This window comes from uncultured Clostridium sp., assembly GCF_963515715.1.
Classification (GTDB): Bacteria; Bacillota; Clostridia; order Clostridiales; family Clostridiaceae; genus Clostridium_AW.
The window spans coordinates 1-52610 of record NZ_CAUPZS010000031.1 but is presented as its reverse complement, the minus strand read 5'-3'; the positions used below and the strand labels follow the sequence as shown (position 1 = coordinate 52610).

The following is a 52610-nucleotide window of genomic DNA, read 5'->3' as shown; positions in this document are numbered from 1 at the left end:
GATTCTCTTTAGAATCGACTGGTTTCATTCCTCTGTTTAATTTTCAAAGACCATTTTCAACTTGTTTTGCCAACGTTTAGATATTATCACATTGAAAACATCTTGTCAACATTTTTTTAAAATTTGTTTGTCGTCTCTTCGGCTTTGTTTTGCTCTCTCGCCTGACGACATTTGTTATTCTATCACATAATAACTTCACTATAATACTATTGAGCCTTATTATAAAATATTATTTTGCTAATACTAACTTTTTCTTAATTTTTCTTCATTTATCGCATATTGATACACTAGGACAAGTATACAATATACTGCCCTTCATTCCTTATAAACCAACACTGAATATCACTTGAATTTACTATTATCTATTATCTATTCTCATGCCCCCCACATTTCATACATTGTAGTTTCATAGTAGTCTCGTATATTAATTTCTATACCAATCTCATATATTAATTTTATATATGTTAATTAAGAGATAGGATCAACCCCATATTAAAAACACATTATATATATTAATTATATGTGTTATATATATATTACTTATATTATTGCATATAATAGTAGAAAAAAATTTACTGTTATATTATTTTGATATAATGGATGTAGATTATTTTTGTTTATATATAGGAGAAAGATAATATGTTGCTTGAGAATAAACCAGATTTGAAAAATGTTTTACATGGAAAGACTGTCCTGCTAACAGGTGCTGGTGGTGGTATAGGTTTTGAAGCAGCAAAGGCTTTTGCATACATGGGAGCTAAGATTATCATTGCAGAAATAAATTGTGAAAAAGGGGTAAATGCAGAAAACCACATTAACAATCATTTTGAAAACAAGCTGGCAGAATATTATGAAATAGATTTGTCAGACGAACAGCAAATTTGCACAATGGCGGAGTTCATTATGCGAAAATATGGCTGTATTGATGTGATTTTCAATAATGCTACCGTAACAAAAATGGGAGCTATCGATGAAGTTGATGTTGCTTTTTGGGACAAGAGTTATGCTGTCAATTTGAAAGCTCCTTTATTGCTTACACAAAAATTTCTGCCTATTATGAAAGAGCAAAACAGCGGTACAATTGTTTTTGTTTCTTCGTCTGGCGCTTCTCCGTATATGGGAGCATATGAAGTGTTTAAAACAGCCCAAGTCGAACTCTGTAATACACTTGCTATGGAACTTGAAGGGAAAAACGTGTACTCTTTCACAATAGGACCAGGGCTAGCAAAAACCGAAACTGCTATGAATGCCATTGAAATTGTAGCAAAAGATATGGGGATGAGTACTGATGAATTTTATGCAATGAACAGAGATCATATAATAGACGTTGAAAGTGCTGGTGTGGGATTTGCTATGTCTGTACTAAATGCAGAGAAATATAACGGCCAAGAGATAGGTTCTATTCAAGTTTTAATGGATTATGATTTGATTTCTGATAAAGATGATACAGGAAGTGGAGCTATTTCAGGATTAACCGACGATGACCTTCAAAATGCGAAAGAACTTTTGGAAAGAATACAAGATACATTTGAACAGCAATATGCTGGCTGGCGTGCAATGAACATATTTGAGAGGCAATGGGTTTTAAGAGATTTAAAAAAGACAATGGGATTATCTGCTGAACAGGTAAGCGATAAGTTGAGGATGATAACGCAAGAGGGTAAATCCAATATTTCAATTGTGAATGAACAATACTTTTTTGAAAAACTGTGTGAATATTGGAAACATCAACTACAATTGTTGCAAGGATATGAGAAAGATAAAAAGAAACTTACTGAAAATACACAGATAATCAATGGATGGATTGAAGATATAAGCAATTTGCTAAGATATACAAAATGACCATAATCTTTGGTAAACAAGAGATTGTAAGAATAAAAGCGTCTTACAACCTCTTTTGCTATTATAAATTATTAAAAATACATTTTTTCACATATTAATTATATGTGTCATATATATGTTACTTATATTATTGCATATAATAGTAGAAAAAAAATTTTATAAAAATATCCAAAAAAATTGTTGACTTATGTAAATATGCATATTATAATAAATCTTGTCTTAAAGAGATGGACAACATTTATGCCGAAGTGGCGGAACTGGCAGACGCACAGGACTTAAAATCCTGCGGTGCTAAAACACCGTACCGGTTCGATTCCGGTCTTCGGCACCAAAAAAGAAACTAAAATTAATTTTAGTTTCTTTTTTTATTTTATATGGATATTTCTTATATCATAGCTAACCAGTTCTAATGCTCTCATCTATTACAATGAAGATAAGTTACCCTTAGCTTCAGCTTGAGTAAGTATTTCTATAGACAAACCCCAGCCAAAGCTAAGAATCACTTGATTTAACTTTTTAAATTCATATTAGTCACATGGAGAAGTATAGTTAGCCATTATCCTTGCACTTACAGTTAATGGTGAGCAAACATCGCTGTTAGGAAGTATAATGTTAAATACTCTGTTTACATCTCCACAGCTTCCAGAACATCCGCAGTTAGAATCGCCGCTATAAACTAAATCATCACTTTCAACAGATCTTAAAGCTCCTTCTCTAACAGCTATAAATGTCTCTGATTTATAAGCCAATACTCTTCCACATGTATCTGTTATGATACATCCTACAGTTAATTCTTTTCCATAACAAACATTCACTAATCTTACGTTTACTCTCAATAATCTAGACATATTATTGAGACTAGGACTTAATCCAACATTCCCACAAAGTTGACAAGAATTAAAGCGCACATTTCCACTAGCTACTGATCTTTCATCTTCATAAAAACTTGCTAATCCTACGTTTGTATCTATATTATTACTTTCTTTGCCATAGGTTACTTTACTCAATTACAGTCACCACCACTTCCTTAATAAATTGTTTATATTGTATTATATTAAGGAGTATGGAAATTTGTTCACGTTATTTCCAATTTGATTCAAAATATTGTTGCTGCGTATTCATATCATATTCAACCTCTATATCTACGTCGTTATTTTTAACAGGTCTGCTTATATTTTTAGGTTCTTCAATTTTATTTAGCTTTTCCTTCTTAGGTAAAATCTCTACATCTTTATGCTCATTAACATCTCTAGTATAAATAGGGCACACAAGTAATAGAAGCGAAATATAAAAGCCTCTACTACTCTCTTGAGTTACAATGGCATCTTCAATAAAAACTCTAGTAGTTATGGACTCATTATTACGACTATCCATTGGTAGTAAGCATGAAAAATGCTTATAAAATTCTATAGTTTCAATAGGTTTAGATGGTTCATCTGCAACATAGACTAATTTTGTTGTTATAATACCATGAAGAAAAATTTTATTTTCTCCTTGGGTATATACTACTTTGCTTTCCACTACTTTTGTATCGAAGAAAATTTGCAATGGATTTTCAACGCTAGGCTTATCTTCCAAAAACGTAATACCATAAGTTTCACATATCTCTTTACGTGGGTAATGTAAGTTATAATAATTTAAATCATCCTGGGATATAACCCCTGATATTTCTATGTCATTACCTTTCATTTTTTACTCCTTTCTAAATCCAAGTTATTAAAGTTTTAATAATATTTTATGCATATTAATCCCTTTTGTTATAAACTGTATATCCTAAAAAATCATAGTCACTTCTAAGATTGTCCAACCAAAGGAGCTATATATACGCTAGAAGTTACTATTAATTGTTTTGGATCTAATAGTTTTACAGAAATCTTATCTATTGGTACATAAATGTTTTTTACACTAATATCATCGGAGAGGTATTTTATTTCCGTTGAAAATGGTATTTTATAATTTAATTCGTGAACTTTTTTATTAGAATTCTCCGCTATATAGTTAATGTTTATATTTCTAAAACCTATAATATTTACCTTACACCCACTATCCAATTTTGTTTTTTTAAATGTCTTTAAACTAATAGTCATGTCCACACTTAATACCCTAGAAATTTCATATGGCCTATATGATAGTTTAAGGATATTAGTTTGAACTATTTTTGAATATGGAATGTTTCTTAAGTTTCTAGAAATCTCTCTTGAGGATGTCACTCCATTAACTAATATCTTGTAATCATTCACTTACTTTCCTCCTTAAGAGTTTTTATATTATATACTATGTTTTATTACAATAAATTCCACAATATTATAAAAAAAAGAAGACGTAATAATCGCCTTCTTTTTATCTTACTTTATTATATTCTATATATACATTATCTAAACATCTAATCATCTAAATATGTAATAAAGTTATATAACTATAACTTTAAACATAGCTAATATTAAAAGTACGGTTCCTATTAAAATTCTATAAACAGCAAAAACTCTCATAGGTTTCTTCTGAAGGAACTTTATAAATCTCTCAATAACAACTAATGAAACTATAAAAGCTACTACAAAACCTATTGCAAGGGTAATTATTTCTATGTTTGACATAACTAGCCCGCTTTTAATTAGCTTCAATCCCGAAGCCCCTACCATCATAGGTATTGCTAAAAAGAAAGAAAATTCAGCTGCCACTACTGGAGATAACCCAGCAATCCATCCACCCATTATTGTAGATGCAGATCTGGACATACCAGGCCATAGAGCTAAACATTGAAATAGCCCTACAAGCAAAGATTGTCTTAGTCTTATTTTATCTACAGATTTAGTTGTGCTCTTTCTTCTATACTTATTTTCAATAATTATCATTAAAACTCCGCCCACTAATAAGGCTGCAGCTACCATTACTGGATTAAATAGCTTTGCATCTATAAAATCGTCTAATAAAAATCCTAATATAGCTCCAGGAATAGCAGCTACTACTATGTTTATCCAAAATCTTAAATCTACGGTGTCAAGTTTAAACACGCCCTTTACACTGCTCCAAAGCTTGTCCCAATATACGACTACCACAGCAAGTATTGCTCCTAATTGAATTACAACCTCAAATAAATTGGCAAAAGAACCTGTAAATCCTATTAAATGTCCCACAAGAATCATATGTCCAGTAGAAGAAACAGGTACAAATTCTGTCAATCCTTCTACTATTGCAATAATAATAGCTTGAAATATTAACAACACTAGACTTCACTCACTCTCTCATTTAATTACTATTTAATTACTACTTAATTATACTATATTATACTACGATTCTTTAATTAAAAAAATGTTAATTTATTTCTTATATTCTATAATTACTTCTCTTATTGGTTTTTTGCCGTCCCAAGAAAACCTTATGTTGTTTTCCCCCTCTTTTAAACTGAAAGTAAAGTAACTCTTAACTTCCATCCAATCCATGTTATCAATACTTATGTAATATCCTTCAACGTTTGCACTATCCATAAAAGCTGCACCATTGAAAGTTATTTCAGCATTATCATCCTTTTTGTCGTCACTATTGTTCTTTGCAAATATTAAAGTAGCCATTTTATCCTTTTGTGCATTTTGCTCCTCTTGAACAATCCTAGGTGATTTATTAAAAAGTGTATCATTTTTTACAAATATAGTAGGCCTTATAATGTCTCCTTCTATTCTTATTTCAGGCAATTCCTCTCCCTTACTATATGTAATAAATGAATTGCTCTTCGGTACGCCATATATATTATTATCAATTTCTATTGAATATGAATACATATAAGGTTTTAATTTTTTAATATACTTTTTGATATTCTTTACCCCTTTAGTATTAACCCCTACTAATTCAGAATTTAAAACCTCAATAGCACTTAATGGTACCCCATCACTCTCCATAAAGCTATTGTTTACAACATCTAACATAATCCACTTATTATACTTGTCACTCCATACCTCACATACTTTAAAATATGATTTTTCTCCATCTACTTGGCTATTTTTTACTCTAAATTCTCCCCTTCTAGCAAATATTCCCAATGAAGCAGCGCTTTGACTGTAAACTATATTAAAGTCCTTATCTGATAAAGTATTCTTATTTTCAGCCTCTTTAAGCAGAGTCAATGCATCCTTCTTAGTGCTTAAACTACTTTTACTATATCTCATCTTGCTATTAACCCAGTTCATCAGCTTTACAGACTTTTCAAAATCATCTTTACTATCCTTTACCACTTCATCTAAATCATATTTAGTTCTTAACTTTTGTAAATTGGGATTGTCAGCGCCTTCATAATAAAATTTTATGTTACTTCCTTCATAATAATTATCCCATTTAGTTACAAAAACACCCTTGTTAACCTTTTGATTACCACATGCTACAAAAGTAAAAGAACAGGTAATTAATATAGCTGTTGCTATGTATTTAAAGGTTTTTTTTATCAAACTAACCACCTCTTAACTATTTTATATATATATTATATCGACATAAATACAAAAAAGCTAAGCCTCTTTCTTTCCTTTATAACTATAGATACCTGAATCTTACTTAAAAAATTTTGGGCTGCCTCGCTCTAGAAATCACTTTCTATTTTGAGATAGCCCCTTTATTACATCAATGAAAATTATACTTTATATATTTATTTCTTTATAAGCTTTAATTCTACAGGAATTTCTTTTTCTACATTTTCGCCCTTTAATATTTTAACTGCATTTTCTATTGACATGCTTCCCATTAAGTCTGGTTGCTGAGCTATTGTAGCAGCTATTTCTCCACTTTCTACTGCTTTTACAGCATCATCATTTCCATCAAATCCAACAACTATTACTTCTTTTCCTGTTAATGCCTTAGCTGCTCCTAATGCCATTTCATCATTATGACAGAATACGGCTTGGAAATCAGGATGAGCTTGTATTATGTTTTCCATTACACTTAAACCTTTTTGTCTATCAAAATCTGCTGGCTGACTTGCAACAACTTTAATTCCATCTTTTCCTGTTAAACCATCATGGAATCCCTTTCCCCTATCTCTTGCCGCTGATGTTCCTGGTAGCCCTTGAAGTTCAACTATATTTCCTTTTTCACCTAGTTTTTCAATGATGAATTCTGCAGCCAGTTTTCCACCTGCCACATTATCGGAAGCAATGTGCGATGTTACTTCTCCGCTATTAGCATTTCTATCTACTGTAACTACAGGAATTTTGCTGTCGTTGGCTACCTTTATTGCATTTCCAACAGCATCACTATCTGTAGGGTTAACAATTATAACCTTTGCACCCTTTTGTATTAAATCTTCTACATTTGATCTTTCTGTAGCGCCATCATTTCTGGAATCTAACACTATAAGTTCATAGCCTAATTCCTTTGCTTTCTTTTCAGCTCCTTCTTTCATAGTTACAAAGAATGGGTTGTTTAAAGTTGATATAACCATACCTATTTTTTTACTTTCTTCCCCCTTTGGTGCACTATCTTTATCTTCTGATTTACCGCATCCTGTAAAACCTGCTGTCATTAAAATTCCTGTCAAAGCCAATGCTAGCATTTTAAAATTTCTTTTCTTCATTTTAATTCTCCCCTTTTATAAAATAATAATTTATTAAGTAATAAATTATTTGCTTTTTTTATCTATCAAAACTGCTAAAAGTATAACCAATCCCTTCACTATGGATTGATAATATGCGGATACTCCAGCTAAATTTAGTCCATTATTTAAAACACCTATTATCATTGCACCTATAATGGTCCCAATGACTGTCCCCTCTCCTCCTGCCAAGCTTGTACCACCAACTACCACCGCTGCTATAGCATCTAATTCAAAACCTGACCCTGCATTAGGAGATGCTGAACCTACTCTACTTGTAGTAATTACTCCGCTAATTGCTGCTGTAATTCCACATAATACATAAACAAAAGTTTTAACTTTATCTGTATTTATACCTGAAAGCCTTGCTGAATCCTCATTACCACCTATGGCGTATACATATCTTCCATATCTAGTTTGATTTAATATATACCATGCTATAAAAAGTATGATGCCTGTTATTATGGCTGGTACTGGAATGTATCCACCTATTTTTTTGTTACCTATTATCATAAATGCCTCCGATAGACTTGATATAGGGGTTCCATTAGTATATACAACAGTAACTCCTCTAAATATGGTCATGGTGCCAAGGGTTACTATGAAGGCTTGTATTTTACCCTTTGAAACCACTAATCCATTCATTAAGCCTATGGTGGCTCCAATTGCTATAGCTACTATGGATGCCAAAAATATACTATTTGTTGATTTTATTAAACTAGCAGAAACCGCTCCTGATATAGCTAATGTAGATCCTACAGATAAATCAATTCCCCCTGTTAAAATAACAAAAGACATTCCTATTGCTAATATTGCGTTAACAGAAACCTGAGTAAAAACATTCATTATGTTAGATATGCTTAAAAACCTTGGTGTTAATATGGAAATAACAACACAAAGTATTATTAATCCTAAAAGGGATTTGAATTTTAAAAGAAAACCCTTTATATTACTTCCCATTTATATTTCTCCTCACTCCTTAATTTGTTTTTTAGTTTATAGCGTTTACTGCATATTTCATAACCTTTTCCTGTGTAGCTTCTTCTCTATGTAACTCTCCTGATAATTTTCCTTCACTCATAACTAATATCCTATCGCTTATACCTAACACTTCCGACATATCTGAGGAAATCATCACTATAGCTTTTCCCATACTTTTAAGCTCATTTAAAATTTCATATATTTCTCTCTTTGCCCCCACATCTATTCCTCTTGTGGGTTCATCAATTATAAGTATTTTAGGAGAAATCATAATCCATTTTGCTATTATGGCCTTTTGTTGATTTCCTCCACTTAATTTTTTAATTACTTGGTCTACTGAAGGAGTTTTTACTGACAGTTTTTTTATATAATCTTCTACATCTTTAATTTCTTCTTCTTTATTTATTCTTTTCATAGCATTTTCATATTTTTTTAAATTGCAAAGACTAATATTGTGCCCCACCGACATATTTAATATGAGGCCTTCTTTTTTCCTGTCTTCTGATAAATAGGCTATTCCATTTTCTACTGCATCTTTAGTGGAGCTTATTTCTACTTTTTTTCCTTCCACATATATTTCTCCACTGTTCTTTTTATATTCTCCAAATATAGCCTTAGCAACTTCCGTTCTCCCAGAGCCCATTAAGCCTGCTATTCCAAGTATCTCTCCTCTTTTTACTTCAAAGGATACATTCTTTACTTTGTTTTTGTAGCTTAGTCCTTCCACCTTTAAAAGAGGTTCCCCCTCTTCTCCTACTTCAACTTTTTTATAAGGAAATTGCTCCTCTAATTTTCTTCCAACCATCATAGCTATTAAACTATCTTTCGTAACATCTTTTACTTGGACTTCTCCTATATATTTGCCGTCTCTTAATACATTTACCCTATCGCATATTTCAAAAACTTCCTCTAACCTATGAGAAATATATATTATAGAAATTCCTTGAGACTTTAATCTTCTTATAACCTGAAACAATCTTTCCCTTTCCACATCTGTTAAGGCAGTTGTAGGCTCATCCATAATGATCAACTTAGATTTTTTTGAAATCGCTTTAATTATTTCTATCATTTGCATTTCGCCGATATTTATATCTTTAACTGAGGTATCAACATCCAGGGTAAATCCTATAGTTGATAAAAGTTTTCTGCTCTCTTTTCTCATATAATCTTTATCAAGCTTATTAAAAAGACCTTTGTATTTCTCATTTCCCAAAAAAATATTTTCATATATTTTCAAGTTGGAAAGCAAACTCAATTCCTGATGAATTATAGATATACCCAGCTTCTCCCCATCTTTTATTCCTTGTATATCAACTTCTTCTTCATTAATAAATATGCTTCCTGAATCTTTTTTATATACACCACTTAATATTTTCATTAAAGTAGATTTTCCCGCTCCATTTTCACCTAAAAGTGCTAGAACCTCTTCTTCATAAACTTTTAGTTCTACATCTTCAAGAGCTTTTACCCCAGAAAAGGATTTAGAAATATTCCTCATCTCTAAAAAAGGGGGCTTTTTTAACTTTTCTTCACCCATTAAAAAACCACTCCTGATTTTAATATTATATTTGCATAGGGTGTTTGTTCTCCAGTTCTTATAACCGCTTTGCAGTTCCTAAGCCTTCCTTTCAATTCTTCATGTGTGATGAAATTTATTTTTACATGTCCTAATTCTTTTTTCATCTCTTCATAAAGCTGTGGACTTACCTTTTTAGTTTCATTAGCAATTTCTACTTCTTCTATTTGTAATTCTAGTAGTACAGCCTTTAAAGTTTGCATAAAAGTAGGTATATCTTTTATAAGAGCTAAATCTATTCTTTCAGTTTCCTTAGGTATAGGGAGACCACAATCCCCTATAGCTATAGAATCTGTATGTCCCATTGTAGAAATTACAGATGATATTTTATAATTCAAAATTCCTATTTTTTTCATTAAATCTCCTCCTTAAAAGCTTACTGCTTCCTTATATATTCTTATGGGACAAGTTATAAAAAAATGACAATAGGATAAAACCTATTGTCATTCTTATATTAATAAAACATTATTAAATCAGGTATTTTTAATTTTGTATTGGCCTGTGATTTTTCATAATCATCATAAAGCTTTTTAGCCTTTTCATAATTATCTTTTACTGTCTTCTTTGTATATTCATCCGTATCATTTGTAAGTGCTTTAACCGCTGCCTGTAAATTATAAACTCCCCTTTGAATATCTGCGGGGACAGTTATATAATAACATCCTGCATTATTTAAGGTTAATGGGTCATTTTTGTCCGCTTCATAGGCAAATCTTATCTCTTTTATAGCCTCTTCATTTTTGCCGTTAAGATAATATATGGTACCTAATGTTCTATGATATTTAGGAACATCATTTTTAAGTTCTATAGTTTTCTTCAACATATCTACAGCCTTATCATCTTCTTTTTTAGATAAATGAATAATAGCCATATTATATTTAATTTCTGCATCCTCTGGTTTTATTATTTCAGCGAATTTAAAATATTCTAATGCCCCATCATCATTATCAGCATTCCAGTAATGATTAGCTATGGCAAGCATTATATTATAATTGTAAGGTTCTATAAACATAGCTTTTCTAAAATAAGGTTCTATCTCTGAAGTCTTGCCCCTCTTCTTTAATATCTGTGGCATTAAAAAAGCATAGTTATCTGGATAATCTTCATTCTTATATAGAGATTGTTTTGCATACTCTTCAGCCTTGTCCAAATCATCTTTATTTAAATAAAACCATCCTGCATTGTGTAAAACTCTATAGTCTCCCTTATGTTTATTCAATAGATCATTTATGATCTTCTCTGCTTCCTCATCCTTATTTGTATCTTGTTTTATGGTAGCCTCTATTACAGCCTTTTCAATTTTCCCAATATCTTTATCCTTAATTGAATCCATTATATTAGTAGCTTGTGCTACAGTGTTTTTACTCATAGAGTATATTTTAGCCATCCACATTTTATAAGCTACATCTTCTGAATTTTTAGTAGAAAGATTATGTATATCTTCTAGTAGAGTATCTTTATCATTAAGTGCAATTTGAACTAACACATCATATATTTTAAACTCATCTTTATCAATATCCCAAGCTTTTCTTAAGAATGACAAACCTTTTTCTTTATCCCCAGTGAGCATTAACATTCTGCTATACTCCGCCATATCATAGGATGACTTTTCATCCACAGGGTAGGAGGATAAAATTTCTTTAGCCTTATTATAATTGTCATTTGCCATATAAACTGCAAACATTGTTTTTATAAGCTGCTTATCCTTTGGGTTACTTTTTAAAGCTTCTTCACCATCTTCTAATGCCTTTTTGAAATCCTTATTCATATATTCAGTAAAGACAAAGAGATTAGTTACATCCTCAGATTTTCCCTTAACTTCTCTTATTTCCTCTAAGTATTTTCTAGATTTCTCTAAATCCCCTGTAACGGAATAAACTTGTGCTATCTTGGCTTTCCATAGAGGAGACTTGTCCTTTTCATAAAGTTTATTAAACTCCTGTATAGCTTTATCGAATTCTGCGTTATAATAATATTGCTCAGCTTTATTATTGACTATACTAAATTTAGCCTTTTCAGTCTTTTGATAATATATAAATGTAGAAATTATTAAAATAGCCGACAAAATTCCAGCTAAAATTTTTTTATTATTTTTTGCTAAATCAACCCAGTCCTTAGAGGTAGCAGTATTGTTCATATTAGTCCCTCCACTTATAAATTAACATTTATTCTTATGTTTATATAGATTTTATCAAATTTACTCAAAAAATGCCACAGGATTATAATGTATTTTATAGTGACAAGGGTAAAAAAATATCTTATTATTTTATTTAATAGAATGTTTAAAATTATAGGGGGTCTTTATGAGTAAAAAGAAAACTTCAAATTTACTTGTTTCATTTTTAATATTTGGATTGCTTATTTTAACAGGAACTATTTCCTATATAATATACTATTCCAAAAATATTGATTATATTCAAGACACTAAAGAAAAAGATAAGGAAGTTTCCGCATCGAAAAATCAAATAGAAGAGAAAGTAGATGAGAAAAAAGATACGCCCAAGAAAGATGCTTTCTCTGAAGTTTTATTAAGCTTTGCGGGAGATGCAACCATTGGCCACGATAGTAACTTTGCTTTTGCAAACAGTCTTCCTTATGTACTCGATAAGAATAATAATGACTTTTCTTACTTCTTTAAAAATGTAGCTTCAATCTTTAAAGAAGATGACATCTCAGTTGTAAACTTAGAAACTAATTTTACTACCTCCGATACTAGAGAGTCAAAGCAGTTTAATTTTAAAGCAGATCCATCTTATGCAAAATCTCTAACTTTAGGTCATATTGAAGGGGTAAATATTTCTAATAACCATATTTATGATTATAAAGAGCAAGGATTTAACGATACTATAGAAGCTTTAAAAGCTAATAATATAAACTATTTTGGTGAAGGCAACGTTTGGACTACTGAGGTAAAAGGAGCTAAATTAGGATTTTTAGGATACATGGGCTTTAGCGATTACCCTGAGCTTAGAGCTAAATTAGAAAAAGATATAAAAAAATTAAAAGATGAAGGCCGTATTGTTATAATTAACTTTCATTGGGGAATAGAGAACGACTATTACCCTGTGGATTCCCAACAAACTTTGGCTCGTTTTGCTATAGATACTGGAGCTGACTTAATTATAGGACACCATCCTCATGTAATTCAGGGTATAGAACAATACAAAGGTAAAATCATAGCTTATAGTTTAGGTAATTTCTGCTTTGGCGGAAACTTCAATCCTAGGGACAAAGATACCTTTATATTGCAGGTTAAGTATAAATTGAAAAATGGTATTCCTGAATCATATGCTGTAAGAGCGATCCCAACTAGTATTTCTTCCGTTGATTATATTAACGATTATTGTCCTACTCCCATGGAAGGCGATAATAAGGCAAGACTTTTGAAGAAACTAAATAATCTCTCTAAAAGTGCTGGTTTTAGCATATCAGATCAGTTTTATGAAATAAGTTACGATGGGAAAAATTGATGTTATGTATTATAATATACTAATCGAGATTGCATAGTATCCTAAATTTTAAATAAAGGGTGTGTTTAAAATTAATATTAAATTTTACATAAGCGTAATAGTTTCAAAAATAATTATGAAACTTTCAAAAACCTTTTTTAAGGGAGGATCAAATTTCCCAGGAAAAGTAGCTTTAAAATTAGATAAAAATATATTAAAAGCTTTAGGTAAAGATTATAAAGTGATACTTATTACAGGAACAAATGGTAAAACAACCACCACTAGTATGATTTATAACATGCTTAAGGATAGTTCAAAAAGGGTTATAACCAATCACACTGGTGCTAATATGTTTCCTGGCATAGTATCTTGTTTTGTAGATAACTTCAAGTTTAATGATAACTATAAAGGCGAAAAATATGCTGTAATAGAAATAGATGAGGCCAATGTAAAATTTGTTACTGAGTTCATAACTCCTGAAATAATAACTATTACTAACTTATTTAGAGACCAATTAGATAGATACGGGGAAGTGTACACAACTCTCTTAAAAATATTAGAAGGCGTTGAAAAATCTCCTTTTTCCACTTTAGTTTTAAATGGAGATGAATCTTTGCTCGGAGATTTACCAGTGCCTAATGAAAGAGTATATTATGGGCTAAATTTTCCTCTAAAGGATGCTGAAAGCCTAGATAATAATGCGGACTCAAAGTTTTGCAAAAAGTGCAAACATCCTTACACATATAATTTTATAACCTATAATCATTTAGGTGATTATCTATGTGAAAACTGTGGATATAAAAGACCAGCTTTAAATTACAAGGTGGATGACATAAAGGAGATTTCTAGAGAAGGCTCTGTAGTTACTATGGATGAAAAAGAGATTTACATTAATCAACCTGGTGTCTATAATATATACAATGCCCTTTGTGCATACTCCATAGGTAGAGAATTAGGTTTAGATAAAGATGTAGTATCAGATACTCTTAAAAATCAGAAAAGCAGCTTTGGAAGGCAAGAAGAAATTAAAATAGATGAAAAAGAGGTTAAAATAATACTGGTTAAAAACCCAGCCGGTTATGATCAAGCCATAAATACAGTATCCTTAGATAATAGAAAAATCAATTTAGTTACGATGTTAAATGATAGTTATGCTGATGGAAGGGATATATCCTGGATATGGGATGTAAAATTCGAAAATCTTTCTTCATTAAATATCGAAAAAATAATGGTTGCTGGAGAAAGACTCTGCGATATGGCCATAAGGCTTAAAGTTGCTGGATTACCAGAAGAGGATCTTTCAATTTGTGAAAACTACGATAAATTATTGGATGAAATTAAAGGTTCTGAAAGCAATGTAGTATACGTATTAGCTACATATACTGCCATGATTAATTTTAGAAAATATCTTCATAGTAAAAATTATATAGATAAACTTTGGTAGTAAGGGAGGAAAACTTATGGAATTAAATATTTGTCATCTATATCCTGACCTCCTTAATGTTTACGGCGATATCGGAAACATTAATATACTAAAATATAGAGGAGAAAAAAGAGATATTAAAGTAAACATAATAAACTTATCCATTAATGAGGAGTTTAAAGGTGACGACTACGATATAGTATTCTTTGGTGGGGGACAGGATTATGAACAATCCATAGTTTCTAAAGATTTAATGGGAACTAAAAAAGATGCTATAAAAGAGTACGTTGAAAAAGAAAAAGTAATGCTATCAATATGTGGTGGCTACCAATTGCTTGGTAAATATTATACCACTGTAGAGGGCGAAAAATTAGATGGATTGGATATCTTACCGATATATACGGATAGTGGTAATGGACGTTTTGTAGGAAATACCGTAATAATTAATGAGGATTTTTCTGAAACCTACGTAGGATTTGAAAATCATTCTGGCAGAACCTACATCGGAGACTTAAAACCTTTAGGTAGAGTAGTAAGAGGTTTTGGCAACAATGGGGAAGATGGTTTTGAGGGATGCATTTATAAAAACACCTTCTGCACTTACTTCCACGGATGTTTATTATCTAAAAACCCTGAGTTGGCGGATAGGCTTTTAAAAACTGCCCTTGAGAACAAATATGGTGAGGAAATTGAACTGTCCCCTCTAGATAACACTTTAGAAATGAAAGCTAAAGATTATATAATTAATAAAAAAGATTAATGAAAACTAAAAGCTATATAGCAAATATAAAAATATTGATAAAGGCTAAAAACTATATAACGAATACAAAAGATTGAGGATCAGAAATTAGTTCTGATCCTCTAATAAGTTTAAGGTAACATTGGAAAGGATTTTAAATAAATGAAGTTAGTTGTAAATAATTCATACAAACCATCTACATTTAAAGATTATATTAATAAAGCTATTCTTATATTTAATGAAAACCGTATTTTCTTCTTTACTATATTAGCTCTATTAATGAAGTCTATATTTTTTCTTGGTTATATAGCTTCTTCTTCTGGAAATTATATTGCATTTTCTAAATTACCTATGTATTTAATTAGTTTTCTATATATAAGTCTTATAATTATTTTTGTATCTATCGGGTATTTATTCAAAGGTCTAGGGCAAGCTTTAGCCTTTACAACTATAAATCTTTTATTATCTTTATTTATGGTGGCAGACCTTATATATTACAGGGGATTTCAAGGTTTTATATCTTTATATAGTTTATCCCAAGGAGGGAATTTAGAAAACCTTGGGGAGACAATAATTTCAATGATAAGAACTCAAGATATATTATTTTTTATTGATATCCTAATTTTTTTAGTTATGATTTTGAGAAAAAAGACAACTTATAGGCAATCTAAGAGGAAAGTTTCTTTATTTTTCATATTATTTATACTAAGTAGCTCTCTATCTTTTTACTACCACTACCGCTACGATATATTAGAGGAGGGTAAAAACAAAAGGTACTTTTATATGTACTGGTCTCCTCTTTATAATATAGGCAATATGTCACCTATAGGATATCATATATATGATAGTTATCTGTATTTTAAAAACTCAAAAAAATTAGAGTTAACGAATAATGATCTTAATGAAATAAGAGCCTGGTATGAAAAGAAGGAACATGTTGCTGAAGATAATTCTTATAAAGGAATTTTAAAGGGGAAAAATCTAGTATTCATACAAGTAGAGTCCTTAGAAAGTTTCACAATAGGAGCAAAGGTAAATGGTGAGGAGATAACCCCTAACTTAAATAAGCTATTAAAAAATTCCCTTCACTTTTCAGAAATATATGAACAAGTTAGCGGTGGAAATAGCTCTGATGGAGATTTAATGGCTAATACCTCCATGTATCCAGTAAAAAATGGCTCTACATTTTTTCGTTTTCCAAGAAATAAATATAACTCTTTGCCTAGACTTATGAAAAAACTCGGTTATTATACCTCTGCCTTTCATCCAGATGGCGGTGGATATTGGAATTGGATGCCCGCCCTGCAATCCATGGAATTTGATAAATGCACTGATGTTACGGGATTTAAATTAGATGAGACCATTGGCTTAGGACTTAGCGATGGAAGCTACTTAAAACAGCTAAGCGAAAAAATAATTTCTCAACCTAGACCTTTTTATTCTTTCTTCGTTACCCTAACCAGTCATATGCCTTTTAACCTTCCAAAAGAGTACAGGCATATGAAACTATCTGCTGAAATGGATAGTAATATATTAGGTGACTATTTCCAAAGTATACACTACACTGATAAACATTTAGGAAAATTTATGAGTTCTTTGGAGAAAAATGATTTATTAAAAGATACAGTACTGGTTATTTACGGTGACCACAGCGGTGTTCATAAATATTATAAAGATAAATTGGAAGCTATAAACCCCAAAGAAGACTGGTGGCACAAAGAAGATTTTAAGGTACCTCTAATAATATATTCAAATAATCTAAAAGGGAAAAGCTTCAAAACCATAGGTGGACAAGTGGATATAATGCCCACAGTAGCTTATCTTATGGGTATCCCTGAAAAAGAATTTATAAATACCGCTATGGGAAGAAACTTACTAAAAACCCGCAAAAATTTTACAGTATTAAGTAACGGCGTATATATAGGCGACTATAAAACCCAAGAGGAAAAACGTCACGCCATAGAAGTTCTAAGCATATCCGACAAACTTATTAGAAGCGACCATTTTAAATAAATTAGGGGACGGGTCATGAAAAATAGGCATTAATTCTGCCTATTTTTCATGACCCGTCCCCTATTGTTTTCCAACATAATACCTCGTAGGGTAATATCTACGAGGTATTGTTTACTTTTTATATCTTTTATATCTTAAATTTAACTACTAATTCCCTTAATTCTTCGGAAATTTTCGCTTGGTATTCTGCATCAGCTTTTATTTTATCCATATTTTCTGTTGTATGTTCCACGTTAGCTAATATTTCTCCAGTATATGAAGCATTTTCTTGTGCGGCACTAGCTATTTCATTTATCACTGAACTTATTTGTTCTATTGTAGCATTTATTTCCTCAGTCATAGAGGCTAAGTCTTGGGACATATTATTTAAATAATCAGCATCATTATTGTACTGACTTCCTATTTCTATAAAGAACTCAAATTTTTCTTTTACTTGATTTTGAATAAAATCTAATATCTGTTGACTGCTCTGTGATAGATTAGTGAAGGCTTCCTGTACTTTTTCTATAGTACTATGTATTGTAGTTACAGCTTCACTTGATTGCTCAGCAAGTTTCCTTACTTCTTCAGCTACTACTGAAAAGCCCTTTCCATGCTCTCCTGCCCTAGCAGCTTCAATAGCTGCATTAAGTGCCAATAGGTTAGTTTGTTCGGAAATATTAGCTATAGTATTTGCCATAACTTTTATTTCCTCTACCACTTTTCCTTCCTCAATTGCTTCTAGAATATCTTTTTCAGTTTCATAATATATTTTATGAGTTTCATCATGGGCACTTTGTCCATTCCTTTGTGATTCTAATGCCCTCTCTTTTATTTCAATGGCATATCCAATTCCACTAACTGCCCTTTTAGATAGTTCTTCTACACTTGAATCAACCTGCGTCATTGAAGCAGACATCTCTTCTGTACTTGCACTCCACTCTTGAGTTCCTTTATTTATTTCAATAGTTGAAGTGTTAATATCATTCATACTTGCTGTTAAATCTTCAATAGTGGCAAAAAGTTCTTCACTGGATTCAGATACACAATTGGAATCCTTGATTATTTCTTTAATTAATTTTTTCATATTATCTTTAGCATCATTTAAAGATAAAGCGGTTTTTCCAAACTCATCTTTTCTTTTAATCTCAATATTAGAGGAGAAATCATATTGTGAAAGTCTCTGTGCAAAATTTTGAATTTTATTTAAAGGTTTTATGATATTAATACTCATGACAACAATAAATATTATAGAAATTACTCCACCTAAAATTGTAGCAGTAATTATTAAATTTCTAGCCATCAAATACATGCCCTCATTGTCCTCATATTGATTTAATGCCTCTAAATCGTTTATTTCAACAATCTTGTTTATAATATTAAAAGCATCCTCTCTTAATTTTATCATCTCTGAGTTATACAAATTAAGAGCTTCTTTATATTTATTTTCTTCCATAAACTTTACTAACTGATTCTTATGGTCTACATACTCTTTGTATTGACTTTTAAATTCTTCGTATAATATTTTCTCTTCCTCATTCATTTCAATTTCTTCATAAATTCTTAGTTGCTCTTCAATTTTTCCTTCTATATCTTTTAGTTCTTCACTCCCCTCTTCTACTGTATTTTTTTCTAGAATTAAATACAGTACATTTGCTCTCATATCATTAAAATTTCCTTTTATACTTTCTAAAGACTTTATAGTCTTTAAATTATTAGAATACATATTTTGAGCATTTTTATTAATCCTATTCGTTCCTTCGATTCCTAGAAATCCAGTTGCCATAATTAAAGCAAAAAGAAAAGTAAAACTAAATACTAGTTTAATTTTCACGCTAATATTTTTCCAAAAATTCATTTAAAATCATTCCTTCCTTTGTAATTATCTAACATCTTTTTAGATCATTAGTTCTTTTAAATCCTCTTTATTTATGGGTTTGCTAAAGTAATATCCTTGTACTTCATCACAATTGAATTCTCTTAAAATTTGTAGTTCTTCAAAGGATTCAACTCCTTCTCCTATAACTTTTAATTCTAAGCAGTGAGCCATTTCAATAATTTTTGATACAATTATTTGTTGCTTCCTATCTACTTGGATTTTATTTATGAAATGCTTGTCTATTTTTATAATATCTATAGGTAGTATATTTAAATATTTAAAAGAAGAATATCCTGTTCCAAAATCATCTAAAGCAATTTTAACCCCCATTTTTTTCATATCATTTAAAAGTTTTACCGTCCAATCAATATCTTTTACAGCAGTGGTTTCTGTTATTTCTATTTCTAATCTTTTTGGACTTAATCCAGTTTCATTTAGTATTCCACTGATCCAAGAAACGAAATTTAAATTTTCAAATTCCCTACTGGATATATTTACTGATAAATCTAAATCCATGGACTCAATGTCCAAAAATTTATTGGCTTCATAACAAGCTCGTTTCATAATGTAATTACTTATTTCAAATATTAAATTTGATTTTTCGGCTAAATTTATTATTTTATTTGGAGGTATGTTTTTAAAATTAGAGTTTTCCCATCTTAGTAAGGCCTCAACACCCACTATTTTTTTGCTTTTTAGCTCTATTTTAGGTTGATAATATACTTTAAATTCTTCTTTTGTTAATCCCACTTCTATATTTCTTATTATATTTTTTTCCCAGTTTTTTCCTAACAATTTTTCTTTATGAGTTTTAGTACGCTTATGATTTTGTAAATGAATCGCCAATTAAATATCACCTCTTTTCATCAAACTTAAATTTGTACCTATTATATGCTATTATTTTCCCTTTATTAAAATAATTGTAAAAACAAATGAGCCAGCACAAAGTAATAATTACACTTGCACTGGCTCACCTTTGGACAAAGCTTTTCATTTTTACCCCTCCATTAGCTTAACCATTATATAATTTTTAGTACCATTTCCATATAATTTTCATGAATGTTTTCATTATTAAAAGTGATATGTACTTGCTTGGATAGAATTTCGGATATCTCCTCTTCTATCTCTTTTGTCAGTATAGGTGTTAATCCCTGTCTAAAAAATTTTACTCTTTCATAATTTTTTTCTTTTTGTAGAGCAGTTTTTTCAATCTGCGAAAGTATTCCTTTAATATAGATATTAATATTACCTTCTTTAATATCTACTTTAGTCTTCTCTGGTCCTCTTCCCATACTCTTCTTTATTATACCAGAAATACAACTTTCTACAATATAATTCATTTCTTTTCCTAGAATACACATATTATCACCTCCTTTCTACATATAAATGCCTCCTTTATTTATATACAATATTTGCTTATAATACACAAATTTATATTTCACTATCATTTATTTCAATATATAGTACTAAATTCATATACTTGGAATATTATTTCCAATATATTAATTATATTGTATATTCCTTTAATTAACTTTTCAATATTTTTCATATTACTGCAAATATACTCATAAAATTACATTATCCTGAGAAAGTAAAAAGCCCAAATTATAAAATTTTTATAACTTAGGCATATTTTAACTCATATCTATCTTCTATTTATGACCCTCATTTTTATCAAACTACTTCTTTCACTAGGCGTCATTTCGTCTATTTTTTTAAATTTATATCCTTGAGATTTTAAATGCTTAATAGTATAGTCTAAAGATTCCACTGTAGTAGTTTTATAGTAACTATCATGCATTAATATTACAGCTAAATTTAAATTGGTGCATTGGCATTTTATATTATTATTTAAAATGTTAACTTCAACCACTTCTCCTTGTGCATCTCCTGAACTAACATTCCAATCTACATAGTCAATACCCTTTGCATTCAATTTATTTCTTATAGTCCTTAGTACTTCTACATTAGATACAAGATTGTCAGATCCTCCTGGCAACCTTGTGTAGTGGATTGGTTCTGCACCTGTTATTTTTTTTATAGAACTAATGCATTTGTTAAGATCATTAAAATAACTTTCAGAAGTATTATATATAGCTTTATAGTTATGTGAATAAGTATGGGGAAGTATACACATTCCTTCTTGATACAAATTTTTTACTATATGAGGATAACTTTCTGCAGAAGCACCTATTATAAAAAAAGTTGCCTTTACATTATTATTTTTTAATATTTCTAGTATTTTAGGAGTATTATTGGCCGATGGCCCATCATCAAAGGTCAAAAAAATTATCTTTTCTTTGTTATTATTTTGAGCCATTACTTTATTGATTCCCGTAGCTGAATAAATACTTATTAAAATTAATACATAAATGAGGAAATATCGATTTTTTTTCATATTAGCACCTTCTTAAAATATAATCTACCTCTTAACAATAGATTAACCTCTATTTTCTCATTCATGCTTAGCAATTCAAGGAAATTATTATTGTATTTTTTCTATTAAAATATTTTTCCCTTTAACGTCTACTCCTATTACATCTCCTGGAATTATCTCTCCTTTTATTATTTCTTTTGCAATTTGAGTTTCTAAAGTATTTTCAATATATCTTTTTAAAGGTCTTGCACCATAAATAGGATCGTATCCCTCTACTGCCATAGTTTCCTTAGCTCTATTTGTAACTTTTAAGCTTATATTTCTTTCCTTTAATCTATTTTCTATATTCTCCAAGAATATATCTATAATTTTTGTAATTTCACTATTGGTTAAAGGCTTAAACATTATTATATCATCAAGTCTATTTAAAAATTCCGGCTTAAATCTATTTTTAAGTTCATTCATAACCCTATTTCTAATATTCTCTTCTATACCTGAATTGCTTTTATTCTCAAGAAGATAGCCGCTTCCAATGTTGGATGTCATTATTATTATACAATTTTTAAAATCTACTGTTTTTCCTTTATTATCTGTAAGTCTTCCATCATCTAATATTTGAAGAAATACATTGAATACATCTTCATGAGCTTTTTCAATTTCATCAAATAAAATTACTGAATATGGCTTTCTTCTTACTGCTTCAGTTAACTGTCCACCTTCTTCATATCCTACATATCCCGGAGGAGCACCAATAAGCCTTGATACAGAGTATTTTTCCATGTACTCAGACATATCTATTCTAATTATGCTTTCTTCACTATCGAATAGATTTTTCGCCAAAGTTTTAGCAAGTTCTGTTTTACCTACCCCTGTTGGTCCTAAGAAAATAAATGAACCTATTGGTCTTTTCGGATCCTTCATACCTGCTCTAGCTCTTATTACTGCATTCGATACTATTCTAACCGCTTCTTCCTGTCCTATTACCCTTTTACTTAATTCATCTTCAAGTCTTAATAATTTTTTTCTTTCCCCCTCCAGTAGTTTTGATACAGGTATTCCAGTCCATTTTGAAATTATTTGAGTTATTTCATTTTCAGTAACTTCTTCTTTTAACATATTCCCTTCTTGATTTTCATTGATTATTGCTTCCTTTTCTTTTATATCTCTTTCTATTCCAGGTATTACTCCATATTTTAATTCAGCCACTTTATTTAAGTCATAGCTTCTTTCCGCTTCTTCTAATTCTCCCCTTACACTATCCATCTTTTCTTTTAAATTTCTCACTGAAGTAATTTGTTCTTTTTCTTTTTCATATTTTGCTGTCATTTCTTTATTTTTTTCTTTTAAATTGCTCAGCTCTTTTTCTAATCCATCAAGCCTTTCTTGTGAACGAATATCCTTTTCTTTAGATAGGGCTTCCTTTTCTATCTCCAGTTGAAATATTCTTCTTTTTATAGTATCTAACTCTGTTGGAAGACTGTCTATTTCTGTTCTTATCATAGCTCCTGCTTCATCAATTAAATCTATAGCTTTGTCTGGAAGAAATCTATCTGTAATATATCTTTGAGAAAGCTTTGCGGCAGCTACTATTGCTGAATCATGAATTCTTACACCATGGTGAATTTCAAATCTCTCTTTTAACCCTCTAAGTATAGATATACTATCTTCTACTGTAGGCTCTTCCACAATAACTGGTTGAAATCTTCTTTCCAAGGCTTTATCTTTTTCAATATATTTTCTATACTCATCAAAAGTAGTTGCACCAATACAATGAAGTTCCCCTCTGGCTAGAATTGGCTTGATAAGATTTCCAGCATCCATAGCTCCTTCTGTTTTTCCAGCTCCCACTATGGTGTGTATCTCATCTATAAATAATATTATCTTTCCTTCACTACTTTGAACTTCTTTTAATACTGCTTTTAATCTTTCTTCAAATTCACCTCTATATTTAGCTCCTGCAATTAGTGCTCCCATATCTAGTGAAAATATAGTTTTATTTTTAAGTCCTTCTGGTACGTCTCCTTTTACTATTCTTAATGCTAATCCTTCTACTATGGCAGTTTTACCCACTCCTGCCTCTCCAATAAGTACTGGATTGTTTTTTGTTCTTCTAGATAATATCCTAACAACCCTTCTTATTTCCTCATCCCTACCTATAATCGGATCTATTTTATGATTTTTAGCATCCTTAGTTAAGTTTCTTCCATACTTAACTAAAGCTTCATAGGTTCCTTCTGGATCCTGAGTATCAACTCTTTGGTTTCCTCTCACCTGAGATAAAGCATTTAAAAAGTCATCTTTATTTATATTAAATTTCTTTAATATTCCTCCCACTACTCCATTTTTATCAATATCCATAATGGCAAGGGTAATATGTTCAACACTAGTGTATGAATCTCCAAATTTTTTAGCTATTTCTTCACCCTTTATAAAAACTTCCTCAAATCTTCTTGTCGCATATACGCCACCGCTTTGAGCACCTTCCCCTAATACCTTAGGCATCCTATCTAATTCTCTATTTATTTCTTCTCTTAACAGTTTAATGTTTACACCCATTTTCCCAAAGATATTAGGAATAAGTCCATCATCTTCAGAGTTTAGAGCTGCGAAAAGGTGAATTATATCAATCTGTTGGTGACTATGTTTTACAGCAACTAATTGTGAATCATTTATAGCCTGCTGAACCTTTAATGTTAATTTTTCAATATCCAAAATGAACACCTCCATTTTATATTTTATGTTTTATTTTATATTTTTATTTTTTACACTTTTAAGTTTTAATCAGGTTAATTGGGGACGGGTCATGAATTTTCACTAACTTTTTAATTATTTTGCTCATTTGACTTAATTTACTTACTCATATTTTACTGATTTTTTATTAGTTTTCATGTTACTTTTCATGACCCGTCCCTGAATAACCTTGAATATCTGAATGTTTTCTCTCTATTTTTTATATAACATTGGTCAAAGAAAGTCAAAGTCTAATTTAGCTTAAAAAATAGAAAACCCATGCGTTTTATAGCATAGGTTTTTTATTTTTAAAGTTTTTTATTAATTGCTTCAAATTTCTCCATTATATAGTTTTACTAATATTTAAGGCTAAACTAAAATATTTTATAGATTCATTTACATTTGTCATATTATAATACATGTGCCCCATTTCCATATATCTTTCATATATTTGCTTTTTTGTTCCAGATTTCATTAAAGCGTCTAATGACAAATTCATATACATTTCTTTTGAAGAAAGCTCACCCTTTTTACCTAATATAAGAGCTTTTAAGTGATAAGCTTTTTCTATATATCTCATATCTCTTAAATGTATGGCATAATTTATTGCCTCATCGCTTATTTTTTCCGCTTCTTCAATTATATTGTTATCTATAAGTTTTTCTATACATTTAAGCATATATTTAACCAAAGTTTCCTCTTCTTCATTTGGACAATAGTTTAAACCTTTTCTAATATATTCAACTGCCTTGTCCTTTAAATTTAGAGTAAACATGGCTTCAGCATAGTTAAATTCAGCATTAGCTATATTAACTTTATTTTCACCATATAAATCATAAGCCTTCTTCTCATAGTGTTGAAAATCATCTTTATTATTAATTAAAGTTAAGAGTGCCATCATATGAAAGCTTTCTGCCTTCTTTAAATCATCATTGAAAAAAATTATTAAACCCATAAGTTCTTTTGCTACTTTATAAGCTATATCATACTGCTTTGCCATTATATAACAATGACATTCGTTAAATGTGGCTCTTGCAATAAATTCATTATCATTTCTTTTTTTAGCTTCTTCTTTTACTGTGTTGTAATATCCCGCTGCTTGCATATATTCCTCAGAAAAATAAAAATATTTAGCTATATCCATATAATATGTTAATTGGTTTTCATCGGATTTTGATTTTAAACAAATATCGTAGTACTTAGACATTAAAACGTGGAGCTTCTCATATTTTTCCATCTGAATATTGTAGACAAACATTAAATGCATAATTTCAAAAGCTTCTTTATAATATCCATATTCTTCTGCATAAGATAAATTGTATACCAGCTGTTGTTGATAATCGGTTCTATTGCCTTTTTTTAGCTTCTCTAAGTTTTTCTTAATTTGACTTTTCACATCATCTTTTAAATAATCTATATCAAGATCTAACTTTTCTGCTAAAAAGTCTAATATCCATTCCTCTGGCACAACCTTATCATTTTCTATACAGCTCATTTTAGATACGGAAATTTTATCTTCACATATATATTTCAGAGTATATCCTTTATATATCCTAGCTCTTCGGATTTTTTCACCAGTAGAAAGTATTTCCATAATTCTTCACCTATCCATTTAACACTCTTTTATTATACCTAGCTTTTTAAAGACTTCCACTCCATAATTTAAATATTGTACAGCCTCACTTTCTCTACCATAATCTATATAAAATTTTCCTATCATAATTGATATTTCTGCCGCTTCTTTTAAATAATTTATATTTTTAACAAAATTTAAAGCCAATAATAAAGAACTCTCAGCTTCCTTTAAGTCTCCTTGTAACATATGAACTCTATATTTTAATAAATAATATTGTATTAATGCACTATTATCTCCATCTTTCATGCTTTCTATAATCTCATCTAAGGTTGTCTTAGCATTCTTTACATCTTTTAGCTTAATGTAATTTTCACATATATTAACTAAAGTTTCAATAAGTTTTGAATCTTTTATATTTCTCCTTATTTCTTTTGCCTTATTCAAATGAATGAAAGATTCTTCTATATTATCAAACTGATAGAATAATTTTCCTAAATTATTTTCAATTTGAGCAACATAAATTTCATCCTTTATTTCTTTGTATAAAGCCAAAGTCTTTTTAGAATATTTTATAGCATTATCTATATCACCTTTTTTGTTATATTGTTCTGATATCATTAATAATGTACTTGCATAAGATTTTCTATCATTAATTTGTTTAAACTTTTCCTTTGCTAAAAATGAATAATCTATAGCTTTTCCAATGTTCTCTAATGCATATTGAACGTTTGCCATATTATAATAAATTTCTCCTAATAAAAAATCGTTGCCTATGTTATTATCAATATAAACCTTTTCAGCCTGTTGAAAATAACTTGCTGAAGAGTGATATGCTTTTAATTTCAAAGTTATTTTTCCTAAATTTACAAAGGTATTTATTATTTCTTCATATCTATTTTCCTTTATAAAGATTACATTAGCAGACAAGAAAAATTGCTGAGCTATGGTCATTTCACCCTTATTCATGTATATTGATGCTCTTAGATAGGAAATTTTAGCCTTTCTATAATCTAAATTATATTTTTCTGCGTAAAAAAAGGCCTTTTCAATATATTGTTCTCCTAAGTAAAAATCTTTATTTAGTATGTATGATTCAGCTATGTTTTCATAATAAGTACATATTTTTTCCGCTTGTGTTTCTTCAGATTCCATCAAATACTCTACTGAGGTATTTAAAGCCACAGCTAAATACTCTAGTAAATCCATACTAGGATTAGATTTACCCGACTCTACAAGACTTATTTGACCTGGAGTAATTCTATCACCTGCTAAGTCCTTCAAAGTCATATTTAGTTCTTTTCTTGTTCTTTTAATTTTTTCACCTAGTGACAATATTTCCATAGTCCACTCTTCCTTTACTTGAAAATTTATATTAAATGTATTAATCTATTACAAATCCTAGTATATTATAACATATTTTATCCATTTATAACTAAAATAAATGAAAATTATAATAAAGTTATATAAATAAATATAATTTTCTTACTTTTCTTATTATTAATGCCATTATAAAACAAATCTATTGCCACTATGTGAAAATAAGAAATATTAAAAAGGGAAGCAAATTACTCACTTCCCTTTTAATGCATTATCTCATCCACTTCATCATGCCTTCATAAGCGTCTTCTGCACTGTTTCTTATATATTTATTAGCCCTTTTCATTTTTCTTTTTGTATTTCTATCCATATCGGGCATTAATAGCATTGTTGCAGCCGCTCCAAGCACCATTCCTGTTATAATTCTATTACGCATATCTATCACCTCTCCTATATAGAATCTAACAATAGATTATGCAGTTTATAATTTTTTAATTCAATAATTTGATGGAATTTATTTCATATAAAATTTAAACTTCATTTCTTAACATTTCATCCATAGCTTCATTAGCCAATTTATCACATCTATTGTTGTACTCATTGTCAGAGTGGCCCTTCACTTTAATAAATTTTACATGGTGATAGTTCAATAATTCTATTAAGCTTTCCCATAATTCTCTATTTTTTACAGGTTCCTTTGAAGAAGTCTTCCATCCATTTTTAAGCCAAGAATCAATCCATTTATTATTTACTGCATTTACTACATAAGCAGAATCGCTATAAAGCTGAACTTCACAAGGCTCTTTGAGAATATTTAAAGCCTCTATAACTGCTGTTAATTCCATTATATTATTTGTAGTATTTTTTACTGCCTTTTTTATTTCTTTTTTATGCTCATTATACATAAGAACTATTCCATATGCACCGATAGTATTTTCTTTTCCATTACCCCTACAAGCCCCATCAGTGTATATCGTAATTTTTTTCATTAAAGCTTCTTCCTCCCTTTAACCATCTATTTACTTAATGCCCTAAGAACATATCTTTATACACTTAAACTTTCTTGAGCCTTCCCTTGTTTTTCTTTTTTTAAATCCATTTTACTGATATTTTTATTAAAACCTTTCACTGCACTCATTAATCTTGTTACGTTTTCAGTCCCTACTAATGCAGATACATATTTAGTACCTTCTTTTATAGTTACTATTATATCTTTATCTCCTTGCCAATTCTGAAGGATAACTTCTTCTGGTACATCATTTAATATAGAGTTTAGTCCGTAAAAAGCTATTGCTATATCATCTATTTTCCCTATTAATGGTATGAAGTCTGGCAAAATATCAAAAGGTAATAATAAATATGAAATAGTTCCCGCAACTTTAGCTTTGGTAACAGTGCTAACCCTTTTATCTCTTAACAGTCTCCAAAGTAGTGCTACAATATCCGGTATAATCATTCCGTATTCTACAATTTTTTCATATTTATTTGGAACCCTTTGTCCAACTTCCTTTCTAATTTCAGTATAGCAATCATCTTGAGGAATAAACTCCTCATTTTTTTCTTCTTTTTCAATTTTTAAAGTTTCTTTCTCTTGAGTGTACACTACATTTTCTATTTCCGCTTCTAAAGAACCTTCAAATAAAGTTACAGATTTTAAATCAAAATTAACATAGGGTACTAATTTTGATATTGTATTAATATCTACAGATAAAGTTTCTTTTTCCGCTTTAACTCCGTATCCTTCAAATTCTTTTAATACCTTTTTTAATGCAAAATTCTTAATTCCATTTATTATTCCTATCTTAGCCACTTTTACTTTTAATATGCTCACATTCAATAAGTTATCTTTTATACTTCCAATGGCTAGCTTTGCTGAAAAAGGAACGCTAACTACCTTTTTATAGCTACCTTCTACAGTTATAAATTCATTTATAGATATTTTATTAAACTCTAATCCTTCAATGTTAATAAACTCTTTTAATGCTCCTAAAATATCTTCTTCTTTTATTAAAGCTTTTACTGATGAAATTTTCATATTATCCCCCCGTTTTTTAAATATAAGAGGTGTCCCCCCTAGCTTTATTTACATATTATTCAACAGTATTTATATATTAAAGTATACAGTAAAAATTAATTTCTGCAATAACATACATAATTTACTATAGAAAATTTTATGATTTTCATTGGACTATTATATAAAAATATTATAATATATTGCTAAACCGAAAATCATGTCGAATTTCGCTATACATTTTTATATACAGGAGGTATATACATGAATAAAATTAAACAAAAACATATATACATTCCTATAATTACAGCGGTTATATCCTTAATGTTGTTAGTAGGAGTAAACTTTAATTTTAAATCTACAAGCAATAAAAGTTATACAGAATTTTTAACAGACCTCTCAAATAAAGAAGTATCTACAGTTTATCTTACAAATACACCTAGCATTAAAATTAAACTAACAGATGGTAAAATATATGAAACAGATAACCCTAGAATAGATAATTTTAAAGAAACTATGTTAACGTCAGGAGTTCGTGTTTCAGAAAACGCGCCTTCAGACATTCCTAACATTGTTTTTACGTCAGCCTTTGTAATTTCCATAATTTCATTAATAGTTGGATTAGCTAAATCATCAAACATAACTTCAAGAGGAATGTTGTCTGTAGATTCTCTAGACACTTCCGCTACAGCAGACATGCCTTTTAATTTTAACGATGTAGCTGGTAATGAAGAAGCAAAAGAAAGTGTTATGGATGTAGTAGATTTTCTAAAAAACCCTGAAAAATATAGTTCTTATGGTGCAAGAATGCCTAAAGGAATTATATTATATGGTGAACCAGGTACTGGAAAAACTCTTCTAGCTAAAGCTGTAGCTGGTGAAGCTAATGTTCCTTTCTATGCAATGTCTGGTTCAGATTTCGTACAAGTATATGTAGGGGTTGGTGCTAGTAGAATAAGACAATTATTTAAAAAAGCAAGAAGTCATGGAAAAGCCGTTATATTCATAGATGAAATTGATGCCATAGGTAAAAAAAGAGATAACTCAAAAGCTGGTGGATCTGACGAGAGAGATCAAACTTTAAATGCTTTATTAACTGAAATGTCAGGTTTTAATGAAAAAGAAGGAATAATTATTATGGCAGCAACAAATAGATTAGACATGTTAGATGAAGCCCTATTAAGACCAGGTAGATTTGATAGACATATTGAAGTATCCTTACCTGACTTAAGTGCTAGAAAAAAGATTTTGTCCCTTCATTTAAAAAATAAACCAACAAATAATATAGATGTTGAAAACTGGTCACATAAAACTGCTTATTTTTCAGGTGCTAAGCTTGAAAATCTTGTAAATGAGGCTGCTATAATTGCTTGTAAAGAAGATAGCTCCTTTATTGAAAATTTACATTTAGATAAAGCTTATTCAATAGTTATGGCAGGATATGAAAAACAAAATAGAGATTACATTAAAGAAAAAGATAGAAGAATAACAGCTTATCACGAAGCAGGACATGCTTTAATATCACTTAAAACTCTCCCTAATGAGAGAGTGGATAAAATAACAATTATTCCAAGCACCAAAGGGGCTGGCGGATACACTATAAGCATACCAGAAGATAGCATGTACCAAAGCAAAGACTATTTAGAAAAAAGAATTATGGTACTGCTAGGTGGAAGAGCTGCGGAAGATTTAAAATTCGGACAAAATTCTATAACTACTGGTGCCCACAGTGACTTAAAACAATGTACTAATATAGCCTTTCACATGGTAACACAATACGGAATGGGAGAAACTTTAGGTCTACTAAATATGCAACAGCTAATGGATCTCAATATAAATCAAGATAAAATAATACTCGAATGCAAAAATCTTGTAGATAGACTATATGAAGAAACAAAAGAACTTTTAGCCAAAGAAATATCCTCTCTAGAAGAAATCTCCATAAACCTTCTAGAAAAAGAGACCCTAAATCATAGTGAATTAATGAAATTAATGGGGAAATTAATGGGTACAGTTCATACATTTTCACCCATAAACTGATAAGATATATGAGTAGGATGTAGGGACAGTTCATACATTTTTAGCTAAAACGAGCATAATAGATACAGAACAACAGGGGATTGGAATGAACCGTCCCCTGTTGTTTTTTACTCTTTTACGCCTGCCATAAATATAAATGATATAATTAAACCACCAATTAATCCACCAATATGACCTAAGTTATCTACATTTGCTATTGAAAATCCAATAATTAAATTTATAAATATAACTGACATTATATTGTTTATAAAACCTCTGCCAAGTTTATCTTTATACTTCAATGCTATTACTGCAGAAGCTCCAAGCAAACCAAAAATTGAACCAGATGCTCCAATTGATATACTTGGTGAAAACATATATGAAAAAGTAGATGAAACTATACCTGATACTAAATATATAAATGCATATTTCCATTTACCATATACTTTCTCTACAAAAGGTCCTAGTGAATACAAAGCATACATATTAAATCCTAAATGCACAATTCCTCCATGGAGAAAAGTACATGTAAGTAATCTATAGTACTGTCCTCTATCAATTAGAGGATTGACCTTTGCACCTAAAAACACTAACACATTAACATTACTATCTATTAAATTTCTTGATAAAATCGCTGTTATTATATACATAAATATATTAATTCCCATAAAAATATAGGTAATTGTAGCTTTCTCTAAACCTCTTTTTCTACTCACATTACTACTATTATTATTTGCGTTAATATTTATATAATATGACATTAGATTAATAATCTCTTCATTGTCTCCTGTATAATAAAATATCCTATCTCCATTTTCATCTAATATGACACAAGATTTATCTATATTATCAAAATTATATTCTGAACTATCCTGTGAAGGTTCATTATCAATCTGCTTAATATAGTTTTCAATCCATTGATAATCATTAGTAAAGAATATTTTAGCTAGAGTCATGTTACCAATGTTTAAATTATCCTGTAAATCCCTTATGATCCACTGATCATTTTTATTATCATAGTATTCATAACATAATAGAATAACTTTATGATTATATTCATCTATTTTTTTTACTAATATCCATTGACTTATAATTCCCGCATAATCTATATTTAGTTCTTGTATAGAATATCCTAAATTTCTTACGCATCCCTCTAATACAAGATTTATAAATTTGTCTCTATTGTTCATTTCTATTAATCTCCCTTTTCAAACTGTAATATTGATAAAAGCGATATATACTATTATATATTAGTTTTATCAATATTACCTTTATAAATAAAAAATTTATTTTAGTTGAATTTCATGACCCGTCCCTGAATCTACCTAAATTTGCATCCGTTAAACTTAAAACTTATATATATTTTAAAGAGCTGTCAACTTACTTATATAATTAATAGTCGACAGCTCTTTTTTATTCTTATTTCAAACTAAAGATAAAATTACAACACTTGGATTTAATATTAAGTCTATTTCATAAAATGGTATTGGAGATTTTGTTTTACTATCATATAATACTCTTACTATTGGTCTATCCGGAAAGCCTTTATTTTGCCTTACTACATACCCTTCTTCACCAGTTGAAAGTCTTACACAACTACCTAATGGATAAATTGCAAAGGTTTCTTTAAAGTCTATTACAAGTTTTTCATCAAATATTGCACCAGAACCTGCTAAGATCAACTCATAAGCATCATTAGGAGTAAATTTTTTTCTATAACATCTGTCATTACTTACTGCATCAAATACATCACAAATACATACTACTTTAGCAAATTTAGAAATATTATTGTTTACTAATCCGTAAGGGTACCCTCTACCATCAACTCTCTCATGATGCTGCTCAACAATATCGATTATATCATCAGATATTGAATAGTTTTTTCTTAATATTTCTCCACCATAAATCGTGTGTTTTTTTATTTCATTAAACTCTTCTTCCGTTAACTTATCATCTTTATTTAAAATAGTTATAGGTACTTTAGTTTTACCTACATCATGTAGAACAGCTCCAATTCCTAATTCTTTTATTTCTTTTTCTTTAAAACCAGCTGAAAGTCCCAAGAAAGAAGCCATTATACATGTATCCAAAGAATGAATATATGTATAATTATCATAAGTTTTGATATCATATATGCTTTTGTTTACATCTCCCATTTCAATTATGTATTGCACGAGATCCTCTACAACGTTTAAAGTCTGCCGTAATTCTTTACCATTACAACTATGGATGTTTTTAATTATTTGAGACATGCTTTGCATTGTAAATTGTTTTAGTTCTACTAGCTGATTATCTTCAAGAACTACGTCTTCAAGCCTTTTATCTTCAATATAAACGTAGTATACCCCTATTTCTTTTAATTTCTTTATATAGCTATTTGAAAGCTTAATTCCTGCTTTTAAAAGTATTTTTCCATCACTAGTTAAGATACTTTTGCCCAGTACCTCATTATCTCTTACACGATCAATAAACTCAAGTCTCATGATTATTCTCCTTAAAATAACATTTACATAAAAACAAGCATACTAATACTGGTTTAGTCATCTAACTATGATAATAACATAGTGTATCCATGAAATAAATACAAAATTAGAATAATTCTGCCAAAATAATTATTTAACTAACAAAATAATTATACATACTACATATCCTATACATATTCATCTTTTTTCAACTTAATTTCTTCAAAAACTCTATCCATTTCATTTTTAATCAAATGGCAAATTTCACTTAGCTTATTTTCTATCTCTTCAATATCCTCTATATATTCAAACTTAATTAACCATGTTGGGTTATATTCATCATCTATATATTCCATATAATAACCCTTCTCCTTAAATATTTCCTCATTAAAACAATCATAAATAGCAGTATATTCCCATTCTTCAACATCATTTTTTGTATCAAAATATAAATTTATGTTTTCTCCATCGTAAAAAAATTGGGTTATATACTCTGCTCCTTCATCAACTTTATAGCTACCTAACTCTTTTACAAAAATATTATTTTCTTTTTTCATTAAAATAAGTGATGAAAATTCCACTCAAATTCCTCCCTTATATAAACAATTTACTTTTTACCTTTTTTTGTATATAATGGAATTATATCTTTATTCCTATATTATACATGTACTTAAATATAATTTATTTATCGTAGTATATATAAATTTATTAAATGCTTGCAAATAATTTATCATGAGGTGACTTCCATGAAAACAAAAAAAATAAAGAGAATCAAAAGCAAATATAAGTCCAATTTAATTATATTTATAGTAATTTTATTGCTTTTAGCTTTCATAAGAATAAGAATTATACATATAAACAGTAGAGAAATAACTTACTCAGTAGAAAGATATGTAACAAGTGGCATATTAAATCGTAATAAATTACACCATATCAATAGCTTTCACACGACATTTTCTGATGGGAAAGTTGCTATTGTACAAGTTGTTGGCCCACAAAGAAAGTCCCCTTATAAAAAGATAAAATACGATGTTCTAGTTGAAAAAAACTCAAAAGGAATTTGGAAAGTAAAAAAGCTATACCAAATTCCTGAAAGTTAATAATTATTTTTTAATTAGGCAATCTTTGCAGACTCCCTTAAACTTTATATTAACCTCTTGTTCATCAAGGGTAAAACCCGTTTTATTTTTAATAATTTGTTCTAATTGTTGAATTGGGCAATCAATTTCAACTTCTTTATGACAAATAGTGCATTCTAATAAATGGGTATGTTTATTATGATTTATTACATAATTATATTTACCATCTCCAATATCAAACTTATCAACGATACCTTTGTTGGTTAACAGTTCTAAATTCCTATAAACTGTAGATAAATCAAGATTATATCCATTATTTTTGCACTGGTCATGAATATACTCTGCAGTTACTCCAACACTACAATCTTTTAATGCTTCAATTATTTTTATTCTTCCTTTAGTTATCTTAATATTATTTAATCTCAAAAACTCATCTATACTCATATTATCACCTTATACTTATAATAAATTATTATATCATAAATATGCTATATTAATCTTAATTTTTAAAAAAACATCATTTTGACTCCAAATAAAACCAAAATTATTCCTCCAATATAGTCAGCATATTTACCAATTAACTCAATTCTCCTTAAATATTTAGTTATAAAAAATGCAAACATAGTATTTATTAGAGCAGTTAAACCAATAAACAAAGTGTTATTTAGCATTGTAATTCTATTACTAATATTATTTAATGCTGTAAATCCAACAACCAAAGCATCAATACTTACAGAAATTCCAAGAATCATCCACATACCTGGTTTCACAAGAATACACTCTTCTTTATTCTCTATACCTTCTTTTATCATAAGAATACCCACTGTAGATATTACAATTCCACCAATTATCTGTGGCACTGATGCAATATATGTATTAAAAAGAAGCCCTGCATATGCTCCTATAAAAGAAAGCAAAAATTGAAAAAAACCAAAGGATAAAGAACACAATAATTTATATCTAATATTTACATTTTTATTTAAGCCAACGCACAAAGCTACACCGAAAGCGTCTAATGACAGAGCTAATGCGATTAAAAACAATGAATAAAAGCTCATGACAAACCTCCATATATGAATTAAGGGACGGTTCACACTACTTCCCTATTTTTATCTTTTATATTTTACCTCTTTAAATATATTGTTTAAATATATTCATTATGTCTATAATTATTAATGTCTATTTAAAATAAAAAATTTTCATAAATAGAAAGGATGAAATAATTTGCCTAGAATCCCTAGAGTAAAAGCAGATAATGGAGTATACCATATTATAATGCGTGGGCCTAAAGAGATAAGTCTATTTAGAAGCAAAAATGATAAGGATAAATTTCTTACTATACTAAAGAAATATAAAAATATATTCTTATTCGACGTATTTGCCTACTGTTTGATGGATACTCATATTCATCTATTGATCGATTCTAAAAATGCGGACATTAGTATGTTCATGAAGTCAATTAATCAAAGTTATGCTCAGTATTATAATAAGATATATGATAGACGTGGTCATGTATTTATGGATAGATTTAAAAGCTTTGTAGCTTCAAAAGAAGAAAATATAGTTTCAATGTCAGCATATATACACAATAATCCTAAAGATATAAGAGGATATAGTAAAACTGTTGAAAACTATGATTATTCTAGTTTTGGGATATATATTGGAAAGACAAAAAATAAATATAATATTATCAACTGTGAATTTTTACTAAACTATTACTGTAAAGATCCAATTAAAGCTGCACAGCAATATTATACTTATGTTAAAAATAGATGTACAGATAAAGAGCAGCATATTCAAGATATACTTATAAATTTTAGTGATAAACTAAATCTACAATACAATTTATCTAATGACACATCTTATTATTTCAGCGGAGTAAAACCTTTGGTTAAAGATATCACACCTAAAGAAGTCCTTAATTTCTTTTTTAAAGAATATAACTTAGACAGCAGTTTAATTAACATTAAATATAACAGAAAAATATCTAATTACAGGGCAATTATTGTTTTAATAATGAGATCCTTTTGTAATTATACCTTTCAACAGATTTCTAATATAATAAATAATTTTACTCATTCATCTTTATCACGGCTATGTACTAAGGGATATCTTCTCATATCAAATGACGCATATTATAAAAATATAGCAGCTACTTTTCTTGAAAAATATTCTGTCAACTATAATTATGATTAATTCTTGAAATTACATTAACAAAAATATGTAAACACAAATCATAATTGTCCAACCTATAAAAAGTTATAAATATAAATTAAAATTAAAACTTTCCTAACATAATAAAAAACAACTCATAAATTAAATTTGATCAATTCAATTTATAAGCTGTCCTTTATTAACTTTTAACTACTTATTTATAATTTTTATAATTATATTTTATGAACTGTCCCTGAATCTTCTTCAAGTTCCCTAGTTAATTAGCAGTAAACATTACTTTACAAGCTGATAGCTCAAATTCTTCCTCTTGTAATAAATCTTTTTTAAACACTAAACTTAAAACTCTTGCCTTATTTGCATTTATTTCAAAATCTTCTAAGTCAAAAGATCCTGAAAGAACCGTCCTTCCATCTATAGTCACTATAGTTATTGGAAGTTTTTCTAATTTTACAGACTTATTAACTCCATTTCTAACTATTAAAGTCATTAATAAATCATCGTTTTGATATTGTGTTATAGTAAATACTGAAACACTAACTTGATCACGTTCTAATTTAGGCAAAGTTTTTATAAACTCCCTGAAAGTATCCGCTTCTTTCTCATCTAATCCTTCAGGAATCTTTTCCAATTCAACATTTACATAGCTTACAGCTTTAATATTGTTATCAAAAACAATTTTCCAATCGTCTTGTGATATTTCATCTACAGATACATTTTTCTTATCAAAATATATCTTACAAGGTCTAGCTGAATAAGAAGGTATATCCCCCATTGCATTTAAATCAAAGATTTGATATGCTAATTGCTCACCTTTAGAATTAACTATACAAAGAGGAACTTTGTCTAAATTTATTGCCTTCTTTAAACCATTTACTATATATATCTTTGCTTCAAATCTATCTCCATCATCAAAAATATATACACCTGATACATTAACTTGTCCATCTTCTATCTTAGGTATTACTTCATTCATTTCATCTTCAAGATAATCCTTTTGAACATCAGATATCTTATCAAGAGTATCTTGATTTAATGAAAGCTCAATCTTTAATGGTTCCATTTCTTTTACTTTTTGTGAACCGTCCCCATTATTACTCATTATTTGTCCTCCAATTCTATTACTACTATTATAGCTGCATTCACTAGTCTATACTAATTATTTCTAAATCTCCTTCAGATACTTCTCCTGCTATCTTATTTAATCTTGCTTCTACGTTACTTGATAACACGCCAGTTTGTCCTATTAAAACTATATTTGAACTTTTATTTATATTGTTTTTTATAAACATTTCATATGAAAGCATATCTTCTTCTTTAGCTATGTTTCCACTTAAAACTAAAGGGGAACCATCCTTAGCTGCTGCTGCTGAGCCTACTAGCGCATCTGCAAAGTTCTTAACTCTATCATTACCACCAGAAGCTACATAAACCTTATCAAAAGAAATGTCTTTTTTAAAATATTCTAAAACACTTAAATTAGTTTTAAATCTGTCTGCACCTTGAGCTATTCTATTACCACCAACTGAACTTATTATTGAATCTGGTAATATTCCACTTCCTCCGACAGCCATTATCTGTAATTTATTATCATCAATTACTTTTTTAACCGCTGGATTTAATTTCTTTGAATCAGATATTAATACTGGCACTCCTAATTTCGCTGCAATTGACGCAACACTTAAAGCATCTGAGTACCCATCTTGTCCATTAACCAATATAGCCTTATTAGCTCCAGTTAATTTTATTAATTCAGCTGCAACAACTGCGTTAGTATCAAATCTACTTCCACCAGCTTTATGATGACGAACTACATTGAGACCGTTTGATTTTAATGTAGAAAATATTGAGGCACTAACAACTCCCTCGCCACCAACTATGTAAACATTCTTAGCCCCTATCTTTTTAATAGTTTCTAAAACACCCTTAGGTAATTTGTCTTTCGTAGTTAACAATATAGGAGCATTTAACTGTTTTGCAAGTGGAGTAGCACTAACAGCATCTGCATATCCTTCTCCATTTACCAAAACTATATTTTCACTGCTACTAAACATACTTTCAGCAACGCTTATCGCTGTTGTAAATCTATCTTGTCCACCAACTCTATTTACTGAAGCCGCAAATACACTAGTGGAGTTTAATATAGTTGATAAAATTAGCCCCATTGCAGCGATTTTTGCCATTTTTCCATATTTCTTTTGTATCATAATTCTCCTCCTAACATCAATTTTCATATTATCCATTATATTATAACATAGGAATTTATATAGACAAAGTTTTGTAATAGAATATATTAATAGTTAATTAATGAATATGAGTAATATTTTTACACTTTTTTATTAATATGAAGTAATATTTAAAGGTACATCATAAGAATTACCTGATATATTTAATGTTGTTCTGCCTATTATTCTAGCTCCATCGATGCCATAGAAATATATCTGAACACTTGTCTTATCATTATTAATTACGTTTAATGATGGCTCACCTATATCAAATAAATGATCATTTCCTTCTACTTTATACTTTCTTATATCATTTCTAGTAGTAGCAGTTATGTTTATAACCTTAAAAATATCTAATACTGGCGATACTTCTACTTTTGCCATAGCTGTATTTTCACTTTGTATAGAAAATCTCATAACATTGTCTTTAATTAAAAACTTCCCATCTGTTCCTTGAGCACCTTTTTTAATAGTTATCTGATATGTCTGTCCCTTTTTATAGCCACCAGTTGGCGGAATTATTTTTACAGACATAGCATCATTTTTTTCAACGCTTACAGGAACAGAACTGCCTAAAATATTGTTATTAACTTCATTTACTTGAATTCTATCTTTTACAGAATAAAATTCTACTGATGAATTAAACTTAATAGTCCAAATTTTATTTATGTCTGTTGTAGCTTTACCAAGCACCTCTTTTTCTGTATCCTCGTTGTTTGCCGCATAAACTACTCCTGATTCTCTATTTATTAGTACATTTGGCAAACTAGTTTGAACTGCTCCTAATATTAATACGCATAAAATCAAAGTAAGTTTTCTATATTTTATATTTTTTGTTAAATTCAAGTTTAACTCTCCTTTCTCTGTATAAATCAACAGAAGGAAAGTTTGCGAACTGTCCTTGACTTTTCTAAACTTTCCCCTGTTAATTTTTAATTAATTATCACAAATTCATGAACCGTCCCTGAACTTATGCCTGAACTTATGTAAATTTACGAACCCATTAATCTTTGAACTTTGCAACAATAATTATAACATGCATTTAAAAGTATAAATACTATATTAGTTTAATAAATATGCTTGTACATATTTATTAACGATAATTTACATAGCCAGCTTTAAATGCTTTACCATTATAAGTGTTAACAACATATACAATGTCTCCACTGCTTAAGTTTTCTCCAGTAATTCTAGGATTATTTTTGTCTATAGTTTCCCATTCAGTTGTAATATCTGATCCTAATACTGGCAACTCCTCTTCTGGTATTCTGTTGCTTCCAACTCCGCCTCTTACAATTTTATATTTGTATTCATATTCTGGGCTTATAAACGGATTTAATCCTTCTGCTATTACAGTTAAATCATTTGGATCTCCTATAACATCCAGTCCCTCTAATGGTAATGCTATACCCTGTGGTATTTCTATACCATTAGAATCTTTACTTTCTGCAAGTTGAGTACTTCTAGTAATATATAATCTTCCATCGCTACTATTTGCTAAACTTTGAGCAGAAAGGTCTATAGTTGCCTCACATTTTATATCAGCCCATATATCTGAATCATATACTGGCGTACCTATTCCATATCCTATTCTTTCATATCTTTGATTATTATCCTTGATATAAACATTTACGCTATCTCCAGCCTTTAAAGTAGTATTTGGCATGATCTTAACCTTACTATTTACTGTGTAGCCATCTTGCATTATACCATATTTAATTATTTTAATTAAGCTCTTGTCTATACCATCAGGTACTCCAACTAAATCATCTTCAGGTTTTATCGTACATACTGTTGGTGCACTTTCTATCATATTTTGAGAGGTTCTAGTTACATACACGGCTGTTGCATCATCTGGCAATGTCTTATCTTTTCTAAGTATTATTGTAACATTTAATTTATCATCAATTGATGGGAATACGACTTCTTGTCCAAGTAGCTGAGTCATATTCTTATCTCTGTATACCTTTATAACATCTCCTATTTGTAAGTTAGCTTGTATAGGTGTACGTGTTCCATCCTTTTCTATATTTACAAATATCTTATCCTCTGCTAAGCCAGCATTATTTACAACTCTCACAGATTCTGAAGGAATAGCCTCGCTTGCCATAGATAATACCAATGTAACTTTTGCACCATATCCAACAATAACACCAGTGTAGCTAGCTGCCCCACCTTTGCCATTGTTCTTAGGATTTAAATCCCAGTTAACCAAAAGCTCTCTTACGCTGTTATCACTCATTACAGCCGTAACTTTATCTGGTAAATACTCTTCTAAGTTATTTATATCCGCTCCTATTGCATCCTTCTTTGGAGTTGCAACTTTATCATAAGATACTATCTTCAAATCTCTCTTAGGTTTTGCTAAAGGAGTAGATGAATAAGTATATATAGCTTTTCCATAAGGATCTCTATTTGGAGAAATCTGTGGCTCATTAGCAATTGACATATTATTTCCTTTAGTATAATAAATCTTATCATCTACTATGTTTATAAAGTTAGCATTATCATTTGAATATTTTTCTCCAGTAATTCTTAAGTAATCAACTAATGGTGCTCTATATATTTTATTTCCATCTGAAGCATCTGTATAGTAGATGTAGTTGTTACTACTACTGCTTGCTTCTGACACATTCATAGCTGTTATAACAGCATTTTTACCAGTAGTGCCATTAGTTACTGAAATAGTGGCTGAATTTGACCCACTTTTATTCATGGCCTTTAACTGTCCCGAATCTGTTATGTAATAAATTTTACCATTTCTCTCCGAAAGAGTTATAAACTTTGCCCTATCAGTGGAAATCTTACTTCTATAAGTTCCATCTGTATGCACTGAATATATAGAATTACCTTCATTTTTATTTACAAAATAAATTATATTTCCACTTACAATTAAGTATTCTGCTTCATCATTTGTTATATTAATACCTGTTGATTTATTAGCATTTCTACTAACCTTTCTAATATTTCCAACTCCTCTTCCTGAATGGTAGGTGTAATAAATGTATTCACCTGAAACTGTTAAATATGAAGCTTGGTCTGTACATACTATTCTTCTTCCTGTACCATCTTTTTTAATTTTATAAATTTTTTGGCCATCAGAATAGTTAATATAATAAATATAATCTCCAACCACATTTATAAATTTAGCATTATCTTCGCAGATTTTTTCACTGACAACATCATTGGTCTTATAAATTCCTCCTCCATCTGCTGAATGACTATAATATTTCCAATCGTCGCCATTTTCTCTATCTTGAGCTATTAATCCATTGTTATTTAAATTTCCTAATCCATTACCATTTTTTCCATATTGATTTCCTGGATTAGAATTTTCTAAATTAAAAAATTGTACTGTTGTAATTCCCTCTTTTAATTCAACAGTTTCTGTAGTTGCTATAGGTGACTTATCCGAAGTTAATATTTGAACTTTTATTTTTGGATCTGTAGTCAATAAGATAATTGTATAATCGTCTTCTTGCCCCTGTGGAATCTTACCTATCTTTTTAATTAAATCACTGTCATTCTTGTTAATAACTTTAAAATATTCTCCCTGCAAGGTGTAAGGAGATAAATCCATCTTATCCTTATCCGGTATAGTTATACTCATTAGCATTAAACCACTATTTCCAAGCTTTGTCACCTTACTGCTTATCTCTAGCTTTACTGTCAAATTACTATCTGCCAAATAATCTCCATTTGATTGTTTTTTATATGGTACTTGTCTTCCGTTTGATACATAATGAGTTATAATATCCTCACTTACATATCCTGAATCTCCTGGCTTTAAGTCACCGCCATTGAACAGTGAAGTTATTGTCCCTGAACTATCCTTTACATAATAAAGATCCTTATAAGAAGAATTGTTTAAAATATCATTAAATTGTCTCGCATTACTACTTATATATTCTACGCTATATGATTTATTTCCAATAACTATAGCACCATAAGGTAGTGCTGCTGAAACAGAAGATGACAACATTGTAGCTAAAACTATGGAAGCCACAAAAACCTTTGTTTTTTTCATTTAAATCCACCTTTCCAAATATTCATATTTATATATCTTTAAATTGAAATTTATGAACTGCTCCTAATTGACCCTAATTTTTCTTAATTTTAATTCCTTGTTAATACCCAAATTTTCATGAACTGTCCCTAACTTTCCTAAGTTTTTTTCAACAAACGGTTCATGATTTTCACAAACTGTCCCTGATTTTTATCACAGACTTTTCATCAATTTTCATGAACCGCCCCTAATTTTTCCCCTAACTTTTTAACTTATATTTTAATTTGAAACTACTTCAACCACTAACAATACAGGTCTGTTATAATGTTTAACCGTACCTCTGATATAGTAAGTTTGTGGTGTTCCCATATCAATGAACGGATTTTCCCAAGTAACATCAACCCAAATCACTCTATCATCAGATGTAGTAGCTTTCACTTGACTTGGTAGATAATAATATTCTCCCTGTACTTTTCTTACACGTATTTCTGGAATTTCTCTAATCTTTGGAAGAACTATTAATTTTAAATAAGCCTTATACGGAGAATCTTTTACTGTACCCTCAAGTCTTACTATACCTGTTCTACTTGTATCAATGCTTGTAGTATTCCAAGTCACTGACATATTTTTATTTGTAATTTTATCACGTACAGTTTTAGGAAGCTTATATGGCTCACCTTGCACTACTTCCATGGTTATCTCATCAAATATGTTTGATGGATATCCTCCGCTGTCTGTTATTTGCAACGTTAATTTGACCTTCTTCTTGTATCTATCTACAGTACCATTAAATATATATATACCTGGAGAATTTTTTTGCTGAGTTCCGTAATCCCAAACTACTGGGAGCTCAGCAGTTGTATTATCACTCATTGTTGCTAATACTTTCTCTGGTAACACAAAATCATATCTGCTGTATGATGTTTTATAAACATCTTGTATTTTTACAGGTATTGGATTCACAACAAGATTTAATGCTATTTTTCTATAATATCCATTTACATCGCCGTAAAAAGTAAATAATCCTGGCTTTGAAGTGTTAACCTTTTTAAGATTCCAGTTAACTTCAACCTCCACCTTTGAACCATCTGATGCATTGGCAATAATGGACTTAGGAGGAGTGTATTCATCATCTTGATATATAGTTTCATAAACATCTGGAACATATGAAATTCCCTTAGGTAAATATTTAGCCACACTTTCTAAATCATATCCTATAATAGAAGGTCCTCCGAGTATGGTCAAATTATTTATTACTTCAGATGACAAAAATTTATTTGTAGAATTAGGCAATGGAAGATCTCCCAATAAAATGAATCCATTATCTAAAGCTGCCAAAGTAGATCCGGTTAAAGCATCAGCATAGGACCTACCAGAGGCTAAGAACAAGTTGTCCATATTCATTTCATTTCTAAAATAATTTATAATATCAATATTTCTTTGATATTTATCTCCACTTCCAATTCTTGTAGCCTTGGGTATACCACTAAAAACTTTACTGCTTATAATGTCTTCTCCGCCGATTACATATATTTGCTCTGCGTTTTTATTTGAATTAATGTACTTCATTACTTCGCTGTTTACAGTATCTTTTCCTACCATTAAAATCGGCATCTCTTTTATTGCAGCTATAGGCGCCATGGATACAGCATCTTCAAAATAGCTTCCGTTTACAATAGCAATTTGCTTTGGTTTGCCAAGTTTTTTAGCTACCTCCAATGAAGTTTCATATCTGTTATTCCCACCAATTCTCGTAGTTTTAATCCCCATGGCCTTCAATCCATCTTCCACATTTTGAGAAACAACTCCCTTTTGTCCTACTAAAAATACATTCTTAACTCCCAATCTTTTGAGCTCAACCGATGTATACATATTTAAAGTATTTTTATTTGTCAAAAGTATAGGAGCATTATACTTTTTAGCTAATGGAGCAGCAGCTACAGCATCTGGAAAATTTTCTCCAGAAACAACTACAGCATAATTGCTTTTACCTTTCCATCCCGTACTACAGACTTTTGAAGAAGTCTCATATCTATCCTGCCCATAAATACGCTTAGTTGTAGGAACAGCCAACACATTACTACTTACAAGACATAATGTTAATGTTAATGCTGCTATAATTCTTTTCTTTACCATCAAACATCACCTTTTAATTATTTTATATTATATTAATTATCGTTTAATAATTTTAAAAATTAACAAATTATTAATCCTTTTTTTAATTATAACCTTTATTTCTACATTTATAAACCTATTTTAGCCTAAATTACCATCCAAGTAAAATTAATCTACAAAATATCCAAATTTTTGTTGATATTATTTTGTATTAATTATATAATCTAAATTATAATGATATTAAAATTTTTTTAATACTTTCTTTATATATTATTTTTTTATAATACATAGCAAGAGGTGATATTTTGTGCAGCAATTAAGCCCAATTGAAGCAAGAAAAAAGTATATAAAAAAAATAACTTGGACGTTATCAATTTTCGCAATAATCTTTGTAATAGGTATAACAATGCTAATATCTTACATTTAAAAGAATCCACAAGAGGGTTCTTTTTTATTTGCTTTTTGTAGATTAAGTTGAAATCAAATCTTTAATTGTCTAATATTAGAAGGTTTTTATAAAATTTCATAGAATAGTTTATTAATAGAATGGTTTATTTTAAATATGAATTTAAATGAAATGCTTTAAAGATAATATTTTAGAGAGGATGAATTATATGAGAGTAAAAAAAGCAATAATACCTGCTGCAGGATTAGGAACAAGATTTTTACCTGCCACTAAAGCACAACCTAAAGAAATGCTTCCTATCGTTGATAAACCAACGATACAATACATAATTGAAGAAGCTGTAGCCTCAGGAATTGAGGAGATTCTTATAATTACAGGAAGAAACAAACGTGCTATTGAAGATCATTTTGATAAGTCTGTGGAATTAGAAAAAGAGTTGGAAGATCACAATAAAGAAGAATTATTATCCATGGTTAAAGATATATCCAATATGATTAATATATATTACATACGACAAAAAGAGCCGAAAGGTTTAGGCCATGCTATAAGTTGCGCTAAAACCTTCGTCGGTGATGAACCTTTTGCAGTAATGCTAGGTGACGACATAGTAGACAGCGACACTCCTTGCTTAAGACAATTAATTGATTGTTATGATGAATATAAAACCTCAATACTTGGAGTACAAGCAGTCCCCCAAGAAGATGTTTCTAAATACGGAATAGTTAAAGGATTACATATAGAAGATAGAGTTCACAAAGTTAAAGACTTAGTTGAAAAACCTACTATTGAAGAGGCTCCATCAAACATAGCTATACTAGGAAGATACATAATAACTCCAAAAATATTTAATATACTAGAAAATACGAAACCAGGAAAAAACGGAGAAATCCAGCTTACGGATGCTCTTAAAACTTTAATAAAAGACGAAGCTATGTATGCCTACATATTTGAAGGCAAAAGATACGATGTAGGAGATAAATTAGGTTTCCTACAAGCTACTGTAGAATTCGCTTTAAAAAGAGATGATTTAAAAGATGACTTTATGAATTATTTAGCTCAAATTATTAAGTAGAATAAAATATATGTAAATAAAATAATATGTATCTATAATAAATTAGGGAAGCAACTTGAAGGTTTAAACTTTAAAATTTATATCTTCAAATTACCTCCCTACATTATAAAACATAAAACATGTGAATTTTAATATTTATAGTAAATTTAATTTCTACAGAAATACAGAGTTTTGTTAATTTATTTTTTCTTCTTTACCTTTATTATTATGTACAATAATAGTAAAGCCAAGAAAGCCCCACTAGTGTCTATTAATACATCCGCAAACCTTCCACTCCTACCTGGTACAAAAGTTTGATGATATTCATCACTGCAAGCATATAAAAATGAAATGCTCAATGCTAACTTGAAGCTTTTCCTTAATTCAAAATCCTCTCTTATAGCATTTACTAGTAGTAAACTCAATATAAAATATTCAGTGAAATGGCCTAATTTTCTCACTACAAAATTTGCAAATTCTCCAAAAACACTATTTACATTTATACCTACTGAGGTTAACATTTCAATGACAAGTCCACTTTTGCCATCAGATACATCTGCAGGGTCTGAGGAAAATTTATAGATTACTATCATCCAAGCAATCACTAAAAGGTATTTTAAAACTTTTTTATAACTAATCTTCATATTCTTCTTCGTCTCCATTTTACTCTAATTATATTTTGTTGACTATAAACATTGATAAATCATCTATCATTTTTCCAACTATATGCTGTTATGTACATAACCTATTCATTATTAAATTATATGTTTTTCTTAACTCATGCCCTACTTATCTATTGATTATTTGCTATAGGATTAGCGAAAGTAAGTTTACTATTTTTCACTACCTGTCCCGGTATTTTTTCCAGTATTTTTGCACTTTTTTATGTTTACTTCTATCAAAATTTTGTCACTTTTCATGACCTGTCCCTTATTATCCACCTATTATTTTCTTATTATTTTTCATGACCCGTCCCGTGCTATGCCATACTATGACCTACTGTTTTCCCTACCACTTCTTGGTGATGGCTTGTACAAATTAGACTATGTATTTATAGGCTTGTTTAGGTCTTCCTATCTTTCCGTAGCTTTGCTGTGTCTCAACTTTATTTTGCTCTATCATGTATTGAAGATATCTATGGACTGTTTGATAAGCTAATCCAGTATTCTTCGATATACTATTAATACTATCATATCTATTATTATTTTTCATATATTTCTCTATTATATTTAAGGTTTCAACAGATATCCCTTTTGAATAATCTATTGAATTTTTATTTACATTATCTATGGTTTCTTTAAATCTTAAATGTACATTTATTCTGGCAATAATATCTGGAGCCTTAATAGGCTTTAGGGCAAAATCATTTGCTCCAGCTTTTATAAATTTATCCGCTACCTTTTGATCCTCTTCTATAGTCAGTACAATTATAGGGATATCATTAGAAACCTCTCTTAATCTTTTCACTCCTTCTATACCATTAACTTGCGGAAGATGATAATCTATTAGAACCACATCTGGCTTAACGCTAGTAAATTTTTTAATTCCTTCTTCTACACTGAGAGCAGTTATGGGAATCCAACCCTTATATTCACAAATAGCTGACATAGCAAATAATATTTCCTTATCATCATCAATGACTAAAATTTTAATTTTGCTCACTATTGCTCACCCCCGGTAAAACTATTTTAACGCAAGTTCCTTTATTCTGTTCACTTTCTATCTTCACATATCCATTATGGTTATTAATAACATTTTGTATAAAATTTAAGCCAAGCCCTGTAGATTCCTTTGTGGTAAATCCTGTTCCCCATACTTTATATAAAATGCCATCCTCGATCCCAATACCATCATCCATTATATCAATAATAACTTGTTCCTCTTCTTTATGGACATTTATATTAATGCTACCATTTTCTTTATCAATTGCATAATAAGCATTATCTAACACATTTATAATCGCCCTAGAAACTCTAATTTTATTTATATAAATATTGCATTCCTTTGCACTATTTTCATACCTAATTCTTTCTGCATAAGGAAATGGGGAGATTTGAGATAAAATAATATTAAAAAGCTCCTCAGTTTTTATTATTTTCTTTTTATCTTCATATAGTATTTCTGATATCATTTCACTTAATTTATCTATAGAAAACTCTATTCTATTTAGATAAGATAGAATTTTACTATCCTTCTCCATAAGTTCAATAACGCTTACCAATGCTTGTATTGATGTCAGTGGAGTTTTTAAATCATGTACTAAATGCCTAAGTTCAATATAATTTCTAGCTTCTAAAGCTTTTATCCTAGCCTCTCCTAATTCCTTTTCTACTCTTTTATTCTCCTCTGTAGTAATCTTTAATTTATGCTCATCACTTACTAATTTTACAACCAATAATGCATTTACTGTAAATATTAAAAATAACATAACAGCAGTTAAAGTCAAAACATCTGAAGCACCTATGAAACTAGCAATGTTTTTTATATCCTGTGAAGTTTCTCCTCTACCAAATTTAAAAGGGGACAGTTCAGGAATTATATCCATCCATTGAACTCCTAATAATAAAAGAGTTATAATTGAGGATTTTTTAAAAAAGTTTACTGTTGAAAAATTAAGCTTTTCTAAGAATACTATAGCAAACATAATAGTAATAGCTGGAACTCCTAAATCATAATGTATGTTATGAATGCGATTTATTATAGTATATACCACAGGTATTAATATAACAGCAATACAGCCCTTTACATAATGTATGTCCACTTCCTTATACTTTAAACTTGTGGATTCTGCAATTAAAAAAGCACCTAGGTAATTAGGTATCCCTCTTAAACTGTTCAATATTACTAACCTAAATGCTGCTATTATTAATTCACTTTTATCGTTATTTGTTATACTACTAGATAACAAATCATAAATACGGAAATTGTAAACATTGATTATAAAAGGAGCTATAATTCCAACTATCATTAAAACAAACCCTAAAACTATACCCTTTTTTCTAAATTCAACGGTGAAATTACCTTTAATCATATTTTTTCCTTACCTTATTTCCATAAAGAAAGACTATTAAAAATGTAATAATAAGTACGCATAAAACTTGATAAAAAGGGTACTCAAATGTATAGTACACATCTCCAGCCCCAATAGGTGGCATAGGAGTTGGATCTATTTTCAATCCATAATCAGAGGCTAGTTTTTTTACATTTAATATATGTATTACAGGAACTTCTTTTTGTAAAAACAACTGTATAAGACCTGATTTTTCGTTAACTTTATATTTATTTGTAGTCAATAAACCTGGAGATGTATCCGCCGATTCTAAAGTATTTCCTAAAGATACTATATTTCCTCCTACGTTTATAAAAGCTTTAATTTTATTCCCATCTTCCCCATACATATCATATCTCTTTTTTACATTTTTCTTTAAATCCTCCTCATATATCAGTTCTAAATTATATTCTTCAGCCCTTTTTAAAATTTTATGTATTACTTCAGTCTCCATATCCTTACCAATATCTTTAGCTCCTCCTATGGAAATGGCTTTTGATTTATTGCTCACTATGACCTTTGTAAATAATAGCTGCTCCATATCCATATAATTAAACTCTGGTATATTTGCCCCCCAGGTAGATGATCCAATTGAAGATATTATAATTGGATCTAATTTTAACACTTCACAAGCAGATAACACCGCAATATTTAATGCTGGAAAAGAGCTAGAAAAATTCACCCCTACTTTATCCCCCTCTTTTAAATTTGCCTCCTTCATCAAGTGTACTATCACCGCTGCAAAGTTAGGATTAGCTGAGGTTCTTTTAGATTCTAAGGCTCCTAGCGTGGTGGTTATTCCGCTGAACTCTCCCCCTATAATTCCTGTAGAATTTATATCATATCTCTTATCTATTTCAATATTTCTTTTAACTTTTTCTTCTTTAATTTCCTTTATAGCTTTGTCCATTAAAGTAGCTGCTTCAATTTTCTCGCTATACCATTTATCTCTAACTTTAACTTTTCCATTATTTATAAACCATACAAAGATCAAAAGAAATGCTGCAACTATTGTGATTAAACTGTCTATCTTTCTAAATTTTTTCTTCATAACAAAATCCCTTTCTCCATGACCATTGCTATCAATTTAATTACGGAGGCAACTAATAACATAGAAGAAACAGTTTTAACCACACCCTGCCTGTCCATTTCTTGAGCAGTTATTCCTGGAACTATATATCCTATAGCAGAAATGCTTATTATAGAAGATAAGGATAAGTAGTCTACTCCCTCTTTAAATATAAACTTTATAATGAAGCTTATTATTATCATCATAGCGAACTTTCTTTTTCCATATAAAATTGTGTATTCCGCTAAAAAGTTTACTATGTATAAAGTAACTATACTCAGTAGAATTGTGAGTATAATTTTCATGGGTTGATCTAAAAACAATGCTATGTAACCAGGTACGATTACTCCTCCAGGGGATATTTCCGTTACTTCATAATATAAAATACTTAAAATAATTCCTAGTATAACGATGTTATTAGACATATACATCACCAACCCTTTCAATATATTCTAAAATCTCTTCGCCACTACCTGCTATATTTCCTATGCCAAATATAACCGTATCCTTCTCAATGCAATCTAAATTCATCTCAAAACTATAGCCTATTATATCTATTATTTTCTCATTAACACCCTTTTTAACTAATTTACTTTTCATTAACCCCTTATAATATCCGCTTATCCACACCCTATCTGGAGCTATTTCTTTAATAAGGCTAACATGCTGTTCCATCCTATAAACTCTATCTCTTCTATTGTTTATCATTAAAATAACATCTTTATCCTTAAACAATCCCCTGTCATTAATATAGTTATATATATTAATGGTTGAATCCGGATCATTTATAGCAAAACCGTTGACAAAATATATGCTATTATTATTTTTCCCTTTTATTTTAAATGTCTTTAAAACTCCTGGATCTCTTTTATATTCTTTCATTTTATCAATGGCGGCTTCCCTATCTATATCTAATATCTTGCATACCTCTAGTACTATGCTAATATTTTCACTAAAATCAATCCCATAGTCTTCCTCTAATTTTTCCGCTAAAATAACATTAGCATTTTCTTTTTCTCCACGCTCTTTATAATAACTAATAAACCTCTCTTCAGCTGTGATAAAATAGCCATCTTTAGGCATAACATTTCCTAGAGATTCTGCTACATCCTCTAGGGTCGGTCCCATTTCTTCTAAGTGATCTCTTCTAGCATTAGTAACTATACATATATCTCCATTTAAAATTTTATTTTGAGCAATATATTGTAAATCTGGTTTTACAGCCATGCACTCAATAACTACAATATCCGCTCCTTGCCTAGCCGCTTCCTTTAATATTTTTATCTGCTCTTTAATATTTGCTTTACCCTTTCTAATAATAGGTTTTTCATCCCCTAAAACATCTATAATTCTTGGGCTAGTGCCTGTGGTTTTACAAAACACCTTATACCCCTCTCCTCTTATTGCTGCATCAATAAGTCTGCAAGTAGTAGATTTACCCCTAGTACCATTAACATGAATAATATGTCTAAACTTTTTCCTTAGCTTTTTAT

45 protein-coding genes and 1 tRNA gene are annotated in these 52610 nt (G+C 29.6%); 10 read left to right on the top strand and 36 right to left on the bottom strand.

What is annotated here, in order from left to right:
• The first annotated feature begins 639 nt into the window (after window positions 1-639).
• Window positions 640-1842, top strand: coding sequence for an SDR family NAD(P)-dependent oxidoreductase (locus RYO54_RS17190; protein ID WP_315121580.1), 1203 nt, complete (start codon window positions 640-642; stop codon window positions 1840-1842).
• A gap of 242 nt (window positions 1843-2084) precedes the next feature.
• Window positions 2085-2173: transfer RNA gene (locus RYO54_RS17185), tRNA-Leu, on the top strand.
• Between the two features lie 196 nt (window positions 2174-2369).
• Here RYO54_RS17185 and RYO54_RS17180 read toward each other — a convergent pair.
• From RYO54_RS17180 to RYO54_RS17135, 10 genes are all read right to left on the bottom strand, one after another.
• Window positions 2370-2849 (bottom strand): hypothetical protein, encoded by a 480-nt coding sequence (locus RYO54_RS17180; RefSeq protein ID WP_315121578.1) that lies wholly within the window; start codon window positions 2847-2849, stop codon window positions 2370-2372.
• A 73-nt stretch (window positions 2850-2922) separates the two neighbouring features.
• Window positions 2923-3531 (bottom strand): hypothetical protein, encoded by a 609-nt coding sequence (locus RYO54_RS17175; RefSeq protein ID WP_315121576.1) that lies wholly within the window; start codon window positions 3529-3531, stop codon window positions 2923-2925.
• A gap of 104 nt (window positions 3532-3635) precedes the next feature.
• Window positions 3636-4082, bottom strand: coding sequence for an SPOCS domain-containing protein (locus tag RYO54_RS17170; protein ID WP_315121574.1), 447 nt, complete (start codon window positions 4080-4082; stop codon window positions 3636-3638).
• Window positions 4083-4250: 168 nt separating this feature from the next.
• Window positions 4251-5066 carry an undecaprenyl-diphosphate phosphatase gene (locus RYO54_RS17165; protein WP_315121571.1) on the bottom strand — a complete coding sequence of 272 codons (816 nt, stop codon included), beginning with the start codon at window positions 5064-5066 and terminating at the stop codon, window positions 4251-4253.
• Window positions 5067-5159: 93 nt separating this feature from the next.
• Entirely contained in the window at window positions 5160-6278 is a 1119-nt protein-coding gene (locus tag RYO54_RS17160) for a hypothetical protein (RefSeq protein WP_315121570.1), read from the bottom strand.
• Between the two features lie 194 nt (window positions 6279-6472).
• The gene (gene rbsB, locus RYO54_RS17155; RefSeq protein WP_315121568.1) at window positions 6473-7396 is read right to left on the bottom strand and encodes a ribose ABC transporter substrate-binding protein RbsB; all 924 of its coding nucleotides are present in this window, start codon (window positions 7394-7396) and stop codon (window positions 6473-6475) included.
• A 45-nt stretch (window positions 7397-7441) separates the two neighbouring features.
• Window positions 7442-8374 carry an ABC transporter permease subunit gene (locus tag RYO54_RS17150; RefSeq protein WP_315121565.1) on the bottom strand — a complete coding sequence of 311 codons (933 nt, stop codon included), beginning with the start codon at window positions 8372-8374 and terminating at the stop codon, window positions 7442-7444.
• 31 nt (window positions 8375-8405) lie between these two features.
• Complete coding sequence (locus tag RYO54_RS17145) at window positions 8406-9932, bottom strand: sugar ABC transporter ATP-binding protein (protein WP_315121562.1); 1527 nt, start codon at window positions 9930-9932, stop codon at window positions 8406-8408.
• Window positions 9932-10327 (bottom strand): D-ribose pyranase, encoded by a 396-nt coding sequence (gene rbsD, locus RYO54_RS17140; protein WP_315121560.1) that lies wholly within the window; start codon window positions 10325-10327, stop codon window positions 9932-9934. Before rbsD ends, RYO54_RS17145 begins: the two co-directional genes overlap by 1 nt.
• A gap of 98 nt (window positions 10328-10425) precedes the next feature.
• Window positions 10426-12108, bottom strand: coding sequence for a tetratricopeptide repeat protein (locus RYO54_RS17135; protein WP_315121557.1), 1683 nt, complete (start codon window positions 12106-12108; stop codon window positions 10426-10428).
• 166 nt (window positions 12109-12274) lie between these two features.
• Here RYO54_RS17135 and RYO54_RS17130 point away from each other — a divergent pair, with 166 nt between their 5' ends.
• From RYO54_RS17130 to RYO54_RS17115, 4 genes are all read left to right on the top strand, one after another.
• A complete protein-coding gene (locus tag RYO54_RS17130) occupies window positions 12275-13441 on the top strand; it encodes a CapA family protein (protein ID WP_315121555.1) in 1167 nt (388 codons plus the stop codon).
• A gap of 61 nt (window positions 13442-13502) precedes the next feature.
• Window positions 13503-14864, top strand: coding sequence for a Mur ligase family protein (locus RYO54_RS17125; RefSeq protein ID WP_315121552.1), 1362 nt, complete (start codon window positions 13503-13505; stop codon window positions 14862-14864).
• 16 nt (window positions 14865-14880) lie between these two features.
• A complete protein-coding gene (locus RYO54_RS17120; RefSeq protein WP_315121549.1) occupies window positions 14881-15603 on the top strand; it encodes a type 1 glutamine amidotransferase in 723 nt (240 codons plus the stop codon).
• Window positions 15604-15744: 141 nt separating this feature from the next.
• Window positions 15745-17595, top strand: a complete 1851-nt coding sequence (locus RYO54_RS17115; RefSeq protein ID WP_315121546.1) for an LTA synthase family protein — start codon at window positions 15745-15747, stop codon at window positions 17593-17595.
• A 127-nt stretch (window positions 17596-17722) separates the two neighbouring features.
• On the opposite strand, the gene RYO54_RS17110 is transcribed toward RYO54_RS17115, so the two are convergent.
• From RYO54_RS17110 to RYO54_RS17065, 10 genes are all read right to left on the bottom strand, one after another.
• Window positions 17723-19432: a methyl-accepting chemotaxis protein gene (locus RYO54_RS17110; RefSeq protein ID WP_315121544.1), complete on the bottom strand. Its 1710-nt coding sequence runs from the start codon at window positions 19430-19432 to the stop codon at window positions 17723-17725.
• Window positions 19433-19471: 39 nt separating this feature from the next.
• Complete coding sequence (locus tag RYO54_RS17105) at window positions 19472-20299, bottom strand: EAL domain-containing protein (protein ID WP_315121541.1); 828 nt, start codon at window positions 20297-20299, stop codon at window positions 19472-19474.
• A gap of 173 nt (window positions 20300-20472) precedes the next feature.
• Window positions 20473-20814, bottom strand: a complete 342-nt coding sequence (locus RYO54_RS17100; protein ID WP_315121539.1) for a Na-translocating system protein MpsC family protein — start codon at window positions 20812-20814, stop codon at window positions 20473-20475.
• 284 nt (window positions 20815-21098) lie between these two features.
• Window positions 21099-21851, bottom strand: coding sequence for a polysaccharide deacetylase family protein (locus RYO54_RS17095; protein ID WP_315121536.1), 753 nt, complete (start codon window positions 21849-21851; stop codon window positions 21099-21101).
• 87 nt (window positions 21852-21938) lie between these two features.
• Window positions 21939-24542, bottom strand: coding sequence for an ATP-dependent chaperone ClpB (gene clpB, locus RYO54_RS17090; RefSeq protein ID WP_315121533.1), 2604 nt, complete (start codon window positions 24540-24542; stop codon window positions 21939-21941).
• Window positions 24543-24903: 361 nt separating this feature from the next.
• The gene (locus tag RYO54_RS17085) at window positions 24904-26154 is read right to left on the bottom strand and encodes a helix-turn-helix transcriptional regulator (RefSeq protein ID WP_315121530.1); all 1251 of its coding nucleotides are present in this window, start codon (window positions 26152-26154) and stop codon (window positions 24904-24906) included.
• Between the two features lie 18 nt (window positions 26155-26172).
• A complete protein-coding gene (locus RYO54_RS17080; protein ID WP_315121527.1) occupies window positions 26173-27477 on the bottom strand; it encodes a tetratricopeptide repeat protein in 1305 nt (434 codons plus the stop codon).
• A gap of 247 nt (window positions 27478-27724) precedes the next feature.
• On the bottom strand, window positions 27725-27889 hold the full coding sequence (locus tag RYO54_RS17075) for a YtxH domain-containing protein (RefSeq protein WP_315121524.1): 165 nt from the start codon (window positions 27887-27889) through the stop codon (window positions 27725-27727).
• Window positions 27890-27983: 94 nt separating this feature from the next.
• Window positions 27984-28442: a ribonuclease HI gene (rnhA, locus tag RYO54_RS17070; protein WP_315121521.1), complete on the bottom strand. Its 459-nt coding sequence runs from the start codon at window positions 28440-28442 to the stop codon at window positions 27984-27986.
• Window positions 28443-28498: 56 nt separating this feature from the next.
• Entirely contained in the window at window positions 28499-29488 is a 990-nt protein-coding gene (locus tag RYO54_RS17065; RefSeq protein WP_315121518.1) for a YkvA family protein, read from the bottom strand.
• A 240-nt stretch (window positions 29489-29728) separates the two neighbouring features.
• Between RYO54_RS17065 and RYO54_RS17060 the strand changes: the two genes are divergently transcribed.
• A complete protein-coding gene (locus RYO54_RS17060) occupies window positions 29729-31504 on the top strand; it encodes an ATP-dependent metallopeptidase FtsH/Yme1/Tma family protein (RefSeq protein ID WP_315121516.1) in 1776 nt (591 codons plus the stop codon).
• Window positions 31505-31611: 107 nt separating this feature from the next.
• Here the strand turns inward: RYO54_RS17060 and RYO54_RS17055 are convergent, their stop codons facing one another.
• From RYO54_RS17055 to RYO54_RS17045, 3 genes are all read right to left on the bottom strand, one after another.
• The gene (locus RYO54_RS17055) at window positions 31612-32673 is read right to left on the bottom strand and encodes a rhomboid family intramembrane serine protease (RefSeq protein ID WP_315121514.1); all 1062 of its coding nucleotides are present in this window, start codon (window positions 32671-32673) and stop codon (window positions 31612-31614) included.
• 234 nt (window positions 32674-32907) lie between these two features.
• Window positions 32908-33966 (bottom strand): HD-GYP domain-containing protein, encoded by a 1059-nt coding sequence (locus RYO54_RS17050; RefSeq protein ID WP_315121511.1) that lies wholly within the window; start codon window positions 33964-33966, stop codon window positions 32908-32910.
• Between the two features lie 167 nt (window positions 33967-34133).
• Complete coding sequence (locus RYO54_RS17045; RefSeq protein ID WP_315121507.1) at window positions 34134-34526, bottom strand: DUF6762 family protein; 393 nt, start codon at window positions 34524-34526, stop codon at window positions 34134-34136.
• Window positions 34527-34691: 165 nt separating this feature from the next.
• Between RYO54_RS17045 and RYO54_RS17040 the strand changes: the two genes are divergently transcribed.
• Window positions 34692-35045, top strand: coding sequence for a hypothetical protein (locus RYO54_RS17040; RefSeq protein ID WP_315121504.1), 354 nt, complete (start codon window positions 34692-34694; stop codon window positions 35043-35045).
• A gap of 3 nt (window positions 35046-35048) precedes the next feature.
• On the opposite strand, the gene RYO54_RS17035 is transcribed toward RYO54_RS17040, so the two are convergent.
• Together RYO54_RS17035 and RYO54_RS17030 are read right to left on the bottom strand one after the other, a co-directional pair.
• Complete coding sequence (locus RYO54_RS17035) at window positions 35049-35468, bottom strand: Fur family transcriptional regulator (protein ID WP_315121501.1); 420 nt, start codon at window positions 35466-35468, stop codon at window positions 35049-35051.
• A 62-nt stretch (window positions 35469-35530) separates the two neighbouring features.
• Window positions 35531-36082, bottom strand: a complete 552-nt coding sequence (locus RYO54_RS17030) for a manganese efflux pump (protein ID WP_315121499.1) — start codon at window positions 36080-36082, stop codon at window positions 35531-35533.
• A gap of 166 nt (window positions 36083-36248) precedes the next feature.
• Between RYO54_RS17030 and RYO54_RS17025 the strand changes: the two genes are divergently transcribed.
• Window positions 36249-37220, top strand: coding sequence for a transposase (locus RYO54_RS17025; protein WP_315121496.1), 972 nt, complete (start codon window positions 36249-36251; stop codon window positions 37218-37220).
• 235 nt (window positions 37221-37455) lie between these two features.
• On the opposite strand, the gene RYO54_RS17020 is transcribed toward RYO54_RS17025, so the two are convergent.
• The 5 genes from RYO54_RS17020 to RYO54_RS17000 all read right to left on the bottom strand — a co-directional run bounded on the left by RYO54_RS17020 (window position 37456) and on the right by RYO54_RS17000 (window position 45563).
• Window positions 37456-38298 carry an SLAP domain-containing protein gene (locus RYO54_RS17020; RefSeq protein WP_315121493.1) on the bottom strand — a complete coding sequence of 281 codons (843 nt, stop codon included), beginning with the start codon at window positions 38296-38298 and terminating at the stop codon, window positions 37456-37458.
• A 43-nt stretch (window positions 38299-38341) separates the two neighbouring features.
• Window positions 38342-39403 (bottom strand): cell wall-binding repeat-containing protein, encoded by a 1062-nt coding sequence (locus tag RYO54_RS17015; protein WP_315121491.1) that lies wholly within the window; start codon window positions 39401-39403, stop codon window positions 38342-38344.
• Window positions 39404-39535: 132 nt separating this feature from the next.
• Window positions 39536-40267, bottom strand: coding sequence for a hypothetical protein (locus RYO54_RS17010; protein WP_315121489.1), 732 nt, complete (start codon window positions 40265-40267; stop codon window positions 39536-39538).
• Between the two features lie 247 nt (window positions 40268-40514).
• The gene (locus tag RYO54_RS17005; protein ID WP_315121485.1) at window positions 40515-43448 is read right to left on the bottom strand and encodes a DUF5050 domain-containing protein; all 2934 of its coding nucleotides are present in this window, start codon (window positions 43446-43448) and stop codon (window positions 40515-40517) included.
• Window positions 43449-43706: 258 nt separating this feature from the next.
• The gene (locus RYO54_RS17000; RefSeq protein ID WP_315121482.1) at window positions 43707-45563 is read right to left on the bottom strand and encodes a cell wall-binding repeat-containing protein; all 1857 of its coding nucleotides are present in this window, start codon (window positions 45561-45563) and stop codon (window positions 43707-43709) included.
• Between the two features lie 593 nt (window positions 45564-46156).
• On the opposite strand from RYO54_RS17000, the gene galU reads away from it, so the two are divergent.
• Window positions 46157-47020: a UTP--glucose-1-phosphate uridylyltransferase GalU gene (galU, locus tag RYO54_RS16995; RefSeq protein WP_315121479.1), complete on the top strand. Its 864-nt coding sequence runs from the start codon at window positions 46157-46159 to the stop codon at window positions 47018-47020.
• 179 nt (window positions 47021-47199) lie between these two features.
• Here the strand turns inward: galU and RYO54_RS16990 are convergent, their stop codons facing one another.
• The 6 genes from RYO54_RS16990 to pgsB form a co-directional block, all read right to left on the bottom strand.
• On the bottom strand, window positions 47200-47643 hold the full coding sequence (locus RYO54_RS16990) for a VanZ family protein (protein WP_315121477.1): 444 nt from the start codon (window positions 47641-47643) through the stop codon (window positions 47200-47202).
• Window positions 47644-48037: 394 nt separating this feature from the next.
• Window positions 48038-48661, bottom strand: a complete 624-nt coding sequence (locus RYO54_RS16985; RefSeq protein WP_315121474.1) for a response regulator — start codon at window positions 48659-48661, stop codon at window positions 48038-48040.
• Window positions 48648-50030 (bottom strand): HAMP domain-containing sensor histidine kinase, encoded by a 1383-nt coding sequence (locus RYO54_RS16980; RefSeq protein ID WP_315121471.1) that lies wholly within the window; start codon window positions 50028-50030, stop codon window positions 48648-48650. The genes RYO54_RS16985 and RYO54_RS16980 overlap by 14 nt, the downstream gene beginning before the upstream one ends.
• On the bottom strand, window positions 50023-51099 hold the full coding sequence (gene pgsW / locus RYO54_RS16975; protein ID WP_315121470.1) for a poly-gamma-glutamate system protein: 1077 nt from the start codon (window positions 51097-51099) through the stop codon (window positions 50023-50025). Before pgsW ends, RYO54_RS16980 begins: the two co-directional genes overlap by 8 nt.
• Complete coding sequence (gene pgsC / locus RYO54_RS16970) at window positions 51096-51542, bottom strand: poly-gamma-glutamate biosynthesis protein PgsC (RefSeq protein WP_315121468.1); 447 nt, start codon at window positions 51540-51542, stop codon at window positions 51096-51098. The genes pgsW and pgsC overlap by 4 nt, the downstream gene beginning before the upstream one ends.
• On the bottom strand, window positions 51535-52610 hold a 1076-nt coding region (gene pgsB / locus RYO54_RS16965; protein ID WP_315121465.1), incomplete at its 5' end, for a poly-gamma-glutamate synthase PgsB. The genes pgsC and pgsB, both read right to left, overlap by 8 nt.

What these genes read in the sequence shown, in the direction of transcription:
- RYO54_RS17110 (WP_315121544.1), bottom strand. Translation starts at nt 19,432, where the DNA reads ATGAATTTTTGGAAAAATATTAGCGTGAAAATTAAACTAGTATTTAGT.
- pgsC (WP_315121468.1), bottom strand. Translation starts at nt 51,542, where the DNA reads ATGTCTAATAACATCGTTATACTAGGAATTATTTTAAGTATTTTATAT.
- RYO54_RS17020 (WP_315121493.1), bottom strand. Translation starts at nt 38,298, where the DNA reads ATGAGTAATAATGGGGACGGTTCACAAAAAGTAAAAGAAATGGAACCA.
- pgsW (WP_315121470.1), bottom strand. Translation starts at nt 51,099, where the DNA reads ATGAAGAAAAAATTTAGAAAGATAGACAGTTTAATCACAATAGTTGCA.
- galU (WP_315121479.1), top strand. Translation starts at nt 46,157, where the DNA reads ATGAGAGTAAAAAAAGCAATAATACCTGCTGCAGGATTAGGAACAAGA.
- RYO54_RS17095 (WP_315121536.1), bottom strand. Translation starts at nt 21,851, where the DNA reads ATGAAAAAAAATCGATATTTCCTCATTTATGTATTAATTTTAATAAGT.
- RYO54_RS17130 (WP_315121555.1), top strand. Translation starts at nt 12,275, where the DNA reads ATGAGTAAAAAGAAAACTTCAAATTTACTTGTTTCATTTTTAATATTT.
- rnhA (WP_315121521.1), bottom strand. Translation starts at nt 28,442, where the DNA reads ATGAAAAAAATTACGATATACACTGATGGGGCTTGTAGGGGTAATGGA.
- RYO54_RS17000 (WP_315121482.1), bottom strand. Translation starts at nt 45,563, where the DNA reads ATGGTAAAGAAAAGAATTATAGCAGCATTAACATTAACATTATGTCTT.
- RYO54_RS17190 (WP_315121580.1), top strand. Translation starts at nt 640, where the DNA reads ATGTTGCTTGAGAATAAACCAGATTTGAAAAATGTTTTACATGGAAAG.
- rbsD (WP_315121560.1), bottom strand. Translation starts at nt 10,327, where the DNA reads ATGAAAAAAATAGGAATTTTGAATTATAAAATATCATCTGTAATTTCT.
- RYO54_RS16990 (WP_315121477.1), bottom strand. Translation starts at nt 47,643, where the DNA reads ATGAAGATTAGTTATAAAAAAGTTTTAAAATACCTTTTAGTGATTGCT.
- RYO54_RS17075 (WP_315121524.1), bottom strand. Translation starts at nt 27,889, where the DNA reads ATGCGTAATAGAATTATAACAGGAATGGTGCTTGGAGCGGCTGCAACA.
- RYO54_RS17040 (WP_315121504.1), top strand. Translation starts at nt 34,692, where the DNA reads ATGAAAACAAAAAAAATAAAGAGAATCAAAAGCAAATATAAGTCCAAT.
- RYO54_RS17005 (WP_315121485.1), bottom strand. Translation starts at nt 43,448, where the DNA reads ATGAAAAAAACAAAGGTTTTTGTGGCTTCCATAGTTTTAGCTACAATG.
- RYO54_RS17120 (WP_315121549.1), top strand. Translation starts at nt 14,881, where the DNA reads ATGGAATTAAATATTTGTCATCTATATCCTGACCTCCTTAATGTTTAC.
- RYO54_RS17055 (WP_315121514.1), bottom strand. Translation starts at nt 32,673, where the DNA reads ATGAACAATAGAGACAAATTTATAAATCTTGTATTAGAGGGATGCGTA.
- RYO54_RS17100 (WP_315121539.1), bottom strand. Translation starts at nt 20,814, where the DNA reads ATGTGTATTCTAGGAAAAGAAATGAATTATATTGTAGAAAGTTGTATT.
- RYO54_RS17015 (WP_315121491.1), bottom strand. Translation starts at nt 39,403, where the DNA reads ATGATACAAAAGAAATATGGAAAAATGGCAAAAATCGCTGCAATGGGG.
- RYO54_RS17175 (WP_315121576.1), bottom strand. Translation starts at nt 3,531, where the DNA reads ATGAAAGGTAATGACATAGAAATATCAGGGGTTATATCCCAGGATGAT.
- RYO54_RS17065 (WP_315121518.1), bottom strand. Translation starts at nt 29,488, where the DNA reads ATGAAAATTTCATCAGTAAAAGCTTTAATAAAAGAAGAAGATATTTTA.
- RYO54_RS17150 (WP_315121565.1), bottom strand. Translation starts at nt 8,374, where the DNA reads ATGGGAAGTAATATAAAGGGTTTTCTTTTAAAATTCAAATCCCTTTTA.
- RYO54_RS17145 (WP_315121562.1), bottom strand. Translation starts at nt 9,932, where the DNA reads ATGGGTGAAGAAAAGTTAAAAAAGCCCCCTTTTTTAGAGATGAGGAAT.
- RYO54_RS16980 (WP_315121471.1), bottom strand. Translation starts at nt 50,030, where the DNA reads ATGATTAAAGGTAATTTCACCGTTGAATTTAGAAAAAAGGGTATAGTT.
- RYO54_RS17035 (WP_315121501.1), bottom strand. Translation starts at nt 35,468, where the DNA reads ATGAGTATAGATGAGTTTTTGAGATTAAATAATATTAAGATAACTAAA.
- RYO54_RS17115 (WP_315121546.1), top strand. Translation starts at nt 15,745, where the DNA reads ATGAAGTTAGTTGTAAATAATTCATACAAACCATCTACATTTAAAGAT.
- RYO54_RS17080 (WP_315121527.1), bottom strand. Translation starts at nt 27,477, where the DNA reads ATGGAAATATTGTCACTAGGTGAAAAAATTAAAAGAACAAGAAAAGAA.
- RYO54_RS17050 (WP_315121511.1), bottom strand. Translation starts at nt 33,966, where the DNA reads ATGAGACTTGAGTTTATTGATCGTGTAAGAGATAATGAGGTACTGGGC.
- rbsB (WP_315121568.1), bottom strand. Translation starts at nt 7,396, where the DNA reads ATGAAGAAAAGAAATTTTAAAATGCTAGCATTGGCTTTGACAGGAATT.
- RYO54_RS17060 (WP_315121516.1), top strand. Translation starts at nt 29,729, where the DNA reads ATGAATAAAATTAAACAAAAACATATATACATTCCTATAATTACAGCG.
- RYO54_RS17030 (WP_315121499.1), bottom strand. Translation starts at nt 36,082, where the DNA reads ATGAGCTTTTATTCATTGTTTTTAATCGCATTAGCTCTGTCATTAGAC.
- RYO54_RS17135 (WP_315121557.1), bottom strand. Translation starts at nt 12,108, where the DNA reads ATGAACAATACTGCTACCTCTAAGGACTGGGTTGATTTAGCAAAAAAT.
- RYO54_RS17085 (WP_315121530.1), bottom strand. Translation starts at nt 26,154, where the DNA reads ATGGAAATACTTTCTACTGGTGAAAAAATCCGAAGAGCTAGGATATAT.